Annotated in this window: 51 protein-coding genes and 2 pseudogenes (2 of these 53 only partly in view); 25 read left to right on the forward strand and 28 right to left on the reverse strand. The window is 65.3% G+C overall.

Going from position 1 to position 55,416, the window contains the following annotated elements; translation table 11 throughout:
• On the forward strand, positions 1 to 591 hold the end of the coding sequence (gene hrpA, locus DBO85_RS08030) for an ATP-dependent RNA helicase HrpA (protein WP_108106745.1). Its footprint begins 3,507 nt before the window's first position; only the last 591 of its 4,098 coding nucleotides appear in the window; its start codon lies off the left edge, out of view; the stop codon is at positions 589 to 591.
• A 34-nt stretch (positions 592 to 625) separates the two neighbouring features.
• Here hrpA and DBO85_RS19420 read toward each other — a convergent pair whose 3' ends face one another.
• Positions 626 to 991, reverse strand: a complete 366-nt coding sequence (locus DBO85_RS19420; RefSeq protein WP_233356573.1) for a GNAT family N-acetyltransferase — start codon at positions 989 to 991, stop codon at positions 626 to 628.
• A gap of 197 nt (positions 992 to 1,188) precedes the next feature.
• The gene (locus DBO85_RS08040) at positions 1,189 to 1,905 is read right to left on the reverse strand and encodes a hypothetical protein (RefSeq protein ID WP_108106747.1); all 717 of its coding nucleotides are present in this window, start codon (positions 1,903 to 1,905) and stop codon (positions 1,189 to 1,191) included.
• 830 nt (positions 1,906 to 2,735) lie between these two features.
• On the opposite strand from DBO85_RS08040, the gene DBO85_RS08045 reads away from it, so the two are divergent.
• The 3 genes from DBO85_RS08045 (at position 2,736) to DBO85_RS08055 (ending at position 4,502) form a co-directional block, all read left to right on the forward strand.
• Positions 2,736 to 2,885 (forward strand): DUF3096 domain-containing protein, encoded by a 150-nt coding sequence (locus tag DBO85_RS08045; RefSeq protein ID WP_108106748.1) that lies wholly within the window; start codon positions 2,736 to 2,738, stop codon positions 2,883 to 2,885.
• A gap of 261 nt (positions 2,886 to 3,146) precedes the next feature.
• Positions 3,147 to 4,184 (forward strand): sensor domain-containing diguanylate cyclase, encoded by a 1,038-nt coding sequence (locus DBO85_RS08050; RefSeq protein WP_108106749.1) that lies wholly within the window; start codon positions 3,147 to 3,149, stop codon positions 4,182 to 4,184.
• Positions 4,185 to 4,274: 90 nt separating this feature from the next.
• Positions 4,275 to 4,502, forward strand: coding sequence for a DUF3820 family protein (locus tag DBO85_RS08055; RefSeq protein ID WP_108106750.1), 228 nt, complete (start codon positions 4,275 to 4,277; stop codon positions 4,500 to 4,502).
• Between the two features lie 36 nt (positions 4,503 to 4,538).
• Here DBO85_RS08055 and DBO85_RS08060 read toward each other — a convergent pair whose 3' ends face one another.
• Entirely contained in the window at positions 4,539 to 5,111 is a 573-nt protein-coding gene (locus DBO85_RS08060; RefSeq protein ID WP_108106814.1) for a COG3904 family protein, read from the reverse strand.
• Positions 5,112 to 5,271: 160 nt separating this feature from the next.
• On the opposite strand from DBO85_RS08060, the gene DBO85_RS08065 reads away from it, so the two are divergent.
• Positions 5,272 to 5,709: an HIT family protein gene (locus DBO85_RS08065; protein ID WP_108106751.1), complete on the forward strand. Its 438-nt coding sequence runs from the start codon at positions 5,272 to 5,274 to the stop codon at positions 5,707 to 5,709.
• Positions 5,710 to 5,871: 162 nt separating this feature from the next.
• Here the strand turns inward: DBO85_RS08065 and lepB are convergent, their stop codons facing one another.
• From lepB to DBO85_RS08090, 5 genes are all read right to left on the reverse strand, one after another.
• Positions 5,872 to 6,399 carry a signal peptidase I gene (gene lepB / locus DBO85_RS08070; RefSeq protein WP_108106752.1) on the reverse strand — a complete coding sequence of 176 codons (528 nt, stop codon included), beginning with the start codon at positions 6,397 to 6,399 and terminating at the stop codon, positions 5,872 to 5,874.
• A 123-nt stretch (positions 6,400 to 6,522) separates the two neighbouring features.
• The gene (locus tag DBO85_RS08075; RefSeq protein ID WP_108106753.1) at positions 6,523 to 7,044 is read right to left on the reverse strand and encodes a hypothetical protein; all 522 of its coding nucleotides are present in this window, start codon (positions 7,042 to 7,044) and stop codon (positions 6,523 to 6,525) included.
• A gap of 372 nt (positions 7,045 to 7,416) precedes the next feature.
• Positions 7,417 to 8,007, reverse strand: coding sequence for a DUF4166 domain-containing protein (locus tag DBO85_RS08080; protein WP_108106754.1), 591 nt, complete (start codon positions 8,005 to 8,007; stop codon positions 7,417 to 7,419).
• 78 nt (positions 8,008 to 8,085) lie between these two features.
• Positions 8,086 to 8,718 carry a C40 family peptidase gene (locus tag DBO85_RS08085; RefSeq protein ID WP_108106755.1) on the reverse strand — a complete coding sequence of 211 codons (633 nt, stop codon included), beginning with the start codon at positions 8,716 to 8,718 and terminating at the stop codon, positions 8,086 to 8,088.
• 40 nt (positions 8,719 to 8,758) lie between these two features.
• Complete coding sequence (locus DBO85_RS08090; protein WP_108106756.1) at positions 8,759 to 9,160, reverse strand: DUF4878 domain-containing protein; 402 nt, start codon at positions 9,158 to 9,160, stop codon at positions 8,759 to 8,761.
• Between the two features lie 290 nt (positions 9,161 to 9,450).
• Here DBO85_RS08090 and DBO85_RS08095 point away from each other — a divergent pair, with 290 nt between their 5' ends.
• The 3 genes and pseudogenes from DBO85_RS08095 (at position 9,451) to DBO85_RS19670 (ending at position 11,486) form a co-directional block, all read left to right on the forward strand.
• Positions 9,451 to 9,987, forward strand: a complete 537-nt coding sequence (locus DBO85_RS08095; protein ID WP_108106757.1) for a PAS domain-containing protein — start codon at positions 9,451 to 9,453, stop codon at positions 9,985 to 9,987.
• A 680-nt stretch (positions 9,988 to 10,667) separates the two neighbouring features.
• Positions 10,668 to 11,018 (forward strand): annotated as a pseudogene (locus DBO85_RS19665) (methyl-accepting chemotaxis protein); the annotation flags it as partial.
• Between the two features lie 51 nt (positions 11,019 to 11,069).
• Complete coding sequence (locus tag DBO85_RS19670; RefSeq protein WP_407681455.1) at positions 11,070 to 11,486, forward strand: CZB domain-containing protein; 417 nt, start codon at positions 11,070 to 11,072, stop codon at positions 11,484 to 11,486.
• A gap of 9 nt (positions 11,487 to 11,495) precedes the next feature.
• Here DBO85_RS19670 and DBO85_RS08105 read toward each other — a convergent pair whose 3' ends face one another.
• Complete coding sequence (locus tag DBO85_RS08105) at positions 11,496 to 12,317, reverse strand: AraC family transcriptional regulator (RefSeq protein ID WP_108106759.1); 822 nt, start codon at positions 12,315 to 12,317, stop codon at positions 11,496 to 11,498.
• Between the two features lie 103 nt (positions 12,318 to 12,420).
• On the opposite strand from DBO85_RS08105, the gene DBO85_RS08110 reads away from it, so the two are divergent.
• Positions 12,421 to 12,933, forward strand: a complete 513-nt coding sequence (locus DBO85_RS08110; protein ID WP_108106760.1) for a carboxymuconolactone decarboxylase family protein — start codon at positions 12,421 to 12,423, stop codon at positions 12,931 to 12,933.
• A gap of 8 nt (positions 12,934 to 12,941) precedes the next feature.
• Here DBO85_RS08110 and DBO85_RS08115 read toward each other — a convergent pair whose 3' ends face one another.
• Positions 12,942 to 14,252: a serine hydrolase domain-containing protein gene (locus DBO85_RS08115; RefSeq protein ID WP_158268885.1), complete on the reverse strand. Its 1,311-nt coding sequence runs from the start codon at positions 14,250 to 14,252 to the stop codon at positions 12,942 to 12,944.
• A gap of 548 nt (positions 14,253 to 14,800) precedes the next feature.
• On the opposite strand from DBO85_RS08115, the gene DBO85_RS08120 reads away from it, so the two are divergent.
• The 8 genes from DBO85_RS08120 to DBO85_RS08155 all read left to right on the forward strand — a co-directional run bounded on the left by DBO85_RS08120 (position 14,801) and on the right by DBO85_RS08155 (position 20,981).
• Positions 14,801 to 15,922, forward strand: coding sequence for a beta-ketoacyl-ACP synthase III (locus tag DBO85_RS08120; protein ID WP_108106762.1), 1,122 nt, complete (start codon positions 14,801 to 14,803; stop codon positions 15,920 to 15,922).
• Positions 15,923 to 15,947: 25 nt separating this feature from the next.
• Entirely contained in the window at positions 15,948 to 16,550 is a 603-nt protein-coding gene (locus DBO85_RS08125; RefSeq protein WP_108106763.1) for an RNA polymerase sigma factor, read from the forward strand.
• Positions 16,544 to 16,780 carry an anti-sigma factor family protein gene (locus DBO85_RS08130; RefSeq protein ID WP_108106764.1) on the forward strand — a complete coding sequence of 79 codons (237 nt, stop codon included), beginning with the start codon at positions 16,544 to 16,546 and terminating at the stop codon, positions 16,778 to 16,780. Before DBO85_RS08125 ends, DBO85_RS08130 begins: the two co-directional genes overlap by 7 nt.
• Before the next feature lie 203 nt (positions 16,781 to 16,983).
• Complete coding sequence (locus tag DBO85_RS08135) at positions 16,984 to 17,268, forward strand: HvfA family oxazolone/thioamide-modified RiPP metallophore (protein WP_108106765.1); 285 nt, start codon at positions 16,984 to 16,986, stop codon at positions 17,266 to 17,268.
• 50 nt (positions 17,269 to 17,318) lie between these two features.
• Positions 17,319 to 18,143: an HvfB family MNIO-type RiPP peptide maturase gene (locus DBO85_RS08140; protein WP_108106766.1), complete on the forward strand. Its 825-nt coding sequence runs from the start codon at positions 17,319 to 17,321 to the stop codon at positions 18,141 to 18,143.
• Entirely contained in the window at positions 18,140 to 18,847 is a 708-nt protein-coding gene (locus DBO85_RS08145) for an HvfC family RiPP maturation protein (protein WP_108106767.1), read from the forward strand. Before DBO85_RS08140 ends, DBO85_RS08145 begins: the two co-directional genes overlap by 4 nt.
• Positions 18,847 to 19,449, forward strand: coding sequence for an HvfX family Cu-binding RiPP maturation protein (locus DBO85_RS08150; RefSeq protein ID WP_108106768.1), 603 nt, complete (start codon positions 18,847 to 18,849; stop codon positions 19,447 to 19,449). Before DBO85_RS08145 ends, DBO85_RS08150 begins: the two co-directional genes overlap by 1 nt.
• A gap of 206 nt (positions 19,450 to 19,655) precedes the next feature.
• Positions 19,656 to 20,981 (forward strand): OprO/OprP family phosphate-selective porin, encoded by a 1,326-nt coding sequence (locus DBO85_RS08155; RefSeq protein WP_108106769.1) that lies wholly within the window; start codon positions 19,656 to 19,658, stop codon positions 20,979 to 20,981.
• Between the two features lie 875 nt (positions 20,982 to 21,856).
• On the opposite strand, the gene DBO85_RS08160 is transcribed toward DBO85_RS08155, so the two are convergent.
• The 6 genes from DBO85_RS08160 to DBO85_RS08185 form a co-directional block, all read right to left on the reverse strand.
• On the reverse strand, positions 21,857 to 23,497 hold the full coding sequence (locus DBO85_RS08160) for a BatD family protein (protein WP_108106770.1): 1,641 nt from the start codon (positions 23,495 to 23,497) through the stop codon (positions 21,857 to 21,859).
• A complete protein-coding gene (locus DBO85_RS08165; protein ID WP_108106771.1) occupies positions 23,494 to 25,224 on the reverse strand; it encodes a VWA domain-containing protein in 1,731 nt (576 codons plus the stop codon). The genes DBO85_RS08160 and DBO85_RS08165 overlap by 4 nt, the downstream gene beginning before the upstream one ends.
• Positions 25,221 to 26,240 carry a vWA domain-containing protein gene (locus DBO85_RS08170; protein ID WP_108106772.1) on the reverse strand — a complete coding sequence of 340 codons (1,020 nt, stop codon included), beginning with the start codon at positions 26,238 to 26,240 and terminating at the stop codon, positions 25,221 to 25,223. Before DBO85_RS08170 ends, DBO85_RS08165 begins: the two co-directional genes overlap by 4 nt.
• A complete protein-coding gene (locus DBO85_RS08175; RefSeq protein ID WP_108106773.1) occupies positions 26,233 to 26,727 on the reverse strand; it encodes a DUF4381 domain-containing protein in 495 nt (164 codons plus the stop codon). Before DBO85_RS08175 ends, DBO85_RS08170 begins: the two co-directional genes overlap by 8 nt.
• Entirely contained in the window at positions 26,724 to 27,608 is an 885-nt protein-coding gene (locus DBO85_RS08180) for a DUF58 domain-containing protein (RefSeq protein WP_233356578.1), read from the reverse strand. Before DBO85_RS08180 ends, DBO85_RS08175 begins: the two co-directional genes overlap by 4 nt.
• Before the next feature lie 126 nt (positions 27,609 to 27,734).
• A complete protein-coding gene (locus DBO85_RS08185) occupies positions 27,735 to 28,694 on the reverse strand; it encodes an AAA family ATPase (protein WP_108106815.1) in 960 nt (319 codons plus the stop codon).
• A gap of 191 nt (positions 28,695 to 28,885) precedes the next feature.
• Between DBO85_RS08185 and DBO85_RS08190 the strand changes: the two genes are divergently transcribed.
• Positions 28,886 to 33,739, forward strand: coding sequence for an NAD-glutamate dehydrogenase (locus DBO85_RS08190; protein WP_108106775.1), 4,854 nt, complete (start codon positions 28,886 to 28,888; stop codon positions 33,737 to 33,739).
• Positions 33,740 to 33,958: 219 nt separating this feature from the next.
• Here the strand turns inward: DBO85_RS08190 and DBO85_RS08195 are convergent, their stop codons facing one another.
• The 3 genes from DBO85_RS08195 to DBO85_RS08205 all read right to left on the reverse strand — a co-directional run bounded on the left by DBO85_RS08195 (position 33,959) and on the right by DBO85_RS08205 (position 38,352).
• Positions 33,959 to 35,410, reverse strand: coding sequence for a DUF3336 domain-containing protein (locus tag DBO85_RS08195; RefSeq protein ID WP_108106776.1), 1,452 nt, complete (start codon positions 35,408 to 35,410; stop codon positions 33,959 to 33,961).
• Between the two features lie 47 nt (positions 35,411 to 35,457).
• On the reverse strand, positions 35,458 to 37,065 hold the full coding sequence (locus tag DBO85_RS08200) for a wax ester/triacylglycerol synthase family O-acyltransferase (protein WP_108106777.1): 1,608 nt from the start codon (positions 37,063 to 37,065) through the stop codon (positions 35,458 to 35,460).
• A 414-nt stretch (positions 37,066 to 37,479) separates the two neighbouring features.
• The gene (locus DBO85_RS08205) at positions 37,480 to 38,352 is read right to left on the reverse strand and encodes a DUF6685 family protein (RefSeq protein ID WP_108106778.1); all 873 of its coding nucleotides are present in this window, start codon (positions 38,350 to 38,352) and stop codon (positions 37,480 to 37,482) included.
• A gap of 150 nt (positions 38,353 to 38,502) precedes the next feature.
• On the opposite strand from DBO85_RS08205, the gene DBO85_RS08210 reads away from it, so the two are divergent.
• Together DBO85_RS08210 and DBO85_RS08215 are read left to right on the forward strand one after the other, a co-directional pair.
• Positions 38,503 to 38,724, forward strand: a complete 222-nt coding sequence (locus tag DBO85_RS08210; protein ID WP_108106779.1) for a DUF2835 domain-containing protein — start codon at positions 38,503 to 38,505, stop codon at positions 38,722 to 38,724.
• 68 nt (positions 38,725 to 38,792) lie between these two features.
• Entirely contained in the window at positions 38,793 to 39,818 is a 1,026-nt protein-coding gene (locus tag DBO85_RS08215; RefSeq protein ID WP_108106780.1) for a quinone-dependent dihydroorotate dehydrogenase, read from the forward strand.
• A 109-nt stretch (positions 39,819 to 39,927) separates the two neighbouring features.
• Here the strand turns inward: DBO85_RS08215 and rmf are convergent, their stop codons facing one another.
• Positions 39,928 to 40,143: a ribosome modulation factor gene (gene rmf / locus DBO85_RS08220; RefSeq protein ID WP_108106781.1), complete on the reverse strand. Its 216-nt coding sequence runs from the start codon at positions 40,141 to 40,143 to the stop codon at positions 39,928 to 39,930.
• 391 nt (positions 40,144 to 40,534) lie between these two features.
• Here rmf and rlmKL point away from each other — a divergent pair, with 391 nt between their 5' ends.
• Entirely contained in the window at positions 40,535 to 42,754 is a 2,220-nt protein-coding gene (rlmKL, locus tag DBO85_RS08225) for a bifunctional 23S rRNA (guanine(2069)-N(7))-methyltransferase RlmK/23S rRNA (guanine(2445)-N(2))-methyltransferase RlmL (RefSeq protein ID WP_108106782.1), read from the forward strand.
• Positions 42,755 to 42,928: 174 nt separating this feature from the next.
• Here rlmKL and DBO85_RS08230 read toward each other — a convergent pair.
• Positions 42,929 to 43,702: pseudogene (locus DBO85_RS08230) on the reverse strand (D-alanyl-D-alanine carboxypeptidase/D-alanyl-D-alanine-endopeptidase); the annotation flags it as partial.
• 201 nt (positions 43,703 to 43,903) lie between these two features.
• Here DBO85_RS08230 and DBO85_RS08235 point away from each other — a divergent pair.
• The gene (locus DBO85_RS08235) at positions 43,904 to 44,245 is read left to right on the forward strand and encodes a YggL 50S ribosome-binding family protein (protein ID WP_108106784.1); all 342 of its coding nucleotides are present in this window, start codon (positions 43,904 to 43,906) and stop codon (positions 44,243 to 44,245) included.
• A gap of 88 nt (positions 44,246 to 44,333) precedes the next feature.
• Here DBO85_RS08235 and DBO85_RS08240 read toward each other — a convergent pair whose 3' ends face one another.
• The 3 genes from DBO85_RS08240 to DBO85_RS08250 form a co-directional block, all read right to left on the reverse strand.
• Positions 44,334 to 47,285 (reverse strand): HD domain-containing phosphohydrolase, encoded by a 2,952-nt coding sequence (locus tag DBO85_RS08240; RefSeq protein WP_108106785.1) that lies wholly within the window; start codon positions 47,283 to 47,285, stop codon positions 44,334 to 44,336.
• A gap of 77 nt (positions 47,286 to 47,362) precedes the next feature.
• A complete protein-coding gene (locus DBO85_RS08245; protein WP_233356574.1) occupies positions 47,363 to 48,430 on the reverse strand; it encodes an FUSC family protein in 1,068 nt (355 codons plus the stop codon).
• Between the two features lie 4 nt (positions 48,431 to 48,434).
• A complete protein-coding gene (locus DBO85_RS08250; protein WP_108106786.1) occupies positions 48,435 to 49,766 on the reverse strand; it encodes a deoxyguanosinetriphosphate triphosphohydrolase in 1,332 nt (443 codons plus the stop codon).
• Between the two features lie 211 nt (positions 49,767 to 49,977).
• Here DBO85_RS08250 and DBO85_RS08255 point away from each other — a divergent pair, with 211 nt between their 5' ends.
• The gene (locus DBO85_RS08255) at positions 49,978 to 50,307 is read left to right on the forward strand and encodes a hypothetical protein (protein WP_108106787.1); all 330 of its coding nucleotides are present in this window, start codon (positions 49,978 to 49,980) and stop codon (positions 50,305 to 50,307) included.
• A gap of 5 nt (positions 50,308 to 50,312) precedes the next feature.
• Here the strand turns inward: DBO85_RS08255 and DBO85_RS08260 are convergent, their stop codons facing one another.
• Genes DBO85_RS08260 through DBO85_RS08270 form a run of 3 tightly spaced genes read right to left on the reverse strand, consistent with a single transcriptional unit; the run spans position 50,313 to position 51,501 of the window.
• On the reverse strand, positions 50,313 to 50,672 hold the full coding sequence (locus DBO85_RS08260; protein ID WP_233356575.1) for a hypothetical protein: 360 nt from the start codon (positions 50,670 to 50,672) through the stop codon (positions 50,313 to 50,315).
• Positions 50,669 to 51,064, reverse strand: coding sequence for a phage holin family protein (locus DBO85_RS08265; RefSeq protein WP_108106788.1), 396 nt, complete (start codon positions 51,062 to 51,064; stop codon positions 50,669 to 50,671). The genes DBO85_RS08260 and DBO85_RS08265 overlap by 4 nt, the downstream gene beginning before the upstream one ends.
• A gap of 8 nt (positions 51,065 to 51,072) precedes the next feature.
• The gene (locus DBO85_RS08270) at positions 51,073 to 51,501 is read right to left on the reverse strand and encodes a DUF883 family protein (protein ID WP_108106789.1); all 429 of its coding nucleotides are present in this window, start codon (positions 51,499 to 51,501) and stop codon (positions 51,073 to 51,075) included.
• Positions 51,502 to 51,835: 334 nt separating this feature from the next.
• On the opposite strand from DBO85_RS08270, the gene DBO85_RS08275 reads away from it, so the two are divergent.
• Positions 51,836 to 53,044, forward strand: a complete 1,209-nt coding sequence (locus DBO85_RS08275; RefSeq protein WP_108106790.1) for an ammonium transporter — start codon at positions 51,836 to 51,838, stop codon at positions 53,042 to 53,044.
• A 63-nt stretch (positions 53,045 to 53,107) separates the two neighbouring features.
• Here DBO85_RS08275 and DBO85_RS08280 read toward each other — a convergent pair whose 3' ends face one another.
• Positions 53,108 to 54,433, reverse strand: coding sequence for an OprD family porin (locus DBO85_RS08280; RefSeq protein WP_108106791.1), 1,326 nt, complete (start codon positions 54,431 to 54,433; stop codon positions 53,108 to 53,110).
• Between the two features lie 251 nt (positions 54,434 to 54,684).
• Here DBO85_RS08280 and DBO85_RS08285 point away from each other — a divergent pair, with 251 nt between their 5' ends.
• Positions 54,685 to 55,416: the 5' portion of a DUF5610 domain-containing protein gene (locus tag DBO85_RS08285; RefSeq protein ID WP_108106792.1), read on the forward strand. Its footprint extends 366 nt past the window's final position; 732 of the gene's 1,098 nt are visible here — the first part of the coding sequence; the start codon lies at positions 54,685 to 54,687; its stop codon lies off the right edge, out of view.

Here is a 55,416-nt window from a genome sequence, read left to right on the forward strand (position 1 = left end):
GAGGCGCTGGTCGAGGACATCCTGCTGGCCAGCCTGGATGCCTGCATCCTCGAGGGCGAGCCGAACCTGCCGCGTGACGGTGCCGGCCTGGCTGCGCTGGCCGAACGCAAGCGTGGCGACTGGACGGCCCAGGCCGAGCGGATTGCCCGCGTGGTGCTGGAGATCCTCAAGCTGGCCCACGGCCTGCACAAGCGCTTCAAGGGCAAGATCGACCTGGCCCAGGCGATGGCGCTCAACGACATCAAGCAGCAGCTGGCGAACCTGGTCTACCCGGGCTTCGTGCGCGAGACGCCGGGTGAGTGGCTGAAGGAAATCCCGCGTTATCTCAAGGCCATCGAACAGCGCTTCGACAAAATCGGCGCGCAGCTGCAGCGCGACCGCGTCTGGACCGGCGAGCTGGCCGCCGCCTGGCAGCAGTACCAGACCCGCCTGGCCAAGCACGCCCAGGAAGGCAAGCGCGACCCGCAGCTGTTGTTGTACCGCTGGATGCTCGAGGAATACCGCGTTTCGCTGTTTGCCCAGCAACTCGGGACGAAGATGGCGGTTTCCGACAAGCGCCTGGCCAAGCAGTGGAGTGCGGTGGAGGGCTGAAGCACCTCTGTCGAGCGTGGGGCTCGGGCCGGGCCTAGCAGGCGGGACTGAGTCGAGCCGGACCGAGTCGCTTGCGCAGGTACACCCGCGCCAGACCCCGTTCGGTTCGGCGTGCGAATTCTTCGTAGCCGATCCGGGCGTAGAGGGCGCGGTTCTCCAGCATCTTCTCGTGGGTGTAGAGATAGATGGCGTCGTAGCCTGCGGCGCGAGCGCGCTGTTCGGCCAATTGCAGAAGCCTCCTGCCAATACCTGAACCCTGCGCCGCCGGGCTTACTGCGACGTTGTCGAGCAGGAAGCCTTCTTCCGTACGCTTCAGCACCACAACGCCGCACAGCGACTGATCTGCCAGTGCAACAAAGACCTCATGCCGGCGAATGACTTCCTTGTAGTCCTGCAGCATGGGCGCCGGCATGCGTCCGAGGCGTGCGCGATAGTGCTCGTAGGCAGCCGTCACACAATGCGTAACGGCGCCGACGTCAGCCTCGGTAGCGGGGCGCAGGACGGTTTCTGCGGTGCTCGTCGATGGGCGGCGAAGTCCCGGCGCGACAGGGCCGCTGCCAGGTGCGGCGGGCTGAGCGCAGCTCGCCGGTCTGCGGTTCATAGTCTGGTTGGGCGAAGCACGTTCAATCGCTTGCGCCAGTGCTGCAGCCAGGTCTTGTGGCTGGACAGGTTGCCGACGATGGTGGGATCGCCAGGATCGATGGTGTAGATATGCCCGCTGCCCAGCTCGATCACCACCTGGAAGTCGGGGATATCCTTGTGGACCTCGAAATAACGCTCAAGCGCCGTCAGATCCGCGTTCGCGTTGGCCCAGCGATCAGCTGAAAAATTCTTGCGGCCGCCTATCACTCTCTCGATCTCGTCGGCGACGAGATTGGGATAGTTGTGGCTCTCCTGCCGCCCTAGCGCATGATTGGCATCGATGAACTGTTCGATGAAAGCCTTGGCAGGCTCGCCCTGCATCTGCACATCGACCAATGCTTGCTCCGCGGACGTTACCGGGCCGAGGGACGGGACCTTGACGCCGGCGCCGTTAAGCGTGAGCAATTGCTCGATTTCACTGGTTACCGCACGCCACTTCGAGCCATGGCTTCCGGCGGTGGCGACCGCCACCACCCATGGTTTGCCAACCACCCGAAAGATCTGTTTGTTGTTGCCCGAGCCCAGCGGAGCCAGCGTTCCGTCGTTCACCAAGCGCTCGATGGGGCCGCCGTCGAGATCCAACAGGTCCTGGCGGATATCCAGCGAGCCTTCAGCACGCTCCCGTGCGTCCCGCGGAGCCGCTATCACCGGCAGTACGTGATTGGCGACCACCGCTTGCGGTCCTCGCATCGGCGTCGGTGGCGCTACGCGCAGCTGGACTACCGGCTCCGGCGCTTGAACGGGTGCTCGCAACGGCGTGTTTGTCGCGCCAACCGTCTGGGTTGTCGGAGCAGTGGTCGGGGGTGTGCCAGCTTGGGCCGCGTCTCCCTGTTGATACAGGGAGCAGTTCGTATTGCTGCATCCCGATCCCCCCTGCTTATAGAGTCGACTGCAAACCGTGCAGTTCTTCCATCCCACAGGAATCTCCTTCTGCAAGTGTCAGTCGGGTTGCGCGCCGACGTCCGCGACTGCCGATAGCCGTTTGCACAGTGTTTCTGCCGTGCCAGCGCGCCTGGCTGGGCGGCGCGAGCGGCGTTGCGTCCAGCGTCCAGGGGCGGTCGAAGTTGCAGCGTTCCGGCCATGGCGATGCCCGAGTGCGATGGTCGCGCGTGTGCTTAGACGAGAATTGTTCTTGGAAACATATACAGCAGCACGCGCAGTGAGACGAGTCACTGTTGGAAAACTGTGGCATGGCTCACCCTTCGGCATCGAGACGGGGACCGATCTCCTCGGGTTTGTGGCGTAGAACAAGGCTTAGGAACCTGCTCTTTGATTCACGCGTTCCAGACATGTCGTTTCGATCTGCTGGGTATCGCAGTCGCGGTTACGGGAGGGGATTTTTAGTGACCCCAGGGGTCATAAACCGGCATGGGATGAATCCGCCAGTTACCCGAACGCCGCTGGCGGTTGTGCATGCGTGCAGCGCAGCGTGGCCTGATCGGTTTGTTTCGCCCAGAAGCGAGCATACTCCCGGCCTCACCGACAATAAGAAGGACTCCATCATGAATATCGCACTGACCCCGCTGATTTCCCTGATCGCCGGCATTCTGATTCTGCTGATGCCGCGCCTGCTGAACTACATCGTCGCCATCTACCTGATCGTGATCGGCGTGGTGGGTCTGGCGGGCAACAACTTCGATCTGACCTTCTAGCCGAACAGCCAGGCGTCGCCCAGGCGCGGAGCGGTCCATTGCCCGCGCCGCGCCTGAGTTTCGCCCGCCGTTGCGGTGCCTGAGTGTCTGCAAAGCACGATACGTCGCGTGCTTCTCCCCGCGTAGCAGGATCCATGACGCGCAGCCCTGGCGCTTTTCGTCGCTTTCATTTACTACTTTTGCCGCTACCGGCGTTGTCCACGTGGGGCGGCCCTGCGTGCACCGTTGACAATGCCAGCCTCGAACCGCGACGGAGCCCCCATGGACCCGATACTTTCGCTACTGGCCGAAACCATGCCGAAGGCCAGAACGCTGGAGCAACTGACACGCCCGTTGCTGGCGTTGCTGAATCGGATCACCGGGCTGGAGTCGACCTACCTCACCAGCATCAATCTCGATCAGGGCCTGCAGAAGGTGGAGTTCGCGCGCAACGCCGGCCAGATGCAGATCCCCGAGGGGCTGGTGGTGCCCTGGGAAGACACGCTGTGCAAACGTGCCCTCGATGAGGACCGAACCTACACCAGTGACGTGCCGGGTTGCTGGGGCGATTCCGTCGCTGCCCGCGCGCTCGGCATCCGTACCTACGCCAGCGCCCCCATCCACGCCCATGACGGTCGTTTGCTGGGTACCGTGTGTGCGGCCAGCGCCGAGCAGATTGCCGAGACACCCGATGTTCAGGGATTTCTGCGTCTGCTGTCCGCGCTGCTCGGTTTTGCCCTGGAGCGGGAAGATCTGGTCGAGCGTCTGCAGCAGAGCAATGCTGAACTGGCCAGCATGGCGCTGACCGATGCCCTGACCGGGTTGCTCAACCGCCGGGCGATCCTCGACCAGCTGACCCGGATGCTGGCGCAGGCCCGGCGTGACCGGATGCCGGTGCTGGTGGGCGTGGTCGATCTGGACGGTTTCAAGTCGATCAACGACAACCACGGCCATCAGGCGGGTGACCGCTTTCTGCTGCAGGTGGCGAAACGGATGAAGGACTGTCTGCGGGTCTCCGACCTGATCGGGCGCACCGGCGGCGACGAGTTCGTGGTGGCGGCGGTGGGGCCGGTATCCGAGAGCGAACTCGGTTCGCCGCTCATGCAGCAGGCGCTGGACGGCCTGCAGGTGCGCCTGAGCCTGGCGACGCAGGGCAACTATCGTCTGGATGATGCGCAGCAGGAGCTGCGCTATGCAGGGGCGAGTGTCGGCGTGGTGGCGGTGTCCGCGGACGAGCTGGACGCCGAGGAGGCGGTAAAGATGGCCGACCGCGAGATGTATCGGGTCAAGCAGCAGCGCAAGAACGCGCGTGCCGGCTGAGCGCTCCTGCACGGCCATGGTCGCTGCTCAGGGCCGGATCGCGGGTTGCCTGTGGCAGTATCTGCCGCTGCGCACCCTCAGGAACCTGCAATGAATCCGGAAGACCTTCTGCGTCTGGTGACCCAGACCATGCCCTACGGCAAGTACAAGGGACGGCTGCTTGCCGATCTGCCGGGCAACTATCTGAACTGGTTCGCCCGTGAAGGCTTCCCGGCCGGGGAGATCGGCAGGCTGCTGGCGCTGATGCAGGAGATCGACCACAACGGTCTCAAGCCGCTGCTGGAGCCCCTCAGGCGCACCGCCAGCCGACCTGAGTAACGCGCGAGCGTCGGGGACCCGCGGCCCGCTTGGATCTCAGCGCAGGCCGAAGCGGCTCAGTTCCTGTTCCGACAGCACACGCATGCGTCCAGGCTCGATCCGCTGCATCTCGTCGACCAGCGTCGGCGCGACCTTCATCTCGCGGAAGTAGGCGCGCGGGTTGTAGTGGATGCCCTTGTGGCTGAGTTCGGCCAGCGACGAGTCCCCCGCCGGGTAGTAGGGTCGATGCAGGCCGACCGCGCCACGCACGGTCTTCTTGTGCCCGGCGGCGAGCAGATAGACGCAGGCGCCCTGGCACAGGCCGGTCGAGGGCACTATCACGTCGAAACCGGTTTCACGTAGCAGGCGGCCCATGCGTATCGCTTCCGGAACGCTGCCGCCGATGCTGTCGAGCAGGACGATCTTGCGTGCGTGCTTGCCGGGGTTGGCCATGATGCCCTTGAACAGTACTTCGTAATCGCCCGGCGCGATGTCTTCGGAAATCTTCGCGGCGAGGATCGGCCCCAGGTTGGTGTGCTGCACGGGTTCTATCTCGACCCGGGCGAAAGCCGCGGTGGCATGCAGGCTGGCGATGAGCAGAAGGCAGGTGCGCAGGGTACGGCTGATCATGGTTGTGGCGAATATCAGGCTGGTGCAAAGGCCTGCACCATACCCGTGTTGCGGCCTTTTCGCACCGGCATCGGTCGCCGGGTTGGCCATCCTGGGGCTGTTAACCGATGGCGCGCGAGGCTATGGTGCGCATCTTCCATCCATCGGCCCGGAGCAACCCATGAGCCTGCACGGTACCTACGACCCGCAGAACATCTTCGCCCAGATCATTCGCGGCAATGCCCCCTGTTTCAAACTGTACGAGGATGAGGACGTGCTGGCCTTCCTCGACCTGTTCCCGCAGTCGCATGGCCACAGCCTGGTCATCCCGAAGAACGCCCAGGCGCGCAACCTGCTGGACGTCGATGGCGGCAGCCTGGCCAAGGTGATGGCCGTGGTGCAGAAGGTCGCCGCGGCACTGGTCGAGGAGCTGTCGCCGGCCGGCGTGCAGGTGGCGCAGTTCAACGGCGCGCCGGCGGGGCAGACGGTGTTCCATCTGCACTTTCACGTGATCCCGCGCTTCGACGGGGAGAACCTGGGCATCCACGCCGCCGGCAAGGCCGACCCCGAGCAGCTCGAACAGCTGCGGGTGCGCCTGGCCAGCAGACTGCAGGGCTGAAGCCCGGCATCGCGCCGGGCTAGCAGGCTGTTGAAAACTACCTGCGTGGCCATCGCGGCGTTAAAAACCGGCTCAAAATGCTCATTTACAACGCGTAAGCTGCGCTTTTTCGCCGGTTCTTGCCTTGCGCTGGCTGCCTCGCCAACGTTTTTCAACAGCCTGCTAGAAGGCTTTCTCGACTCTGCCGAAGAACGCCTTGCGCCCGACCGGGCCGAAATGGCGACTGTCCTTCGAGTTGTCGCGGTGGTCGCCGAGCATGAAGTATTCGTCGGCGGCCAGGCTGCGCTCGGCCATGTCCTGGCCGTGACGCGGGCCGAACGCTGGCGCTGGATGCAGGTAGGGTTCATCGACCGTCTCGCCGTTTACCAGCAGCCGGCCCTGCTTCAGCGCGACGCGGTCGCCGGGAAGGGCGACCAGGCGTTTGACGAAGGCAGCCTCGCCCTCAGGCGGTAGAAAAACCACTATCTCGCCACGTTGCGGCTCGCTCACGGCATGTGCCCAGGCACTCACGAGAATCAGGCGGCCGGGCGCGAGCGTAGGTGCCATGGAGGCTGACGGCTGACTGAAAGGTGCGATGCCGAGCAGACGCAGGCGCGGGTCGTGGCTGGCGGTGCCCAGCGGATTGACCAGGTAGAGCGCCAGCAGACCGACCAGCAGGCCGGCGCTGATCTTCCAGAAACCGATACGCATCGCAACTCCTTGGAGGGCCTGAGGCAGGGCTGCGACCTTAACCAAACGCCGGCAGCGGGTACAGCCCCGCCGCCGGCCGCCTGCACAGCGATCGTGTCGTAGCGCGGGTGGTCATTGCCCGGTTCAGCGTCCGCGCGGGTTGCCCATGCTCGGCGCGCGCTCGGGGCGAACGCTGGTATTGGCGGCACGGGCGATGGTCGCCAGATCGTTGGGCGTCACTACCGGGCGCCCATGCGGCGCAGTGCCGTAGTAACGCCGGCTTCCGGGCAGGATCCGTGGCAGACCACCCGTCACCAGCAGCGTCAGCACACAGGAGCAGCAACTGCGGTCGGTCAGGTTGTAGGTGCCAATGGCTCGCCAGGCAGCCCAGCAGTCGAGGATCGCGTCCTCGTCCAGTGAAGCAGGCATGTCATAGCTTGCGGGCAGGCGATTGCCCTCGCTGGCGCAGTCGATCCGGTACACCTCGGCCGCGCCGGCGACGGTCTCGCTGCCGATGAAATACTGATGCGCTGCCTCCGTGGTCGACACCGAGCCGAGCAACGGCCACCAGCTTATGTAGGTACTGCCGCAGGTCATCGCGCCATGGCCGACGTTGCCGCCGCTGCCAATGACGCCTGTGCCGGGCCAGACATGAACGGTCACCATGCTGCATCCTCCTGTGTCGTTAGCAGGCTGTTGAAAAACTACCTGCGTGGCCATCGCGGCGTTAAAAACCGGCTCAAAATGCTCATTTACAGCGCGTAAACTGCGCTTTTTCGCCGGTTTTTGCCTTGCGCTTACTGCCTCGCCAACGTTTTTCAACAGCCTGCCAGGCTGATCGCGCGGAGTCCTCCGGGCGATGGCGGTGCTGCAGGCGTTCGGGATTGCCGCGAAGAGGGATGCTGGCCGAGCGTCACAGCCAGAGCAGCATAGCTGCTGTGCCGGGGCGTGCGTTGTGCTCCTGCGGATGCGCAATACGCTGCGCTTGTTGTGCTCTACGAGGGCGCTGCTGGCTCGCTGTCGCAATGACCGCGCCGTTCAGCTGGCGCTCATCTCCAGCTCGCCGGCATAGCCGAGCAGCTGGCCGAGCAGGGGCAGGTTGAAGCTGACCGAGAACTGGTAGCGTTCGCCCGTTGGCCCGCTGACGATACGCTTGTAGGCATGCGAGCGCGGCAGCAGCAAGAGTGGCAGGGGCATGCCGTGCAGGCGCATTGCCCGCGGTTGCCAGAACCAGCCGCCCTCGGTGATCGCCACGCCCAGCTGCAGGGTCACCGGCCCGCTGGTTTCGCTCCAGTGGCCCTCGGGATAGCGACCGTGCGGGGTGAACAAGGAGTTCATGCGCTGGCTGCCGGCGAAGACCCGGTTCCAGTGCAGGCCCTGGGCGTCGTGGCCGATCTCCACCCGCAGTGCGACCCGTCCCGGCTCGCTCGGCAGGCCGAGACGCCGCCCGAGGCGCCGGCCGATCAGGCCGGCCAGTCCCCGTCCGTAGGTCAGCTCGACGTCTCCCTCCAGTGCGCCACCCTGCAGATGCAGGCGCTGCAGCAACGGATGCAGGCGGGCGAAGTCGGCGCCGAACCATTGGTTGACGAGGTTGTTCGAGGATTCGGTGGCGCTCTGCTGGTCGGTCATCCTTGCTCTCTGCGGGTGGCGATGCGCCACCTTAGCCGTAGCGCTGTCGCGCCACAATGACCGGCGAGTCACGCCGCTTCAGTGTGCCTGTGGCCGATAGATCCAGCTGATCTGGGCGTACTCGGCGAAGGCGCGGGGAAACAGATAATCGCCGCGAAAGAACGCCAGGTTGACGGCGCTCCAGCCTGGATCGAAATCGGGTACCTGGGTGCGGATGGCGTCGGCCAGCAGGGTGGTGCAGTAGCGATGGGGTTCACCGCGTGGCTGGATCACGAAGGCCTGGCCGCGCTGGGCCAGTAGTGTCTGGGCAATGCTCAGCTTCTGCTGCGCATCGAGAAAGGTCGGCCGAGCGATGGCGAAGTCGTGGGCAAGGCTTGGGTGGACGAATTCGTCCAGGCTGCTGAGCAATACCTGGTCGGGATGTTCGGGTTGGTCGTCGGTGCTGGCGTGGACGATCAGCACCTGCGGGCTGCTCGCCACGATCATGCCGATATGCGAATAGTCGCTGCCGCTGAGCTGGCGAATGACACTGCTGTCGGTAGAGGTGCCGCTGCGGAAGATCCAGTCGCCCACGGCGAGTTCTGGCAATGGCGGCAGGACGACGGTCGCTACCGGCTGGGTGCGCAGGGAGAGCGCAATGCCGATGAGTGCGAGCAGGAGCAGGGCAGGAAGCCAGCGGCGAGGCCGGCGAGCGAAAGTGGCGAGAGACATGGGCGAGACCGGCGCCGGTGAGGGCGCCGGTGCGACGCTGTTAGAGCTTGATCTTCCAGTCGCCGTCGACCTTGGTCAGCTTGACCTGTTCAGTGGTCTTCTCGTCGTTCTTCTTGAAGGTGACGGTGACCGGCACGCTGGCGCTGGTCTTGTCATCGTTGTAGCTGGCGGTACCTGCTTCGATCTCGTCGATGCCACCCTTCTCGGCCGCCATGGCAGATGCCGGTGCCAGCATCATCTGCAGCTTGCCGCGCATCATGTCCTTCTGACCGTCCTCGAGTTCCTCAGGCAGTTCCACCAGGTCCATCAGGGTGTCGATATCCCCGCTGTAGGCAGCCTTGGTGAAAGCGACGGCGACCTGCTCCGGTTCGTTGGAGGAGGAGCAGCCGACCAGCACCAGAGAGACGACCACCAGGGCGAACCAGTTCTTGAGAGATTGCATGTAGCTTCCTTTGCGTTGGGTGTGGAGCGGCGATTCTAGCGCCCCGGACAGCGCGCGGCGAGCGGCGCGCCAGAGCCATTGCGTGGCGGAGGTCGCATTCCCGGGGCAGGTCGGCGGCGGTGGTGGAAGCGCAACGCGTGTCGCGCTGCGGGCTCAGGCGGGGCACGCCGGATTATTGATCGCCGGCAATGGAGTGGCGAATTGCCAGTGTGACAATCGGTGGCACGGTGCCTGGCACCGCGCCTGCACCTGCGGGCGACTCATCCGTTCCCCTGGCTGTACGGTGCGCCATGAAGCGAAAGATCATCCCCACCCGCAACGAGGTTCGCCTCGCCGACGACGAGTTCATCGTCAGCAAGACCGACCCCAAGGGTCGCATCACCTATGCCAACCGGACCTTCATGCGCATTTCCGGCTTTCCCGAGGCCGAGCTGCTGGGCATTCAGCACAATGTGGTGCGTCATCCGGATATGCCGCGAGGCGTGTTCAAGCTGCTCTGGGAGACCCTGGAGCGTGGCGATGAATTCTTTGGCTACGTGAAGAACCTGTGCCGTGACGGCAGCTACTACTGGGTGCTGGCCAACATCACGCCGGACCACGACATGCAGGGCAAGCTGCGCGGCTACTACTCGGTGCGGCGCAAGCCCCGGGCGGAAGCGGTGACGGCGATCGCCGCCCTGTATGCGCAGATGCTCGAGGTCGAGCGTGCCAGCGCCACCCAGGACGCGGTCGCGCGCTCGCTGGCGTTGCTTCAGCAGCATCTGGCGCAGTCCTCCAGCGACTACCTGTCCTTCGTCCTCGATTCCATTCGCGAGGGTGCCGCATGAGCTTCTCGAGTCCGCAGGCGCGCGGTGTCAGCGCCGGCCACCCGTTTCTTTCCAGCCTGATCCGCCTGCTCGGCGTGGCCATGGTGCTGGTTTCGCTGACCGGCGCGGTGCTGGTGATGATCCTTTATCAGGGCAGCTGGCTGTGGCTGGCCCAGCCGCTGTTGATTGCCGCCCTGAGCTTCGTGTTGCTGCATCGCCTGGAAAGGGTCGTGCTGACGCTGGAAACCATCTTTGAAACCATGCGCCAGGCGAATGCGGGAATCTTCTGCCGGCGCATCACCAATACCCAGCGTCTGGGCGAGGTGGGCATGGTGGCCTGGGAGGTGAACGACTTTCTCGACAAGGTGGAAAGCTACTTCAAGGAAGTCGACACCTGCTTCAGCAATGCGGCGCACGGCAACTACGCGCGTCCGGCGCTGGTCAGCGGGCAGCCCGGCATGCTCAAGAAGTCTCTGCTCAACATCAACCGCTCGATCGACATGATGAGTCGCAACGCCGAGCTGGTCGCCGCCAACGAACTGCACTCGGCGCTGCATTCGCTGAACATCCACAACCTGATCCGCAACCTGCGCGATACCCAGGAAGACCTGATGCAGATCGGCGAGCGCATGGGCCGGGTGGAGAACATCGCCAACGACACCGGCAACGCGGCGCAGGAGAGCCAGGTCGCGGTGCTGCGCATGGTCGACGCGCTGGACGACATCAGCCGCACCATCAATCAGGTCACCGAGGTGGTCAATCAGCTGGGTAGCGACAGCGCAAGGGTCCAGGGCTCGCTGTCGATCATCACCGAGATCGCCGATCAGACCAATCTGCTGGCGTTGAATGCGGCCATCGAGGCGGCACGTGCCGGCGATCAGGGCCGCGGCTTCGCGGTGGTCGCCGACGAGGTCAAGGCGCTGTCGCGGCGGACCAAGGAGGCCGCCATCGAAGTCACCGACACCATCAACGGCTTCAGCGCGCGGGTGCGCGAGACGGTGCTGCAGGCCGAGACCTCCAACCGGCTGGCCAGTCAGGTGGGTGAGGTGGTCACGGGTTTTCGTGCGCGCTTCGACACCTTTTCCAGCGGCGCCGGCCAGACCATGGAGGCGGTGGCCACCGCCAAGGACCAGGCGTTCAACGCGCTGATCAAGGTCGATCACATCGTCTTCAAGCAGAACGGCTACATCTCGCTGGATACCTCGGCCGCGCAGGAGGAGTCGCTGCGCGCGGTTGCCGCCGGGCCGCGCGAGTGCCGGCTGGGGCAGTGGTACTACCACGGCGAGGGCGCGCAGTGCTTCGGCCACACCGCGGGCTTCAGTGCGCTGGAGTCGCCGCATCTGCGGATTCACGAAGCGGTGCAGCAGGCGGTAGCGCTGCGCGAGGTCGATTGGGTGAAGCAGCCGCAGGCCAAGGCGCAGATCGTCGAGGCAATGGCGCGCGCCGAGAAGCAGAGCTATCAGCTGCTCAGCCATCTGGACGCGATGCTGGCGGAAAAACATGCCGGTCACGCCGGCTGAGCGGACGGCTCAGGGGTTCTCGGCCAGCCATTGTCGCGGGCTGCAACCGACGCGGCGGCGAAAGGCCCGCGCCAGCGCCGAGGCGCTTTCATAGCCGTTCTCCGCTGCCAACAGCGCCAGCGGGCGGCCTGCGCGCAGCCCCTTCTGCACCAGGCCGATGCGCCAGCCGAGCAGGTAGTCGCCAGGTGTGCAGCCGAGTACCTGGCGAAAGCGCGCGGCGAAGCGTGCCCGTGAGAGGTGTGCACAGCCGGCCATCTCCTCCAGCTGCCAGGGATGCCCGGGGCGTTCGTGGATGCCGGCCAGTGTCTGGGCCAGGCGGGGGTCGGCCAGGCCGGCGAGCAGTCCCACCTGCAGCCTCTGCTCCTCCAGCTGGCGCCGTAGCCACTCGATCACCAGCAGCTCGAACAGTCGATCCAGTACCGCCTGGCTACCCGGCGCGGGGTCGCTGGCCTCGCGTGCCAGCAGGTTGAACAGTGGCTCCAGCGACGCCAACTGCTTGCCCTGCAGGACCAGCCAGGCGGGCAGGCTGCTCGCCAGCGGGTGCGTGTTACCGCCAGCGAAGCTGAGCGTGGCGCACGCCAGCTGTGGCGATGTCTGTGGCAGGGGTTGCAGGCGATGCGCAACGGGACGCACGAACAGTAGCAGCGCTGGGGCCGTCACCAGTTGCTCGGGTTCACCGACGATCTGCAGGCGCAGACTGCCCTGGTGCAACAGATGCAGATGGCCGTGCTCGGCGCTGCCATAGAGATCGGTGCGCTGGCACAGCGGACCACGGAAGAAGGTGCCGGCGCGAAGGTTGAAGCGGGCCAGTAGCGGGGAAAGGGCATCCATGGCTAGATGAGACGATCTGTATGAAAAAAAGCGTTTGAGGTTGCCAAAAGTATCCCTGCAGGCGCCAGGCTACAAGCCTCGTTGTCCCTTCAGGAGCTACATCATGTCCGTTATCGCCTTGCCTTCCTCCTCGCAACTGCCTCTGCCCAGTCAGGCGCTGCTGGCAACCGTGCAACGCCGCCAGGGGCGGGTGCCGAACATGCTGCGGGTGCTGGGCCATTCGCCGGCGGCGCTGGCCGGCTATCTGCAGCTGGCCGAGCAGCTGGCCGGTGGCGGATTGAATGCAGCCGAGCGCGAGCGGGTGGCGCTGGCGGTCAGTCAGGCCAATGCCTGTGATTATTGCTTGCGTGCGCACGCCTGGCTCGCCGGGCGGCAGGGCCTGTCGAGTGAGGAGCAGGCGCTGGCGCGCCAGGCCGGTGAAGGCGATGCGCTGGCACAGTTCGCCCGCGCGCTGGTGGAAGGCCGCGGGCGGGTCGGGGATGAGGTGTTTGCCCAGGCCCGTCGCGCCGGTCTGGATGAGACGCGGATGGTCGAGGTGGTTGCCCAGGTCGCCTGCATGACCCTGAGCAACTACCTCAACAACCTGGCGCAGACGGAGATCGATTTCCCGGCCTGAGGTCCGGGTCAGGGTTGGCTGGCAGGCTGGTCCGGGCCGTACAGCGTGGCGCTGACCATGCCGTGGATCCGCCGCGACTGCATATAGTCGGTGTGCTGCAGCATGCCCAGGGTCACCAGGCCGTTTTGCGGGTCAACCCACATCCACGGCCCCTGCACGCCCCACCACCAGTAGGTGCCTTGCGGCAGATGCCCGGCCGCGGCACTGTCGCTGACCACGGCGGCGCCGAGGCCGAACTGGTTGCCGGGGTAGAAGGCGCTGATTGCCGCGACACCCTCGGGCAGCTGGTTGCTACGCATCAGTCGCACGGTATCGGCCTTGAGCAGGCGCACGCCATCGGTCTCGCCGTCGCCCAGCAGCATGCGGGCGAACTTCAGGTAGTCGTCGATGGGTGCCAGCAGCCCGCCGCTGCCATCGGCGAAACCGCCACCACCGCTGGCATTGGCCGGTGCGCTGAGGTACTGCTGTTTGGGCAGCGGCTGCAGCTTGCCGGCCTCGTCGCTGGCGTAGGAGGTGGTCAGGCGTGGTGCCTGCTCGGCGCTGACATGGAAACCGCTGTCGTTCATTTTCAGCGGCTTGAGGATGCGCGTGCGGACGAAATCCGCGTAGCGCATGCCGGAGAGCTTCTCCACCAGCGCGGCCTGGATCTCCGAGGACACGCTGTAGTGCCAGAGCGTGCCGGGCTGCTGGCGCAGCGGGATCGACGCCAGCCGCTGCAGGCGCTCGTCATAGCTCAGGCCGGGTTCCTGCACCTTGCGCGCCACATAGAGGCTGTCGACCTGGGACTGGGAGAACAGACCATAGGTGAAGCCGCCGGTATGGGTCAGCACCTCACGTACCGTCACCGGATGCGCCGGCGCTTCCGTCAGCGGTTTGCCGTCGGCGCCATCTTCCTTGGCCACCTGCAGGCCCTTGAGCTGCGGCAGGTGCTTTTCCAGCGGATCGTCGAGGGCGAACTTGCCTTCGTCGTACAACATCATCAGTGCCACCGACGTGACCGGCTTGGTCAGCGAGAACAGCTTGTAGATGCTGTCGTCGGCCAGTGCACTGCCTGCGGCGACATCGGCAAAGCCTGCGTTGTGGCGATAGAGAATGGTGTCGCGGTCGGCGACCAGTACGGCGATGCCAGCGAGATGGCCCTGCTCGACTTCGACCTCCAGTTGCTGGGTCAGACGCTCGAAACGCGCAGGTTCGATGGCAGGCGCGGCGAACGCCAGCGGTGCGGCACACAACAGCGCGGCCAGCGGGCCGCGCAGGTGGCTGGCCAGCCGGTGCGGCCAGCGTGACGAGCGGGAGACGGGCAGGGGTTTGGGTGACATCGGTACGCTCCATGTGGTGGGGACGGCCGGCGCAAGCGCCAGGGGAGACGTAGCCTGGCTCGGAACAGACTGCCTGGACAAGTACCGACCGTTCGGTCTGGATGATCGGTGTGAAGGATGCGACGAAATGCCCCAGCGAGGCGGTTCAAGGATGCGTGGGCGCCAGCCGTTGTTCATGCAGCGAGATCGGCGGCGGTGGCGGGGGCGGTTCGAATCCGCAGGCCCGCATTCCCCTGTACGACCAGGCACGCCTGAACTCGATCGGTGTCGGTGCGTTGCGGTTCACCGGGCGCCGCGAGCGAGCTCAGGACACGCGATTGTCGTGATGCTGCGCCGCTCTTGAACTATCGGGGGGAGGCGAGAGGAGGGTGGCCTGTGGCACACTTCGGGATGACCGGTCGGCTACCCTTGCCAACACATTCACGAAGCATTCCGTCGCTGCATGCCTGCCTTGCACCACCGCATCTGCACGGAGTCTTTGCGCTTTTCCGGGCCATCACCGTTTTCGCCAGGGGCTGAGCCGTCAGCCTGCTGACAGAGGAGCATTCATGCACAACGTCGTCATCAGTGGTACCGGGCTCTACACACCGCCCAACAGCATCTCCAACGACGAGCTGGTCGAGTCCTTCAATGCCTACGTGCGCCAGTTCAACGCCGACAACGCAGCGGCCATCGAAGCGGGCGAGGTTCAGCCGCTGAGCGAGTCGAGCTCGGCCTTCATCGAAAAGGCCTCGGGGATCAAGAGCCGCTACGTGACCGACAAGGCCGGCATCCTCGATGTATCACGCATGGTGCCGCGCATCCCCGAGCGCTCCAATGACGAGTGGTCGATCCTCTGCGAGATGTCGGTCAAGGCCGCCACCCAGGCGCTGGAGCGCGCCGGTCGCAGCGTCGCCGACGTCGATGGCGTGATCGTCGCCTGCTCCAACCTGCAGCGCGCCTACCCCGCGGTTGCCATCGAAGTTCAGGCGGCGCTCGGCGTGCAGGGCTTCGGCTACGACATGAACGTGGCCTGCTCCTCGGCCACCTTCGGTATCCAGGCGGCCACCAACTGCATCCAGCTCGGCCAGGCCAAGCGCCTGCTGGTAGTGAGCCCGGAAATCTGCACCGGACACATGAATTTCCGCGACCGTGACAGCCACTTCATCTTCGGCGATGCCTGCACCGCGGTGCTGCTCGAACGCGCCGATCTGGCCAGCTCGGCATACCAGTGGGACATCGTCGGCACCCGCCTGCTGACCCAGTTCTCCAACAACATCCGCAACAACTTCGGCTTTCTCAATCGTTGCGCCGAAGAGGGCGTTGGCGCGCCGGACAAGCTGTTCGTCCAGGAAGGCCGCAAGGTGTTCAAGGACGTCTGCCCGATGGTGGCCGAGCTGATCGGCGCGCACCTGGCCGACAACCAGCTGCAGATCGCCGACGTGAAGCGTTTCTGGCTGCACCAGGCCAACCTGAACATGAACCACCTGATCGTGCGCAAGCTGCTTGGCCGCGACGCCGAAGCCCACGAAGCGCCGGTGATCCTCGACACCTATGCCAACACCAGTTCGGCCGGTTCGGTGATTGCCTTCCACAAGCACCAGGACGACCTGGCCGCCGGTAGCGTCGGGGTGCTCAGCTCGTTTGGCGCCGGCTATTCGATCGGCAGCGTGATCCTGCGCAAGCGCTGAGAAGCATGAGCAGGCAGGTGCCGGCATGAGCGATCAACAACTGCTGCGCCGCCTGCTCGCCGGCGAAGACGCCGCCTATCGTGAGCTGGTGCAGCGCTACCAGGGTGCGATGCGCGCGGTGGCCTTCGCCATTGTCGGCAGTCGTCATGCCGAGGAAGTGGTGCAGGACGCCTGGCTCGCCGTGGTGCGCAGCCTGGCCGGCTTCGAGCAGCGCGCCAGCCTGAAGACCTGGCTGCTGAGCATCACCGCGAACCTTGCGCGCACACGCCTGAAGCACAACCGGCGTGAGGTGCTGCTCGACGACCTGCCAGGCCCGCACGGCAGTGTGGACGAGGCGCGTTTCGATGCCGGCGACCACTGGCGTCAGCCCCCCACGGCCTGGCACGACGACTCTCCCGAAGCCCTGCTGGCTGAAGATGAGTTGCGCCAGTGTCTGGAGCGGACCCTGGTCAGTCTTTCCGAACTGCAGTCCAGCGTGCTGCTGCTGCGTGAACGACAGATGCTGGAACTGGACGAGATCGCCGGGCTGCTGGAAATTTCCCAGGCCAATGTGCGGGTGTTGCTGCACCGCGCGCGGCTCAAGGTCTTTGCCACCCTGGAGCATTTCGAGGAGACCGGGCAATGCTGAAATGTCGCCAGTTGGTCGCGCTGTCCAGCGATTACCTGGATGCGCAGCTGAGTCTGCGCCAGCGCCTGGCGGTGCGCGCGCATCTGGCGATGTGCTGGAAGTGCCGGCGCTTCGTTCGTCAGCTGCAACTGACCCAGGCGGTGCTGCGGCAGATGCCTGAAGCGCCGATCGACGACCTGGACGAGCGCGCCCGCGCTCTGGCGGCGGCCCATCGCGACAGCCAGGGCTGACCGGGCGCTGCACCCGCGCCGACCTACCGCGTTCGACAGACACATGCACCCTGGCACGTCCGCCTCGTGGCTACTTGTCGGCTCGTCAACTGTTGGGACCAGAAGTATTTTTTTCGGCGGCTGTAACGCGGCGGCAAGGTGCTCGTCTAGTGTGTCGAGAGGGTCATCCGGACCCTCGCGTTCAATCGACACGGAGTTGCCCAATGAAGAAGATCAACAGCCTTGCCGCCACCCTCGGCGTTTCCCTGCTTGGTTCGCTGGCGCTGAGCGCCCAGGCCGCCGTCAATCCGTTTGCCGTCCAGGATCTGAGCAGTGGCTACAGCCTTGCTGCCGAGAAGGCCGCTGAAGGCAGTTGCGGTGCCAAGGGCGAGGAAGGCAAGTGTGGCAGCAAGACCGACGAAGGCAGCTGTGGCGCCAAACCCAGTGGCGACGACAAGAGCGATGCCGAAGGCAAGTGCGGCGAAGGCAAGTGCGGCGCCGCCGAGTAATGCTGTGACAGCCCGCCATCGTTGCGATGGCGGGCGTTCTGGAGAGACCCATGGATTCATTCGTCAGCGGTGCCGGCCTCGGCCTGCGTCGCGGCCTGCTGTCCGGGCTGCAGGAAACTGCGCACGGCCAGCTGGATTTTCTCGAAGCGGCGCCGGAGAACTGGATTGGCGTCGGTGGTCGCCACGGCCGCGCGCTGCGCGAGCTGAGCGAGCGCCTGCCGCTGCTCTGCCACGGCCTGTCGCTGAATCTGGGCGGCCATGCGCCACTGGACATGGATTTGCTGGTCGCGATCAGGGACTTCCTCGATATCCACCAGGTGCGCGGCTACAGCGAGCATCTGTCGGCCTGTGCCGACGAACGCGGCCACCTCTACGACCTGATGCCGCTGCCCTTCGACGACGCCAGCGTGCGCCATGTGGCCGAGCGCATCCGCATCGTTCAGGAGGTGCTCGAGCGGCCATTGATCATCGAAAACGTTTCCGCCTACGCACGGCTGCCCGGTGATCTCGACGAGCCGGCCTTCGTCGCGGCGGTGCTGGAGGAAGCCGACTGCCAGCTGCTGCTGGACGTCAACAATATCTATGTCAACAGCGTCAACTTCGGCTTCGACGCCCAGGCCTACCTCGCCGCGATGCCGAGTGAGCGCATCGCCTACCTGCACCTGGCCGGGCACGCCGACGACGCCAGTGGCCTGAAGATCGACAGCCACGGCACGCCGGTCTGCGATCCGGTCTGGCAACTGCTGGCGGACTGCTACCGGCTGCACGGTGTGCGCCCGACGCTGCTGGAGCGCGACTTCGATTTCCCGCCGCTGACGCAGCTGTACGCCGAGGTCGGCCGCGTTCGCGCGTTGCAGCAGGAGTGCCAGCCATGAACCGACAGCGGCAGCAGCAGTTTGCCGCGCGGATTCGCGATCCGCAGGGGGCGGCGCTGCCCGAGCAGATCCCGTCTGAGCGCATGGCGATCTACGAGAGGCTGTTCTTCAACGCCAATCGCAGCTTCTTCGACAGTGGCTTTCCGGTGCTCCGCGGGGTGCTTGGCGAAGCACGCTGGCAGCGCCTGGTACGGGCTTTCCTGCGCGATCATGGATCGCACACGCCATATTTTCTCGAGATCGGCCAGAGCTTTCTCGACTGGCTGGAGGACGGCTTCGTCGCCGAGGCCGAGGATCCGCCGTTCCTCTTCGAGCTGGCGCACTACGAGCGCGTCGAGCTGGCCCTGGATATCAGCCAGGCGCAGCTGCCGCGCGAAGGCTGGTCGCCACTGGCCTGGCCGCTGGCCTATCGCTGGCCGGTGCAGTGCCTGTGCGCGGACTACCGGCCGCACCAGCCACCGAGCGAACCCACACTGCTGCTGGTCTGGCGCGATGCCGGCGAGCGGGTGCGCTTTCAGCAGCTGGCGCCCTTCGCCTGGCATCTCGCCTGCCGTCTGCGGGACGGGCAGGGGAGCAGCGAGGCGCTGCTGGCATTGGCCGAGGAGGCTGGCGTGGACGCCGATGAAGCCTACTTCGACCAGGCTGGTGCACTGCTTGCGCAGTGGCGCGAGCAATCCATCTGGTTTGCCCGGGAGATTGTCTGATGCTGACCGTGCTCAATCGCCTGCAGGATGCCCTCGACGCCAGTCGCCGTCTCGACCTGCTCGGGCCACTGCTATTGCGGCTGTATCTGGTGCCGGTGTTCTGGATGGCCGGTAGCCGCAAGCTGGCCGACATCGAAGCGACCGCCGCCTGGTTCGGCAATCCCGAATGGGGCCTGGGCCTGCCGTTTCCTACGCTGCTGGCCTGGCTGGCCGGGCTCAGCGAAGCCGGCGGGGCGGTCCTGCTGCTGCTCGGGCTGGGGGTGCGCTGGGTCGCCGTTCCACTGATGGTGACCATGCTGGTGGCGATCTTCGCAGTGCACTGGCCATTCGGCTGGCAGGCCATCGCCGATCCTGGCGCGCCCTTCGCCAATGAGCGCGTGCTGGCGTCGGCACAGAAGCTGGCACGTGCCAAGGCGATCCTGCGCGAACACGGCGACTATGCCTGGCTGACTGGCAGCGGGCGGCTGGTGATCCTCAACAACGGTATCGAGTTCGCCGTGACCTATCTGGTGATGCTGGTGGCGTTGTTCTTTAGCGGCGCCGGTCGCTGGCTGAGCCTGGATCACTGGCTGGCGCGACGCTGGCGCACCTCGGCAGACTGAGCCCGAAGGCTCTGCAATGGGCCTTCTGTGCGTCGGTGGGCGGCCCTGGTGTTTCACATATAACCAGCGGAAGTAAAAGTTCCTCTGTCATCTAACTTTCATATTGCAGCAACTGAGCTGAAATAACCCCCCGCCAAGATTCCCCCCAACACCAGCGACCCATCGCTTCCGTGTTTCCTACCGAAAAACATAAGGGGAATCCTTCGATGATCCGTAAGCACTTCGCCGGTTTCGCCGCCAGCGCCCTGGCTCTGGCCGTTTCCGCCCAGGCTTTCGCCGGCACCGTCACTACCGACGGCGCTGACATCGTTATCAAGACCAAGGGTGGTCTGGAAGTCGCTACCACCGACAAGGCCTTCGGCTTCAAGATCGGTGGTCGTCTGCAGGCCGACTACAGCACCTTCGACGATTTCTACACCATCAACGGGAACAAGGGCGACGCTGCCTACTTCCGTCGTGCGTTCATCGAGATCGGTGGCGTGGCCTTCACCGACTGGAAATACCAGATCAACTACGATCTGGCCCACAACGCCGGTAGCGCCGAAGATGGCTATTTCGACGAGGCTTCGATCACCTACACCGGTTTCAACCCGGTAGCGATCAAGGTCGGCCGTTTCGACCCCGATTTCGGTCTGGAAAAGGCCACCAGCTCCAAGTGGGTTACCGCTCCGGAACGCAACGTCGGCTATGACCTGATGGACTGGGCCAACGGCCATGGCAACGGTCTGGGCATCCAGGTTTCCGCTACCGCCGGTGATTCCCTCTATGCTTCGTTCGGTGTCACTGCCAAGGATGCCAACGACGCCGACGGTGACAGCTCCAAGCAGCTCAACGCCCGCGTGGTCTTCGCGCCGCTGCACGACGCCGGCAACGTTCTGCACTTCGGTGTGAACTTCGCTCAGCTGGAAGCCGACGTCGCCAGCTACGAATCGCGTTTCCGCAGCCGCATGGGCATGCGCGGCGTATCCACCAATGGTGGTAACGATGCCGGCGCCAACGGCCATCGCGCAGCCATCGGCAGCAACATCGCTGCTGCCGATGCCTGGGACAACGACCGTGCAATGGCCGTGGAAGCTGCCTGGGCGATGGGGCCGTTCTCCCTGCAGGGCGAATACCTGCAGCGCAAGCTGAAGGCTGACACCGCTATCGCCGACCGCGAGGCCGACGGTTTCTACGTTCAGGCTGCCTACACCATCACGGGTGAAGCGCGTGGCTACAAGCTCGGCAAGTTCGACTCGATCAAGCCTGCCAACAAGCAGATCGGCGCCTGGGAAGTGTTCTATCGCTACGATGACTTCAGTGTCGAAGACGACACCTTCGTCGCTGCCACCCAGCGTCGTGGTCTGGGCGATGTGGACCTGAAGACCCACAACCTGGGTGTCAACTGGTACGCCAACGAAGCCGTGAAGGTCAGTGCCGCCTACGTCAAGGCCACTGCTGACAACTACACCAACGCCAACGGCCCGGCCGGCGTCGCCACCGGTGACGACAGCGGTGATGGTTTCGTGGTCCGCGCCCAGTACGCCTTCTAAGTTCAAGACTTTCTCGTTACTCCCCTCGGCCCCGCTCTTGAGCGGGGTCTTTTTTTGCGTGGAATTTCCTTTCAGGCGCTCGCCTGGCCGTGTCGCACGCTGGGCTTCGCGTTGCTTGGTGCCAGCCTGCCAATGAGCCGCCTCGTCGGCTTTTGTAGGGTGGACGACGCTTCATCCGTCCACCGTTGTGCAATCGCGCCGGTGGATGACAAGAGCGTCATCCACCCTACGTCGGGTTGGCGCCGCCGATCAGCTTGAAGCGCCAGGGCTGGATTGGCCGCAGGCGTAATCCAGCATCGGTCAGCAGGCGTGCGTCGAGCCGGCAGGCGCAACGGGGCGCCGACCATCCTTGCGGCGCAATGCGCTGCGCTTATTGCGCGCTACGAAGGCCGCGGTCCGCCGAATCGGCTTTTGTAGGGTGGACGACGCTTCATTCGTCCACCGTTGTGCAATCGCGACGGTGGATGAACAGAGCGTTATCCAGCCTACGTCGGGCTGATGCCGCGATCAGCTTGAAGCTCCAGGGGTGGATTGGCCGCAGGGGTAATCCAGCATCGATCAGCAGACGTGCGTCGACCCGGCAGGCGCAGCGGGATGCCGACCACCCTTGCGGCGCAATGCGCTGCGCTGATTGCGCGCTACGAAGGCCGCGGTCCGTCGAATCGGCTTTTGTAGGGTGGACGACGCTCTGTTCATCCACCGTTGTGCAACCGCGACGGTGGATGAACAGAGCGTCATCCAGCCTACGTCGGACTGATGCCGCGATCAGCTTGAAGCTCCAGGGGTGGATTGGCCGCAGGGGTAATCCAGCATCGATCAGCAGACGTGCGTCGGTCCTGCGGGCTGGCCGGCTCCGAGCTTCGAGCCAGCCTCGCTCAGCGCGGATACAGCGGTGGCAACTGACTGGTTTCGCTGCCTGGGGTTTGCGCGGTTTCCGGCGCTGGCAGGCTGCGTACCGCCTGCCACAGTGCGTCGCCCTGCCAGAGCTGGCCGATCTCGCTGTAGAGCGCACCATTGAGGCCGTCGAGGGCGTCCGAGAGCGGCGCGTAACGCGCGGCCATCTCGGCGAGCGTCTCGGGAAACTGCCGGGCCCAGGCATCCAGGGCCTGGCGCGTGGCGTGGGGATCGTTGGCCTGGCAGGCACGCTTGATCTCGTCGAGCAGAGTGCGAGGGCTCGGCCCGCTCTGCGCGCTGCGCTGGACGGCCGGCTGGCGGCGGGCACGCCACCAGAGGGCGAAGCCAAGGAGGGTGCTGCAGGCCAGCAGCAGGTTGCCCAGCTGCCACGGCCAGAGCAGTACCTGCTCGACGTTCGTCGGCGGCTCGGGCGCGGCGCTGCGCGGGTCGTCCAGCTGCGGGTTGTCTGCCACATTGAGCGTGCGCGGCGCGAGTATCGCCCGTTCCAGACGGTCACTCTCGGTGTTCCACCAGAACAGTTCGACGTCCGGCAGGACGAAGCTGTCGCTGCGGGTGGGCACCAGCGCCAGGCTTTCCTCGCGGCTGCCGGTGATGCCGCCGTCACCCTGGCTGTCGTCCAGTCGCGGCTGATCCGGATAGTTGCGCAGGCCGGCGAGGTCCGGCTGTTTCAGCGGGGGCAGCTGGACGCTGGCCAGGCCCTCGGCGACCACCCGCAGGGTACGGGTCAGCGAGTCGCCGACCAGTAGCGCCTCGGGCGAAGGGTTCCAGCTCTCCTCCAGGGTCAGGCTGCGCGCCGGCAGCCAGGGCGCGCCCTGCGGGTATCCGGCCGGGATCGGCTTGACGGTCAGCGGAATCTGCGGCGAGCGGACCCGGGTCAGGGTGCCGGGGCGCGGGCCGAATGGATTGAGCTCGTTGCGGTTGCGCAGTACCGGCGTGGCACTGAACACCTGGGAGGGCAGGGTCAGCTGGCCGCTCTTGAGCGGGAATATCGCGTAGCGCAGCTCGATCACCCCATGTCGTACGCCATTGACGATCTGCTCGTAGGTGCGCGGCTCGCCGAGCTGTTCTACCCGCGCATCAGCGACCTGCAGCGGAGTAAGGCTGCTGTCGTCGTACAGCGACACCGAATGGAAGATGCGCAGGGTCAGCAGCGCCTGGGCTTGCACATAGACGCTTTCGCTATCCAGGCTGGCATCGATGAAGATCGGTGCCAGGCTGCCGTCGCTCGCGCGTTCGGCGGCCACCACCTGCAAGGTGATGGCCTGGGTCTCGCGGTTGCCGACGCGCAGCGGCGGAATCACCACGAAGCCCTGATTGCGTGGCTGCAGGGTGATGATCCAGCGGGTGACCACGCGGGTCTGGCCTTCCAGGGTGCTCAGGCGGTTGACCTGGCGGGTACCCAATACGTCGAACAGCGGCTTGAGCGGTGCCAGGTCGAGCTTGTCGAACAGGGTGCCGTCGGGTGCCTCGAGGGTCAGCTCGACGGTTTCGTCGATGCCCAGGCGGTTGCGGTCGACACTGGCGATCAGCTCCTCCGCGCTGGCCGCCAGGGGCACCCAGGCGAGCAGCAGGGAAAACAGAAGGGCGGCCACGCGGCTCATTGCGATTGCTCCTGACGCTGTTGCTGTTCGTACCAGAACTTGCGCCGCAGCAGCTCACCCGGATCGTCGGGGATCTGCCGCAGCCACTGCTCCTTGGCCTGCGTCTGTTCGACCGCCTGCTCGCTGTCGCTGCCGTCGCCCGCAGAGGCCTGGTCTGCCGGCTGCTCCGCTTGCTGCTCGGTTTGATCCGAGGGCTGGGGCGCCTGCTGTTCGGCTTCCTGGGTGTCGCCGTCGTCGCTGGGCGTGCCATCGGCATCGCTGGCCTGCTGTCCGCCGCGTTCGCCACCGGCGGTGCTGGCGCCTTCAGGCTCTGCCTGCTCCTGCGGTTCGGCGTCCTGCTCGCCGGACTGCTGCGAGTCCTGGCCAGCCTGGCGCTGGCGCAGCAGTTCCTCGACCAGCGCCTTGTTGCTGCGCGCTGCCTGTAGATCGGGATCACGTTCCAGCGCCTGCTCGTAGGCATCGATGGCGGCCTCCAGCTGGTCTGCACGCGCCAGGGCATTGGCGCGGTTGTAGTGGCCGCTGGCACTGTCATCGAGGGCAAAACGCTCCGCCGCCGCCGGATAGTCGCCGGCCAGGTACAGCGCATGGGCTTGACGCTGCGGGTCCTCGAAGCGATTGGCCGCCTCGGCCGGACGCTGCGCTTCCAGCAGGCGTTGACCCTGCTGTTCGCGGCGCAGCCAGAGGTCGTCGAGTTCGAATGCCTCGCCGGTGGGCGGTAGCAACAGCAGGGCCAGGCCGAACAGCCAGCCGCGGCGGCCGGCCGCCGCGGCCAGCAGCAACAGCGGCAGCAGCAGCCAGTGGCCCTGGTCGGCCCAGAGTGCCAGCAGGGTCGGCTCGCCCGAGGCGCGCAGCTCTCCGGCGGGCGCCAGCAGTCCGAGGTTGGCCAGGTCGCTGTCGTCGATGCGCAGGTTCTGGTAGCCGCCCCCCAGTTCGCTGGCAAAGCGCCGCAGGCCGGGGATGTCCAGGCGCGGCAACAGAATTGCGCCGTGCTCATCCTTGAGGAAGCCGCCGTCGTCGTTGACGATGGGTGCGCCCTGGGCGGTACCGACGCCGAGCAGGTCGAGTTGCTCGCGGCGGCCGCTCATGGTCGCGCGGATGCCGGCGCGTTCCATTTCGCTCAGGCCGCCACTGATCAGCAGCACCCGGCCGCGCCCGGAAGCGCCCTGGTCGAGCAGCTGCAGGGCGCGTTGCAGAGCCAGGTCGGCGCGCTGGCCAGGCTCGGGCATGATCGATGGCTTGAGTGCTTCGAGCAGGTTGCTGGTGGTGGCCAGGTCGTCCGATAGCGGCACCAGGGTATGTGCGCTACCGGCGTAGACCACCAGGGCGGTCTGCGCATCGCGGCGGGCTTCGAGCAGGTCGAGCAGCTTGCGCCGGCTCTGTTCCAGGCGCGTCGGCGGCGTATCGCTGGCGAGCATGCGCGGGGTCAGCTCGAGAATTGCCACCAGTGGCGCAACCGGCTTCATGTCGGGTTGCTCGATGCGCTGCCAGCTGGGGCCGAGCAGGGCCAGCAGGGCCAGGGTCCAGGCCAGACCGAGGACCACCCAGCGCAGCCTGCCGGCTTCGCCGCTGCCACCGCTGAGCAGGGTGGCATGGAAGGCCGCCGGCAGCAGCGTCTGCCAGCGACCGATACGCCGCTGGCGATGCCACAGACGCCAGAGCAGCCACGCCAGCAGCGGCAGTAGCAGCAGCCAGAACGGTCGCAGCCAGGTGGGCCAGAACTCGATCATCGGCCCGCTCCCGGCCAGCGATAGCTGCGCTGGAACAGGCCGGGCCAGAGCTCGCCAATCGCCAGCAGCAGACTCAGCAGCAGGGCGCCGGTCAGCGGCCAGACATAGAGCGCACGGGTCTGCCGGGAGATGGTGCTCTGCTGTGCCACCGGTTCCAGCTCGTCGAGTGCCTGTTCGATCTGGATCAGTTCGGCAGCGTCACGGGCTCGGAAATACAGGCCGCCGGTGGCGTCGGCGATGGCGGTCAGGCCCGGCTCGTCGAGGTCCAGGCTCGGGCTCAGGCCGAGTATGCCGCGGACGCCGCGCTGGCTGGGGTCGGCGCCGATGCCGATGGTGTAGATGCGCACCTGCTCGTCGGCGGCCAGTTGCGCGGCGGTCAGCGGTTCCAGCTCGCCGCCGTTGCTGGCGCCATCGGTGATCAGTACCAGCACGCGACTGTCCGCCGGCCGCTCGCGCAGGCGTTTGACCGCCAGGCCGATGGCATCGCCGATGGCGGTGTTCTTGCCGGCGATACCGACCATGGCCTCGTCGAGCCAGATGCGTACGGTGCGCCGGTCGAAGGTCAGGGGCGACTGCAGGTAGGCCTGGCTGCCGAACAGGATCAGGCCGACGCGATCGCCACGACGGCCTTCGATGAAGTCGCCGAACAGTTGCTGGACCAGCGCCAGGCGAGTGACGGGACGGTCCTGCCAGCGCATGTCGGCGTAGGCCATGGAGCCGGACACATCGACCGCCAGCAGCAGGTCGCGGCCGCTGGCCGGTGTCGGCAGCGGATCGCCGACCCACTGCGGGCGTGCCGCGGCGCCGATCAGCAGCAGCCAGAGCAGCAGGAAGGGTGCCTGGCGCCGCCAGGACGGCAGACGCACGCTGGCGCGGCGCCCGGCGAGCTGTTCCAGGTCCTCGAGAAACGCGACCTTGAGCGCGGGCTCGCCGCTGTCGGCCGGCGGCAGCAGCCAGCGCAACAGCCAGGGCAGCGGCAGCAGGGCGAAGACCCAGGGCCAGGCGAATTCAAACATGCTTGCGAATCCAGATCGCCACGGCCTGGTCGAGGGCTTCGACGGACTTGTCGTCGAGGCTGCAATGGCCGCGATAGGCACCTTCGACCAGGATCATCCAGCGGGTCAGGCCGGCGGCGGGGCAGCGGCTGTCGAGAAAGGCCAGCCAGGCCCGGCCGCTGAGTGTGTGGCTGTTGCTGTCCGGATACTGCGCGCGGCACAGGCGCTTGAGCAGGGCGTTGAGCTGTTGTAGCCAGAGGGTCGCCGAGGCGCCGCCCCAGGGCTTGGCCAGTTGTTCGAGTTCCGCCAGTGCGGCCTGGCGCAGCGGATCGAGCACGACCTGTTGCGGGCGGCGGCGACGCCGTTGCAGCAGACGCTGCAGCATCAGCCAGGCGGCCCAGCCCAGCAGCGGAAGCAGCACGGCGAGCAGCCACCAGCCGGGTGCCGGTGGCCACCAGCCCGGCGGCGGCGGGGCGATCAGCGGTTCCAGACGCTCGAGCGGATTCATTGGCCGAAGCCACCATTGGGGTTCTGCAGATGCGCACGCAACTGCTCGACCAGATCACTGGCGGTGCTCAGTGGAAGCAAGGGCACACGCAGACGCTGCGCCAGACGCTGCCAGCGTAGACGCCGGGCTTCGCCCTGCTCGGCATAGGCCAGGCGAAGTGCCGTCGAGCTGCTGTCGAGCTCCAGTCGCGCGGCCTGGCTGGCAAAGCGCAGCAGGCCGGCGTCGGGCAACTGATGGTCGAGCGGATCGCTGACTGGCAGCAGCAGCAGGTCGGTATGCCGGGCGAGCAGGGCGAGCTGCTTTTCGGCGCTGTCGGAAAGGGTGCGCTCGTCGCACAGCACCATCGCCAGGCTGCCCGGACGCAGCACCTCGCGTGCCCGACGCAGGGCAGGGCCGAAACTGTCCTGGCCGCCCGCCAGGTCCGCATGCAATGCCTGATTGCTGCGCGCCAGGCGGTTGAGCAGCTGCAGCAGGCTCTGCTTGCTGCGTCGCGGGCGGATCTCGTGGTGCTCGCTGTCACTGAACACCAGCCCGCCGATGCGATCGTTGTGCCCCAGCGCCGCCCAGCCCAGCAACGCTGCCGCCTGGGCGGCGAGCACCGATTTGAATTGGCGCGCGGAGCCGAAGAACAGCCGCCTGCTCTGTTCGACCAGAATGAACACCGGGCGCTCGCGCTCCTCGTGGAACAGCTTGGTATGCGGTTCCTGGGTGCGTGCGGTGACGCGCCAGTCGATGGTGCGCACGTCGTCGCCGGGCTGGTAGACGCGCACCTGGTCGAAGTCCACGCCACGACCGCGCAGTTTGGAATGGTGCAGGCCGATCAGCGGGCTGCGTCGATTCGGTGTGGAGAACAGCTGCACTTCATGGACGTGGTGACGCATCTCGATCAGGTCAGCGAGCGTGACGTGAATGCCGTCACCGGAGCCTGACGCCTGCAGCCTGGCGCTGGCGGACGCGCTTGCTCCGGGGCCGGTTTCGCGCTTCTGGCCTACCGCGTCCGGCTGCATTCAGGCCACCGCAACCACATCGAGAATGCGCTGGATCACCTTGTCCTGATCGATGCCTGCGGCTTCGGCCTCGAACGACAGGATGATGCGGTGGCGCAGCACGTCGAACAGCACCGCCTGTATGTCTTCGGGGCTGACGAAGTCGCGCCCGGCCAGCCAGGCATGGGCACGCGAACAGCGGTCCAGGGCGATCGAGCCGCGTGGGCTGGCGCCATAGGCGATCCAGTCGGACATCTCCGGGTCGAACTTGGCCGGCGTGCGGGTCGCCATCACCAGCTGCACCAGGTACTCCTCGACCGCGTCGGCCATGTACAGACCGAGAATCTCGCGACGCGCGGCGAAAATCGCCGACTGGCTGACCCGATGCTCCGGCTGGCTTTCGCCGTGCAGCGCTTCGCCACGCGCCTGGGCGAGGATGCGGCGCTCCACCGAGGCGTCCGGGAAACCGATCTTGACGTGCATCAGAAAACGGTCGAGCTGGGCCTCGGGCAGCGGGTAGGTGCCTTCCTGCTCGATCGGGTTCTGCGTCGCCATCACCAGGAACAGCATCGGCAACTCGTAGGTGCTGCGGCCGATGCTGACCTGGCGCTCGGCCATCGCCTCGAGCAGCGCCGACTGCACCTTGGCCGGCGCCCGGTTGATCTCGTCGGCCAGGACCAGGTTGTGAAAGATCGGCCCTTGCTGGAAGACGAAGCTGCCGGTCTCGGGGCGGTAGATCTCAGTGCCGGTGATGTCGGCGGGAAGCAGGTCGGGGGTGAACTGGATACGGTGGAACTCGGCCTCCAGACCTTCGGCCAGGTCCTTGATCGCCTTGGTCTTGGCCAGCCCCGGTGCGCCTTCGACCAGCAGGTGGCCGTCCGCAAGCAGGGCAATGAGCAGGCGTTCGACGAGCTTCTCCTGACCAAGAATCTGGCTGGACAGGTACTGGCGCAGAGCGACCAGGGCTTCGCGGTGTTCCATCATCGGGCTTCCCGGCAGTGAGGCAGGTGTCGCCGTGCATGCGGCGACTTTTTCGGATCGCGACACTTTAATGCAAGAGAGGCTACCTAGACTAACGTTGAACATCAGCAATGCGCGGCCTGTCGAGTATTCTGCCGCCGACGCCCTGCGCCGGCGCCGCGCCTTTTCCCCTTCGCCGAACGGAGTCAGTCATGGAGTTCTTCACAGCCACCAGCAAGGCCGAGTTTCTGCAACAGTTGCAGGCCGCGCTGGAAGCCCAGGTCGAGGTTCCGGCGCGTCAGGGGCTGGCCCGTTTCGCAGCTCGCTTCCACGGCATGGCGCCGCTCGACGAGCTGCGCCAGCGGCGCCGAGCCGATCTGCTCGGCTGCACCCTGTCGGCCTGGCGACTGCTGCAGCACTTCCTTGCCGACCAGCCGCAGGTGCGGGTCTACAACCCGGACTACGAGCGCAACGGCTGGCAGTCGGTGCACAGCGTGGTGGAAATCCTCCACCCGGACATGCCCTTCCTGGTCGACTCGGTACGCATCGAGCTCAAGCGCCAGGGGCACTCCATCCACACCCTGCAGAGCAGCGTGCTGAGCGTGCAGCGCGACGCCGCCGGCAATCTGCTGGAACTGCTCGAGGAACCCCGGCCGGAGGCCTCGCGCGAAGCGCTGATCTACCTGGAAATCGACCGCTGCGCGCCAGGTGCGGCGCTGCATGCGCTGGAGCGTGCGCTGCGCGAGGTGCTCGACGAGGTGCGCCTGGTGGTGGCCGACTTCGCGCCGATGCGCGAGCAGTTGCGCGCCCATCGCGAGCGCCTGCCAGCGACGGTCGAAGATGCCGCGGTGCAGGAGGTGCGCGCCTTCCTCGACTGGCTGCTGGATGATCACTTCACCTTCCTCGGCTACGAGGAATTCGAGCTGCGCGAGGACGAGCAGGGCACGCTGATCGAGTACCGCCAGGACTCGTTGCTGGGCCTGTCGCGGCGGCTGCGCGGCGATCTGCCGGAGAGCGAACGACGCATCGACCCACTGGCCAACAGCTACCTGCGTGAGCCACTGGGGCTGTCGTTCGCCAAGGCCGGCCAGCCCAGTCGGGTGCATCGCCCGGCCTACCCGGATTTCGTCTCGCTGCGCGAGCTCGACGAGCAGGGCCAGGTGCGACGCGAATACCGCTTCATGGGGCTGTACACCTCGCGGGTGTACATCGACAGCGTGCGCAGCATTCCCTTCATTCGCGGCAAGGTCGAACAGATCATCCAGCGCGCAGGTTTCGATGCCTCCGGGCATCTGGCCCGCGAGCTCGAGCAGATTCTCGAGGTGCTGCCGCGTGACGACCTGTTCCAGACGCCGCTCGACGAGCTGTTCCAGACCGTCACCAGCATCCTGCAGATCCAGGAACGCAATCTGCTGCGGCTGTTCCTGCGCAAGGACCCCTACGGACGTTTCGTCTACTGCCTGGCCTACGTGCCGCGTGACCTCTACTCGACCGAGACCCGGTTGAAGATCCAGCAGATCCTCATGGCCCGCCTGGGTGCCAGCGACTGCGAGTTCTGGACCTACTTTTCCGAATCGGTGCTGGCGCGGGTGCAGTTCATTCTGCCGGTGGACCCGGCCACGCCGTTGCAGATCGATGCTGCGCTGCTGCAGCAGGAAGTGGCGCAGGCCTGCCGCTCGTGGCAGGACGACTACGCCAGCCTGATCGTCGAGCGCTTCGGCGAGGCCCGTGGCACGCAGCTGCTCGGCGAGTTTCCGCAGGGCTTCCCGGCCGGCTACAGCGAGCGTTTCGCCGCGCATTCGGCGGTGGTCGACATGCAGCACCTGGGCAGCCTCGACGATGAGCATCGCCTGGTGATGAGCTTCTACCAGCCGCTCAGCCAGGAGAGTCGGCGTCTGCACTGCAAGCTCTACCACGCCGACTCGCCTCTGGCGCTATCCGATGTGCTGCCGATTCTGGAGAACCTCGGTCTGCGCGTGCTGGGCGAGTTTCCCTTCCGCCTGCGGCGTGTCGATGGCCGCGAATTCTGGATCCACGACTTCGCCTTCACCCATGCCGAAGGCCTGGAGCTGGACCTGCAGCAGCTCAACGACACCCTGCAGGAGGCGTTCATCCGCATCGTCGGCGCTGAGGCCGAGAACGACGCCTTCAACCGCCTGGTGCTGACTGCCAGCATGCACTGGCGCGACGTGGCGCTGCTGCGCGCCTACGCGCGCTATCTGAAGCAGATTCGCCTGGGCTTCGACCTGGGCTACATCGCCAGCGCACTGCTCAATCATGTCGATATCGCCCGTGAGCTGGTGCGCCTTTTTCGCACCCGCTTCTACCTTGCGCGCAAGCTGTCGGCCGAGGATCTGCAAGACAAGCAACAGCGTCTGGAACAGGCGATTCTTGCCGCCCTGGACAAGGTCGCGGTACTCAACGAGGACCGCATCCTGCGGCGTTATCTGGACCTGATCAAGGCAACCCTGCGCAGCAATTTCTATCAGCCGGACGAGGCGGGCAGACTGAAGAGCTACTTCAGCTTCAAGTTCGACCCCCGGCAGATTCCGGAGATGCCGCGCCCGGTGCCGCGCTACGAGATATTCGTCTACTCGCCACGGGTCGAAGGCGTGCATCTGCGCGGCGGCAAGGTCGCCCGCGGCGGCTTGCGCTGGTCCGACCGCGAGGAGGATTTCCGCACCGAGGTGCTCGGCCTGGTCAAGGCGCAGCAGGTGAAGAACGCGGTCATCGTGCCGGTCGGCGCCAAGGGCGGCTTCGTGCCGCGACGCCTGCCGGCGGGCGGCTCGCGTGACGAGATCCAGGCCGAGGCGATCGCCTGCTACCGGATATTCGTCAGCGGCCTGCTGGACATCACCGACAACCTCAGGGAAGGCAAGGTGTTGCCGCCCAGCGGGGTGGTTCGCCACGACGAGGACGATCCCTACCTGGTGGTCGCCGCCGACAAGGGTACGGCGAGCTTCTCCGACATCGCCAACGGCATCGCCAGCGAATACGACTTCTGGCTTGGCGATGCCTTCGCCTCCGGCGGGTCGGCCGGTTACGACCACAAGAAGATGGGCATCACCGCGCGCGGTGGCTGGGTTTCGGTGCAGCGGCATTTCCGCGAGCGCGGCATCGATGTGCAGCGCGACCCGGTGACGGTGATCGGCATCGGCGACATGGCCGGCGACGTCTTCGGCAATGGCCTGCTGCTGTCGCAGAGCGTGCGCCTGGTGGCGGCCTTCAACCATCAGCACATCTTCATCGACCCTGATCCGGACCCGGCGCGCAGCTTCGCCGAACGCCGGCGGCTGTTCGATCTGCCGCGCTCGAGCTGGCGCGACTACGATGCCAGCCTGATCTCCGCGGGTGGCGGGGTGTTCGAGCGCAGCGCCAAGCGCGTCGAGATCAGCGCGCAGATGCGCGAGCGTTTCGACATCGCCGCTGCTCAGCTGACCCCGACCGAGCTGATCAGCGCGCTGTTGCGCGCGCCGGTCGATCTGCTCTGGAACGGGGGCATCGGCACCTACATCAAGGCCAGCGGCGAGTCGCACGCGGACGTCGGCGACAAGGCCAACGATGCACTGCGGGTCAACGGCAGCGAGGTGCGCGCCAGGGTCATCGGCGAAGGCGGCAACCTCGGCATGACCCAGCTTGGGCGCGTGGAGTACGCGCTGTCCGGCGGCGCCAGCAATACCGATTTCATCGACAACGCCGGTGGCGTCGACTGCTCGGACCACGAGGTCAACATCAAGATCCTGCTCAACGAGGTGGTTGCCAGCGGCGACATGACGCTCAAGCAGCGCAATCAGTTGCTGGCGGCGATGACCGATGAAGTCTCGACTCTGGTCCTGGCCAACAACTACAAGCAGACTCAGGCGCTGTCGATTGCCGAGCGTCGCGCGCGCGAGCGTCAGGGCGAGTACAAGCGCCTGATCGCGGCGCTCGAGGCCAGTGGCGGGCTGGACCGGGCACTTGAATTCCTGCCAGGCGACGAGGCCCTGGCCGAGCGCGCCGCCAACGGCCACGGGCTTACCCGTCCGGAGCTGTCGGTACTGATCTCCTACAGCAAGATCGATCTGAAGGTGGCTCTGCTGCGCTCGGCGCTGCCCGACGACGCCTATCTGGCGGCGGAAATGGAAACGGCGTTCCCGCCGCGGCTGGCGAAGCAGCAACGGGCAGCCATGCGTCGGCATCGTCTGCGCCGCGAGATCATCGCCACCCAGTTGGCCAACGACCTGGTCAATCACATGGGCATCACTTTCGTGCAGCGGCTCAAGGAGTCGACCGGCATGGGCGAGGCGGCCATCGCCCATGCCTACGTCGTGGTTCGCGATCTGTTCCGCCTGCCGTACTGGTGGGCACAGATCGAAACACTCGATTACCAGCTGCCGGCCGACCTGCAGCTGGGCCTGATGGAAGAACTGATGCGCCTGGGACGCCGCGCCACCCGCTGGTTCCTGCGCAACCGCCGTAGCGAACCACTGGATGCGGCGCGGGCGATGGCCCATTTCGCGCCGCATGTGGCGAGCCTGGGCGAACGCCTCGACGAGCTGCTCGAAGGGCCGCCGCGGGAACAGTGGCTGGCGCGCTACCAGGGCTATGTCGAGGCCGGGGTGCCGGAGAGCCTGGCGCGGATGGTCGCCGGTGCCAGTCATCTGTACACCCTGCTGGCGGTGATCGATGCTGCGGATACCACCGGCTGCGAGCCACTGGAGGTCGCGGCCGCCTACTTCGCCGTGGGCAGCGCGCTGGACCTGAACTGGTACCACCAGCAGATCACTTCGCTGGCCGTCGAGAACAACTGGCAGGCGCTGGCACGCGAGGCCTATCGCGACGATCTGGAGTGGCAGCAGCGGGCCATCACCGTCTCCATCCTGCGCATGCTGGCTGCGGCCGACATCGAGGCACGCCTGGCCTTGTGGCTGGAGCAGCAGACACAACTGGTCGAGCGCTGGCGCGGGATGCTCTCGGAGCTGCGTTCAGCAAGCGGTACCGATTATGCGATGTACGCAGTGGCCAATCGCGAGCTGCTCGACCTGGCGCAGAGCGCTGCCCTCTGCGAGGGGCGTACGCCGGGCTGAGCGTTGCCTCTGCTTCATGATTGGCGTTACGCAATCACCAGACATGTTGGGCCTCGCGTTGCTCGGCGCCAACCTACGGGTTGCGGTCGTAGGTTGGGCCGCCAGGCCCAACGGTCCGTGTCGGTGGCGCCGTTGACGCCTGGACTGTCCCTGCGTGTCGACAGTGCGTCGCTGAGCCTTCCGGTTGCAAGGTGAAGCCGGGCGCCATCGTCTCGCTGGCTACTTCTCCCAACCGCGGCGGTGGAGGATCTCGTCGAGGGTGCGGCTGATCATGGTGCAGTTGCGGACCATCTCTATGCGCTCCCAGGTCGACACCTCGCCTTCGCGGATCAGGCGCAGCATGGCCTGACGCGAAGGCGCGGCCAGCAACTGCAGCGGGTGGTTCCAGCGGTTGCGCAGGAAGATGTTGATGTCCGCGGTGTAGTCCTGGGCGAGTACGCCGTAGCTCAGGTGCTGCAGCATGTTCAGCGCCGGCGACTTGAAGCGCAGATTGTCGCGGCTGATCTTGAGCATCTCGGTGGTGACGTTCTTGACGATCCGGCTCTGGTAGTTGAACGCCTGACGGAAGATGTTGCCGGGGGTGTCCGGGTCCGGGGTGATGGCCAGAGCCGCCGGGTTGGTCATGCTGGCGATGAAGTGATTGACGCCATACAGGCGGGTCAGGCGCTTGGCTGGCAGGTCGTCGACGAAGGAGCCGTCGATCCAGCGCAGATCAGGCAGGTAGGGCACCGTCTCGCCCTTGGCGTTGCGACACATCAGCGTCACCGGCGGGTAGACGCCATAGATCGCGCAGGAGGCCATTACCGCCGGACGAATCAGCACGTTCGGCGAGGTGGTGGCGTTGAGCAGTCGCGGCGCCTGTTTCGGCGAGAGTCCGGTGACGGTGATGTTGAGCTTGCGCCCGGTCAGCTCGAACGCTTCCTGGAAGGTCATGTCGGGGATGATCTTTTCCAGATAGCTGCGCAGGTTGTCGGCATCCATCGGCTGGTTGCGGCTGGCGAAGGGTGACAGCGAGGGCTGCACCCCGGACGACTTGTCGACCTCGTGGTGCAGATTGTCGATGCTCAGGCGGTGCTCCAGCTCCTCGTCGGTATGGGTACAGGTGGTCGCCGCAATGATCGAGCCGGCGCTGGAGCCGGAGATGATGTCCGGCAGCAGTCCCTGCTCGAACAGCGCCTTGACCACGCCGGCATGGAAGAAACCCAGCACCGCGCCGCCGCTGAGCATCAGCGCGGAGCGACCGTAGCAGTGGCCTGCGCGGACGAAGAAGTCTTCCTTCTCGGCCAGCGGGATGATCGACTCGTCCACCTCGTCGATGTCATGCAGCGCGCCGCACACCTCGCGGACGAACTGGTGGATGAGGTTCTTGGTGCCCAGCTTGGCCTTGTTGTACAGCGCCGGCTTGCCCATGCCACCAAGGTTGCCGTGCACGCCCTCGTTGAGGGTGAACAGCAACTGGTGGTAGTCCTGGCGAAAACGCAGGTCGCGGATCAGGTCGAGGCGCTGGCGGATCGCACGGTAGTCGTAGCTCTTGGAGGCATCCGCGCTTTTCCAGTCGTCCAGACCATTCTCATGATCGTAGGCGGAGGCGAGCTCCGTCCACTGCTCGTAGGTCTCGGCGGCATCCATTTTCTTCAGAATCTGCCGTGATTGAAGTCGCGCTAATACCATTTTCAGTACCTCATTTCATGCAGATGGAGGGGGCGAGCCCCTCGCTGTTATCCGCGACTTTCGATTGTCGCCTTGTTCGTCGGGCTCTTGCGGCTGCGCTTCGCGGCGGGTTTGGGTTGCTCGGCTTCCGTCCGGGCCGGCTCGGTGGTTGCTGAAGCCGGCTCGACCGCCGCTGGCGCAGGCAGATTCTCCGGTTCGCTGCTCTGGGTCTGGGCCTGCTCCGCCTGGCTCGCCTCGAACTGTGCGGCAAGCTTCAGGTACTCCTGGGTCGATGCCTCGATGCAGCCGATGTAGAAGTCCATGTCCGGCACGACCTTGCGGTCGGCGAGCACCCCCAGATTGAGATTCTCGTAGATGCCGGTGATTCCGTGGCTGATGCCCATGCCATCGGAAACCGGCACCAGCGGGAAGATCGACACGATGGGCGCTCCGGCGAAATACCGGGTGATCTTGCCCGGGATGCCCGGCACGTTGGTGATGATGGTGTTGATCAGCGGAAACTTGCTGTAGAAGCGGGTCTTGGTCTGGGCCCAGGTGGCCAGCGAGCGCATGTACGGCGGAACCAGTTCGCCGGCCGAGTTGCTCAGGCCGTAGAGCACATCCTTGGCTAGCGGAATGCCACGTTTGGTGCGTCGGTTGACCGCCTCCAGACGTGCGAGTGGGTCCTCGATATCGGTGCCGATGGCGATATACATGGCCGAGATCAGGTTGCCGCCGTCCTTCTTAGCCTCCTCCGCGCGTAACGACACCGGACACATCGATACCAGCGAGCCTTCGACCGGCAACTTGTTGTGCTTGATCAGGTAGCGCCGCATGCCGCCAGCGATGACGCAGATGATGACGTCGTTCAGTGAAGCGCTCGGATAGATCTGGCGGATACGCTTGAGCTCGCCGAGCTGCCAGACATGGCCGCCGTAGGAGCGATGCGGGCTTACTGCGGTATTGAAGATCGTCTGGGGTACGCGGCGCTGCTCTGGGCGCGCGTCGCTGCGCAGGTGTGACAGCAGCTGCACGCTCTTCTGCGCGACCGTGAGGCCGGCCTTCAGGCTTCGCAGCGACTGGCTGATCATGCGCGGAGTGGTGCGGGCCCACATCTCCAGGGGAGTGGGGAGGCGCTCGACATACTCGACGTTGTCGCGTCTGCCGAATTCGTGATTGGGTGTTTCCTCCATCAGCGCCGTGCTCAGTTCGAGGCTGGACTTGCCGTCGACGTAGGCGTGGTGGAAGCGGATCAGCACGGCAAAGCTGTTCGGCGGTACGCCCTTGACGTTGTTCAGCCCCTCGATGATGTAGATCTCCCAAGGCGCGCGATCCATGTCGATGGTCCGTGACATGGTGCGTGCGGTGAAGATGCACAGCTGCCGCCAGTCACCCGGCTGCGGCAGGCCGACATGGCGCACGTGGTACTCCAGGTCGAAACTCTCATCTTCCAGCCAGTAGGGGTCGTCCAGGCGCAGCGGCGCCTGAGCCAGGCGGCGGCGGAACATCGGTGTGGTGTTCAGACGGTCGCCTATGTACTGCAGGATTTCCTTGTGCCTGACGATGCCGTTGGGCGCCGCGCTCTGGTCGCAGAGCCAGAGACTACCGATGACCATCGGCTGGTTCGGCGTTTCGAAGTAGAAGAAGTGTGAGTCCATAGGGGTGAGTTGTTTCATCTGCTTTCCTTCCTGAATGCCCCGGTAACAAGGAAAACGTCGATCGTGCCGCAGGGCCACTGCCCGGCTGGATGGGTTCGACGTGATTCGGCGCTGGAGCCGCAGATGGGGCAAAAGGCGAAGGGTCGTCTTTGCCTCGTTGCCTGCGTGCGGTTGCGTCCGGTCCGGTCTGACTGCGCCGGTTGTTGTTGTTTAAGTGCGACGGGCAGCCTCAGGGCTCTCCCTGGTTCCAGAGACTAAAGGGAAAATTCGAACTCGTCAGCCGTAGAATGACTTATCGGTCGAGAGTCTTGACCTGCAGCAGAAAATCCGCGCGCGGATGCGCGGCGGTTCACGAAAAAAAGCAGGGTTTGATTAGGGGACTTGTCGCTTTTGCGTAACGCGGCTCGCAGCGGACTCGGGCTGGCGACAGACCTAGTCCAGCAGTCGGCGCAGCCCGTCAGCCAGGTCGGTAGCGCCGGCAATCCGCAGGCCCTCGCCAAGGGCGCAGGCGTCGGTATTGTGCTTGGGCAGCAGGAGGAACTCGGGAGCGTCCTGCGCGCGCAGCAGGGTCAGGCGCGAGTAGGGCAGGCGGTTGTCCAGCAACAGGCCCATGAAGGCCGGGTCGCTCCAGGCCTCTACCGGCATTGCCAGCGTGTGGAAACGCCGCTGCAGCTCATCCAGCCCCTGGGCGCTGAGCTGGTAGCGATCGATCTGCGCCGGCAGGGGGATTTCCAGACCACGGCGGCGCGCATAGACGATGGCGCAGGCCATCTCGCCAGCATGCTGTTCGCCGGCCCAGAACAGTCGTTCGCCACGCCAGCTGGCCTGACGCAGCAGCAGCGGGTGGGCGGCATCGCGCAGGGGCAGGGCAAGGTCGAGGGTCTTGAGGAAGTCCTTGTAGCTGATGATGCGCACGTTGCGGCATTGTCCGGCGTAGGACTCGAGGTCGAGCACCGAGCTGGGTTCGTCATCGCCGCCAAGCAGGCCGTCGATGCGCCGCAGGTCGAGGTCGTCAACGATCTCCTGCCGATGCTCGACGATTCTCACCAGCATGGCATGGGCGTCGGCCTTGTCCTCCTGGACCGGCCCTGACAGGGCATCGCGGGGCAACTCCGGCAGGCGGTGCAGTGGTGGGCCCGAGCGCCACCAGATGCTCGGCGAGGGCAGCGGCAGATAGCGAAACGGCAGGCGCAGCTGGCTGGCCTGTTCGAGGATGCGGCGACTGCTGCGGCCGGCCAGGCCGAGGCGCTGGGCAAGAGCGCTCAGGCGAGAGACTGGACGTGGCGTATGCTCGAGCTGGCTCATGGCCTTTTGCTGGCTCCGGGGGCACTGTGCCAGTGTGGCAGAGGCGGGCGGAGGATGCACGGCGTGCCCGCATGGCAACGTGCGCGGCATTTGTCTTGAACAGAAGATGCCTGTGGCAGAATTGCCGTGTTCATTGATGAGGAAGCCTCCATGCCCAGCCTGGTGCTGGATATTGCCCTATCCGCGGAAAAGTTGCTCGCCGTCTATCAGGGGCGCGCGGACCGGGTATTGGTGTTCAGTCGTGATGGCCGCAGGGTCAGCCTGCCAGCCCGACATCTGCGCCCGTTCCTCGCCCACGATGGCGTGCACGGGAGTTTCCGATTGGAGTTCACAGACAGCGGCGAGCTGCTGGAGTTGCGCAGACTGCCCTGAGTCGCCTCGCAAGGTGCCTGCGCGCGCGGCTATACTCTCGCCCCCGCCCGCATCCCTACGAGCTGCCCATGTATTCACTGGCCCGCGACCTGCTGTTCAAGCTGTCTCCGGAAACCTCCCACGATCTGTCCATCGATCTGATCGGCGCCGCCGGGCGCCTCGGTCTGGCCGGCATGCTGTGCAAGGCGCCGGTGGCCTTGCCGGTCAGTGTGATGGGCCTCGAGTTTCCCAATCCGGTGGGGCTGGCGGCCGGTCTGGACAAGAACGGCGCGGCCATCGACGGTTTCGGTCAGCTTGGCTTCGGCTCCATCGAGATCGGCACCGTCACGCCCAGGCCGCAACCGGGCAACCCCAAGCCGCGATTGTTCCGTCTACCGGAAGCCGAGGCGATCATCAATCGCATGGGCTTCAACAATCGCGGTGTCGACGCGCTGGTCGAGAACGTTCGCGCGGCGCGCTACCGTGGCGTACTCGGTATCAACATCGGCAAGAATTTCGACACCCCGGTCGAGCGCGCGGTGGATGACTATCTCATCTGCCTCGACAAGGTTTACGCCCATGCCAGTTACGTCACCGTCAATGTCAGCTCACCCAATACGCCCGGTCTGCGCAGCCTGCAGTTTGGTGATTCGCTCAAGCAGTTGCTCGAAGCGCTGCGTCTGCGTCAGGAAGACCTGACCCGCGAGCACGGCCGGCGCGTGCCACTGGCGATCAAGATTGCTCCGGACATGTCCGACGAGGAAACCGTGCTGGTCGCCGATGCCCTGGTACAGGCCGGCATGGATGCGGTCATCGCGACCAATACCACGCTCACTCGCGACGGTGTGGAGACGCTGGCGCATGGCGACGAAGCCGGCGGGCTCTCCGGGGCTCCGGTGCGCGAGAAGAGCACCCACATCGTTCGCGTGCTCGCCGAGGAGCTCAAGGGCCGGTTGCCGATCATCGCCGCGGGCGGTATCACCGAGGGCCGCCATGCCGCCGAGAAGATAGCGGCGGGCGCGAGCCTGGTGCAGATCTACTCGGGTTTCATCTACAAGGGGCCGGCGCTGATTCGCGAGTCGGTCGATGCGATCGCTGCACTGCCGCGCCGCTGAGGCGCTGCGGGGAAACTAAAAGGGCTCCCGAAGGAGCCCTGGGCTTGCGCCCGCCGCCCGGATGGGGCGTGCTGGAAAAACAGGAATTGGGGGAGTGTAGAGCCTCGGGTCAGCCGACGGCGGAAAGTTGGTTCAGTCGGTGAATGCCGGCGGTGCCGGTGAGTCCGTCCCAGTTGTCTCCACGGCCTTCACGCCAGCCGTTGAGCCAGGCCTGACGTACGGAAGGAAGAGTGAACGGACAAAGATCGCGAGATTTTCCGTGAATGCCATATTGATAACCGCGCATGAAAGCTTTTTCCAACGGATCACGCTTGAGTCTTCTCATAAGGTATTGCCCTCACTGTGACTGTTATGTCCCGTTTGCCTCCGAGGGAGGCTGGCTGCCTTGGCTGCCGGTGGAACCCGTTGCCGGCGTTGCGGGTTCCGGCGTCATCGTTGCGATGATGCCTGTATGGAGTTCTAACGAATGAAGGCGGGCCTGTGAACGACCGTTTTGTCATAAGGACGTAACGCTTTACAGTCGGCCTCCCATAACGAACGAGTCGCATCATTCGCAGGTTTTTCCCAAGGCCTTGCCAGTCGCGGCCTGCAGCCTCTTTCCGACACGGGGTCCTGGCGGACGCTCGCAGCAGGTCGGCGGTACATATAATTGTTTTCAAATTGCTGGTCGCGACTTCTGGTCGCATTTATCCCTTTCTGAAGGTTGCTGGAGTCCCATGTCGGATCGCTACGAGTTTTTCCTGACCTGCCCCAAGGGCCTCGAGGACATGCTTCTGGAAGAAGCCACCCGGCTTGGCCTGGAGCAGGCGCGCAGCCACACCTCGGCGATCCGTGGTGAGGGCACGCTGGAGATCGGCTATCGCCTGTGCCTGTGGTCGCGCCTGGCCAACCGCGTCCTGCTGGTGCTTGCGCGATTCCCGGTGAGCGATGCGCAAAGCCTTTACGACGGGGTGCGAGCGGTCGACTGGAGCCAGCATCTGCGCGCCGAGGGCTCCCTGGCGGTGGAGTTTTCCGGGCACGGCTCGGGCATCGACAACACCCACTTCGGTGCGCTCAAGGTCAAGGACGCCATTGTCGATGCCCTGCGCACGGCCGATGGCGTGCGCCCCTCGGTGGAGAAGATCAGCCCCGATGTGCGCGTGCATCTGCGCCTGGACAAGGGGCAGGCGATCCTTTCCCTCGACCTGTCCGGCCACAGCCTGCACCAGCGCGGTTATCGCCTGCAGCAGGGCGCGGCACCGCTCAAGGAAAACCTCGCCGCTGCGCTGCTGATCCGCGCCGGCTGGCCGCGGATCGCCGCCGAAGGTGGCGCTTTGGCCGACCCGATGTGCGGGGTAGGCACCTTCCTCATCGAGGCGGCGCTGATGGCGGCCGATGTGGCGCCCAACCTCAAGCGCGAGCACTGGGGTTTTTCTGCCTGGCTCGGCCACGTGCCGGCACTCTGGACGCGTCTGCATGCCGACGCCGAACAGCGCGCCGAGGCGGGCCTGGCGCGTCCGCCGTTGTGGATTCGCGGCTACGAGGCCGATCCGCGGCTTATCCAGCCTGCGCGCAACAACATCGAACGCGCCGGCGTCAGCCACTGGGTGAAGATCTACCAGGGGGAGCTTGCGACCTTCGAACCACGCCCGGATCAGAACCAGACCGGTCTGGTGATCTGCAATCCGCCGTATGGCGAGCGTCTGGGTGATGAAGCCAGCCTGCTGTATCTCTATCAGCATCTGGGCGAGCGTCTGCGCCAGAGTTGCTTGAACTGGGAGGCGGCGATCTTCACCGGCGCCCCCGATCTGGGCAAGCGCATGGGTTTGCGCAGCCACAAGCAGTACGCCTTCTGGAACGGCGCGCTGGCCTGCAAGCTGTTGCTGATCAAAGTGTTGCCCGAGCAGTTCGTCACCGAGCGGCGGGCCGCGCCGGCAGTCGAGGCCGCGCCGCAGGTGCGCAACATCGGCGGCAAGCTGGTCGAGCGACCGCCCTCGGTGCGCGTCGAGGCGCCGCGTCTGTCCGAGGGCGGGCAGATGTTCGCCAACCGCCTGCAGAAGAACCTCAAGACCCTCGGCAAGTGGGCGAAGAAGGCCGGCATCGAATGTTACCGGCTGTACGACGCGGATATGCCCGAGTATGCCCTGGCGGTGGACATCTATGGCGACTGGGTGCACGTACAGGAATATGCGGCGCCGCGTTCGATCGACCCGGAAAAGGCTCAGGTACGTTTGCTCGATGCGCTCGCGGCAATCCCGCAGGCGCTGGCCATCGATCCCTCGCGGGTGGTGATCAAGCGGCGCGAGCGTCAGGCCGGGAAGAAGCAGTACGAGCGCCAGGATCAGCAGGGTCAGTTCATGGAAGTCAGCGAAGGGGGCGTCCGGCTGCTGGTAAACCTCACCGATTATCTGGATACCGGCCTGTTTCTCGACCATCGCCCGTTGCGTCTGCGCATCCAGCAGGAGGCGGCCGGCAAGCGCTTTCTCAATCTGTACTGCTATACCGCCACCGCCAGCGTGCATGCGGCCAAGGGTGGGGCGCGCGCCACCACCAGCGTCGACCTGTCGAAGACCTACCTGGACTGGGCACGGCGCAATCTGGCGCTGAACGGCTTTTCCGAGAAGCACCGCCTGGAGCAGGGCGACGTGATGGAGTGGCTGGCAGCCGATCGTGAGGAGTACGAGCTGATCTTCATCGACCCGCCGACCTTCTCCAATTCCAAGCGCATGGAGGGCGTGTTCGATGTGCAGCGTGATCACGTGCAACTGATCGACCTCGCCATGGCGCGGCTGGCCAGAGGCGGGGTGCTGTACTTCTCCAACAACTTCCGCAAGTTCGTGCTGGATGCCGGGCTGGCCGAGCGCTATCAGGTCGAGGAGATCAGTGCGCAGACGCTGGATCCGGACTTTGCACGCAACCCGAAGATCCATCGCGCCTGGAAGATCGGTGCGCGCTGACGGATTGATCCGAACAGGTATTGCGCGTTCTGCCCGGCACCCACTATCGGCCTGGCGTAGGCTGGGCTGCGAGGCCCAGCGTAGCGCCTCGAGCTGGCGAGTGAGCCCGTGTTGGGCCTCGCGGTGCTCGGCGCCAACCTACAGCGCTGCGCAGGCCAGGCGGCGTGGGCGTCGCTGCGCACTGCAGCCTTCGGTGAGCTGACCAGTCACCACCACGGTAACGCCGTCGAACTCCTCCACCGGGTTGTAGCGCACGTCCGGCCAGGCCGGGCACTTGCCGGTTTCCTTGAGCACGCGCAGCTGATTGTCGATACGGATGGTTTCGATCGGTGGCTCTGCCGCCACCCGGGCCTTGCCGGAGTCTGCGCGGGCGATGAAGCGCACCGCCTTGAGGTTGACCAGCAGCGAGTCGGGCGCAACCAGGAACGGCTTGTTCTTGTCGCCGCCGTCGTCATCGAACTCGGGCAGATCCGGAGCGCGGAAATGGCTGCGATCCAGCACCAGGTCTCCGGTCACCGTGGTCACGCCATTGGCGCGCAGGTCACGCAGCAGCAGCCAGAGCTTCTCCATGTTCAGCTTCGGATCGCCGCCGCCCTTGAGATACAGGTTGCCGTGCAGGGTGCCGTCGCGCAGCGGGCCGTCCGTATGGAACTCGGTTTTCCACTGATGATTGGGCCCCAGCAGCTCCAGTGCCGCGTAGGTGGTGATCAGCTTCATGGTCGATGCGGGGTTGACCTGGGCATCGGCGTTGACCAGCGTCGTGGCGCCCTGGCCGGTCAGTGGTATGAGCGCGAGCGACAGCGAACTGGTCGGCAGCTTGTTGTTCTGCAGGGCTTTCTGAACGCCTTCTGGTGCGACGGTACGTAGTGGAGTGGCGGCGGTGGCCAGGGCTACCGGTAGAAAAAGACAGGCGATACCGAGACTCAGGTGGCGCAGGGTTCCGATCATCTGGTGTACCCCTTGGTGAAGGCAGGAAGGTGGCGGCAAATAGGTGCAGTATGCCGCAAGGCAGGGGCGTTGCGGGCCAGGCCGCAGACGCTGGCAGCCCGATATCTTCGCCACTGGTCGGAAGCCTGGCGCAGTGGGCGCGGGCATCCGCGCAGCGAAGCTGCTAAAGTGCGCCGCTTAATTACTTCGAGGACTCACTGCATGGCTACCAATCGTTCCCGCCGTCTGCGCAAGAAACTCTGTGTCGACGAGTTCCAGGAACTGGGTTTCGAGCTGACCTTCGAGTTCCGCGAGGGGCTTTCCGAGGCTGAACTGGATGCCTTCGTCGAATCCTTCCTGCGTGATGCGATCGAGGCCAACGGCCTGGGTTATGTCGGTGGTGAAGACTACGGCTTCGTCTGCCTGGGCCGTCGTGGCTCGGTGAGCGAAGAGCAGCGCGCCCAGGTCGAGACCTGGCTCAAGGCTCGCAGCGAACTGAAAGACTCCAGCATCAGCCCCCTGCTGGATGTCTGGTATCCGGAAAACCCGGTCAGCGCAGTCTGACCGAGCCAGCGACTGCCGAGCCTTCGGTCGTCGCTGATCTTCGAGTCGCCGCGGGATGGTGTCACTGTCCCGCCGTGCACTCCAGCGCTCAGCCGCTCGTGCCCAGCGCCGTCTGTAGAATTCTGTCCTCATCTACCGCATCGATCTGCTCCGTCGCGAGGAATCGCTCGGCGTAGTCGCGGTAGACGCCTGCGCGCACGAACAGCTCGAACAGCTGCGGATCGACGTGGGCGTGGCGACACATGTCGGCCATGATCGTCAGTGCTTCGGAAATCGGCTTGGCCTTCTTGTAGGGGCGATCAGCGGCAGTCAACGCCTCGAAGATGTCGGCGATGGCCATCATCCGCGCCGGCAGGCTCATCTGCTCGCCGGTCAGGCCGCGCGGATAGCCGCTGCCATCCATCTTCTCGTGATGCCCACCGGCAATCTCGGGAACCTGCGACAGATGCGGCGGCAATGGCAGATGGGCGAGCATGCGAATGGTCTGCACCATGTGGTGATTGATGATGTAGCGCTCTTCCTCTGTAAGGGTGCCGCGCGCCACGCTCAGGTTATAGAGCTCGCCACGATTGAAGCGGTACTGCGGTACCCGCATGTTGAAACCCCAAGGGTTGTCCGCCTCCAGGCGTTCGCCGGGCAGCCGTTCGACCAGGTGTTCAGGGCGGTCGGCAAGCAGCGGTTCGGCGACCGGCAGCGCAGGCGCCGGTGTGCGTGCCATGCGCTGGGCCTCCTCCCAGGACACGCCGATGCGGTCATCCAGGGTGCGCAACCAGGTGCGTCCGGCAATCTGCCGCAGGCGCTCGAGATCTTCTGCAGCCACACGTTCGGCGCCCAGGTTGCAGCGCGCGACGAACGTAAAGTCATCGTCGAGCTGCGCCAGCTGCCGATCCCTTGCCTGACTCAGGCTGGCACTGTCGGCGCCTTCGGCCAGCCCCTGCCAGTAGTCGATCCAGGCATCGCGCTTGAGTACCTCGAAGCGAGTGCGGATTTCATGGATGCGATCGGTGATGCACTCGAGCTTGGTTGCCTTGTCCACCACGTATTCGGGCGTGGTGACTTTGCCGCAGTCGTGCAGCCAGGAGGCGATATGCAGCGCCTCCCACTCGTCCGCAGAGGGCTGGAAGTCGGCGAAACGCTGCTCATCCCGAGCGGCGGCCTGGGCCAGCATCAGGGTCAGTTCAGGGACTCGCTGGCAGTGTCCTCCGGTATAGGGGCTCTTGGCATCGATCGCGCCGGCGATCAGCTGGATCACGGCATCCAGCAACTGCTTCTGGTTGAGCAGCAGGCGCTGGCCGTCGATGCACAGCGCGGCGACCCCGGAGATCGCTCGGCACAGTGCAATTCGCTCGGGACGGAGCAGGCTGCTCTGGTCCTCCTCGCCGGCGTCGCGCTGAAACAGCACCAGAACGCCGACGGCGACGCCGCGCCGATTGTGCAGGCCGCAGGCGACCAGGCGCATGCGCGGGCTGTCGAGGCGGTGCAGCAGCGTCTGATACTCGCCTGCGCGCTCGAAGCCCAGATTCAGGCTCAACGCCGCATCGCCGTCGGCAGCCTGGCGCAGCCAGTCCGGCAGTTGCGTACTGTCGGCGGGGTAGGCAGGCATGGCCTGCGCCTGCTGGGTGGCGCCGTCGATGATCAGTTGCTGAGGCTCGAGCGAGCCGCTGCGCTCGTCGATCAGGTAGAGCAGCCCGCCGTCGGCCTCGCTGATGTCGAGGGTTTCCCGCAGGACCTTGTCCAGCAGCGCGTCGAACTGCTGTTCGGCGGAGAGGCTGGCGCTGATCTCGATGAAGCTGGCCAGTGCGCTCTTCATGTGCGCCATGCTCAGGGCCAACTGATCCAGTTCGAGAATGGGCGAGCGACCACGGGCCGGATAGTCGAAGTCGAAGCGGCGAATCGCTTCGGCCTCCTTGACCAGCGCGCGCAGTGGCCGTGCCACCACTCTGGAGCTGAGCCAGCCAACCGGCAGACTGAGAAGCAGGATGCCCAGTGTGATCAGCGCGCCTTGCCAGCGGATGCGGTAGGCGTCGGCCAGCAGTTCGTCCTCGGGTACCAGCAGGGCCAGCTGCAGCCCGCTTGGGCCGCCCTCGTCGATGTGGCTGCGGGAAACGATCCAGTTCCTGCGCTCGAGCAGAAGGCGGCCTTTGCCGCCTGCTGCCGGGGCCTGCTCCAGCAACGTGGCGAATATCGGCGACAGATCAGCCACGCTGGCCTGGCGCTGTACGCCCTCGCTGACCTCGATCAGGCGTTCGCCATGCGGATAGGCGACAGCTTTGCCCTGGGCATCGAAGAGGGCGACTTCGGTCGAAGGCGTGATCTTGTGTCGCGCCAGGGTCGCGGAGAGGTCGGCGAGCGTCAGGTCTGCGGCCAGCACCGCCGTGGCGCCGCTGCGGCGGGCCAGAGTAGTGCCGATCTCGTCGGTGGAGAAAAACAGATAGGGCAGGGTGGTGATCTGTTGGGTCTGCCCCTGCGCCTCGCTGAACCAGGGGCGAGTACGCGGATCGTAGCGCTCGTCCGGCAGCGTGCGCTGGCCTAGCGGCTGCAGCTGGGCATCGAAATACAGGTGGCGTGCGTTCAGTCGTTCGCCGTCGCGCTCGATCGACCAGACCTGGAAAGCGGCTTGCTCGCCACTGTCGAAGCGCGTGCGCAATGCGTCGGAACGCAACGGCCGGACCATGAAGAAATCGCCATCCTCATAGCCCAGATAGAGTGAGGCCAGGCGCGGGTTGTCGCGCAGGGCCTGGGCGAAGACCGGCAGCAGTGCCAGGCGGGCGTCGAGATCACGCGCCTGGGTGGCCGGGTCGAGCGCCAGCAGCGCGAGCAACTGGCGGATCGGTTGATAGGTGTGGCGAATGTCGCGCTCGACATCCTGGCGGGCGCTCTGGAACAGCTGCTCGCTGCTGGAGTAGATGATCTGCGAAGCCTGCCGGTAGTTGAACAGGCCCAGGGTGATGCCGGTAAAGATCAGCAGCAGTGCGAAAAGCATGCTGATGTGCAGATGCAGCGGGAAACGGCGTCCGCTGCGCGATCTGGGTCGGTGCATGGCGCTTCACTCCCTGGCTGGCCGTGCTGGCCTGGCAAGCATAGTGAAGGGCGCGCCGATTTGCTCCGCTGCTTGCGTCAGTCCTTGCGTTTGCGGGGCGCCTTGAGCGGATGTGCCGGATCGAGTCGATATTCCGCCGCCAGCCGGACCAGCAGTCCGATCGCCAGGGCCAGGGCGAAGCCGTAGAGCCCGCCGAGCAGACGAGGTTCCAGCTGCGTCCAGTCCGCTGCGAGGCTTTCCGCCAGGAGCAGGCAGAGGCTGATGCTCTGCAGCATGAACAGGCGATAGCTGTTGGCCTGGATCGCGCGGCTGAGCATGATCAGCGGCAACACCAGAGCGACCATGATGGCGGGGTTCTGCAGGCTGTGTCCGAGCAATGCCAGCAGCGCTGCCACCGCCAGACTGCTGCTGCAGGCCTGCACCGCCTTGCTGCGACTGGCGCGGGCCTTCAGATGCAGACTGCCGAGCACCGTCAGCGTCAGCCAGTAGCCATGTTCCAGTTCCAGCAGCACCACTGCTGCACCGGCCAGACCGAAGGCGAGGGTGCAGCCGAGCGCGTGCAGTCGCCACTCACGCTGGGGCAGCCGCGCTGCGTGCCTGCGCAGAACCTTGAGCAGATTGCGCAGGCGCGGCATGTACGGCCACATCCGCAGCCCGTGCGCGCCGCGCAGGCCGAAGGCGAGCAGCGCAACCCAGAGCCCGCCGACGCAGAACAGCGCAGCCACGGCGGCGGGTGTCGGCAGCTCGCTGGTGGCCTGGTAGCTCTGGCCCAGGCACAGGCAGATCGCGATGCCCAGCCCGAGCTTGCCGGCTTCCACACCGAAGCGTTGCAGCCAGGCGAGCAACAGGCCGCAGGCGGCGAACAGCAGCAGACTTGCGCTGGCGTCCGCGGCAACCCACAGGCCCAACCCGGAACTGCACGCGCCCAGGCTGATCAGCAAAAGCATGCGCGGCATGCCGAAGCGGTGCAGCGGGTTGGCGCGTGCCGCCTGGAAAGCGCCGAGCGCGGCCCAGAGAAAGCCCGGGTGACCGCTCACCAGCCCGAGCAGCAGCGGCAGCGCGCAGCCGAGCCCGGCGACTATCGCCGCACCCCAGGCGGGGGCGCGTGGATGCCAGCGCCGACGGGCGGAGTTAAGGCTGCTCACCGCGCTACACCGGGCTCGTGCGGCCGGTCATCTCGCTGGCCATCTCGCTCGCATAGCTGTCGGTCATGCCAGCGATGAAATCGATCACCCGCATGAAGGAGCGATGCAGCGGCCAGTCCGGATGCGGCGCGCTGTGACCAAGAAGGTCGAGAATGCGGCGGTTCTTGAACGACAGCGCGCCACCGCCATGCTGTTCCAGGGCTGCGCCACAGAATGCATTGAGAAGAATCTCCAGGGTGGTGTAGGCACCGATTTCATGCAGGGTCTTGCGCTTGTCGTGGAAGATCTTTTCCCGCGCCATTGCCTTGGCCTGCTGTACGCAGCGTTTGGCCGGACCATGCATGTGTTCGACCAGATCACCCTGCAGGCTTCCCGCCAGGAGTGCCGGCTGCTGATCGACGAAGGCCCGGGCCGCCGCGTTGGTCAGGTGCTCGATGGCCTTGCCGCGCAGGATTGCCAGTTTGCGTCGGCGCGAGTCGCGCGGGCCGAGCTGGCGGTAGGTTTCCGGCAGGTCGTCGCCGACCAGGCCGAGCAACACTGCTTCCACTTCGGCGTAGTCCAGCAGTTCCATCTCCAGGCCGTCCTCGAGATCGATCAGGCCGTAGCAGATGTCGTCCGCAGCCTCCATCAGATAGACCAGCGGATGGCGCGCCCAGCGCTCCTCTTCGAGCTTGGGCAGCTCGAGCTTGTGGGCGATCTGCTCAAGCAGAGCCAGCTCGCTCTGGTAGCAGCCGAATTTGTGCTTCTTGTAGCCGAGCGCCTCGGCATGGCGCGCGGTCCAGGGATATTTGAGGTAAGTACCGAGGGTCGCGTAGGTCAGTCGGGTGCCGCCATCGAACTGGTGGTACTCCAGTTGGGTCAGCACCCGGAAGCCCTGGGCGTTGCCTTCGAAGTTGAGAAAGTCGCCGCGCTCCGTGGCACTCATGCCATCCAGCCAGCCGCGTCCGGCGGCCTGCTGGAACCAGTGGCGGATGGCGTCTTCGCCGGAGTGACCGAAGGGCGGATTGCCTATGTCGTGGGCCAGGCAGGCGGACTGTACGACCATTCCCAGGTCACTCGGCTCGCACCAGTCCGGCAACTGCTCGCGGATCATCTCGCCGACGCGCATGCCGAGTGAGCGGCCGACGCAGCTGACCTCCAGCGAGTGGGTCAGGCGGGTGTGGATGTGGTCATTGCTGCTGACGGGGTGAACCTGGGTCTTGCGGCCGAGCCTCCGGAAGGCGCCGGAAAAGATGATCCGGTCGTGGTCCTTGTGAAAGGGGCTGCGGCCCAGCTCGTCGATGCTGTGGGTCGCCTTGCCGAGGCGTTCGCGGTTGAGCAGTGTGTGCCAGTCCAAGACTGTTCCTCGCCAGTATTCGATATGTCGGCCGCTTGCAGGTCGGGTGTGCGTGCGGCAGGCGTTGTGCAGCGCACAAGCTTCGGGTTTCGCTGGCCGCACTGCAAGCCGCCAGGGTGGTGATTTTTCGAACCCGTCGCTGGAAAAAGGTGCGAATAGCCGGCAGGGTGCGCATCCGTCATGTGACGGGGCTCTCGTCGAGGAACACACGATGCGCAGAATGCTGATGATCGGATGCATGGCGATGCTGCTGGCGGGCTGCGGCCAGCCGCTGCCACCGGACAAGGCGGATTATGCCGGCACCTGGCAGGGCAATGGCGTGATGCTGCAGATCGCGGCGGATGGTCGAGTGGATTACCAGCGCGTGGAGGGTAGCCGGACGCGCTCGGTGTCCGGGCCGATCAAGGCGTTTCAGGGCGACAGCTTCTCGGTGGGCATCGGCGCGTTGAGCACGCTGTTCGAGGTGTCCAGCAAGCCCAGCGAAAGCCAGGGCACCTGGCGCATGACGGTCGATGGCGTCCAGCTCACGCGAGTGCCCTGAGTCCGCTAGCCTTCAGGCGTGGACACATTCTCGCTGGCCGGGCGTGGCAGCGGCTGGCGCGTTTCTTCCTGGGTCGCACGCCAGGCGCTGATCAGTGGGTAGACGGCCAGCGCAATGCGTGCGACCCGCCCGAAAATCCCCAGGCGTTTACCAAACAGCGTCAGCACCAGTGCACCGCCCATGGCCAGTGGCGTCCTTCCACCAATCGAGGCGCCTGGGCGATTCCACAGACCCTTGAGTTGCTCGAGCGGGTGGATAAGCGGTTGCACGTGGTAGCGCGCCTGCTGGCGATGCATTTCCAGGCGCAGACGAACCAGCTCCTTGCGCATCGCCAGGCGATGCGCGCTCGATAGTGGTCGGCTCATGGCAGCAGGTTCTCCCGGGTTCTGGCCAGTTCTTCGAGGGTCGTCTGGAAAGGCGTTTCGCCACGCTGCACCAGGCTCCGAGCGCGCAGCAGCGCAAACGCCAGGCCGCATCCATAAATCAGGCAAAGGCCGATCGCGGCGAGCAGTCGGTGACTGTCCCAGAAGTGGATCATCAGCGCCGCCGACAGTCCGACCAGCAACAGCAGGCCAAAGATCAGCGCGACACCGGCGAACAGAAACAGCTGGAAAGAACGCGATTTCTCTTCCTGAAACTCGATGCCGAGCAGCTCCAGATGGCTTTGCAGCAGGCCGACGGCAACCCCGCCGAGCTTTTTCAGCGACGGTCGAGGCGCCTCGTCGGAGGTCTGCGAGTAGTGGCTTGTCTCGTCCATGGAGCGGCTCAGCGACGGCTGACCAGCAGGCCCAGCAGGAAGCCTACGCCCGCGGCGATACCGACTGATTGCAGAGGATGTTGATGCACATATTGCTCGGTGGCCTGGACTGCTGCGCGGCTTTGCTCACGCAGGCCTGCTTCGCTGTCCTTCAGCAGGGTCTTGGCGCGCTGCAGGTTTTCGTTGAGCTTGTGACGCAGCTCCTCGGTGCCGGCGCCGGCGAGCGTCGAGGTGTGCTTGAGCAGGCGTTCGGCATCACCTACCAGGGTGTGAAATTCGGCAACCATGGCGTCCTGGGCGTTGCGCAGGTTGCGCTTGTGCGCGTTGCGATCGATGGCTGTGCCGTTCTGGCTATTGGTCTGGCCGGCTGTGCTGGTGGCGGTACCGGCATTCGGGCTGAGCGCGTCGACAGAAGTCGTTGGGTTGGCCTGGTTCATGGGGTTTCTCCATCCAGTTGTTGTAGGGCTTGCCTGAGGTTCGAGTCGCGGCGAGCGACAAGGGTTCAACCTGTTTTCCCGAGTGGCTGGTACAGAGCTTGCTTCGCGCTGGTGCGCCCCACCTTACGCTCGCCCCAAAACGGTACGGAAGGTCGCGTGCATTAGCTCCGGTCTCGTTTCATCCTTTTGAAAAGGTTGAATAATTTTTTATTTCGGACGTGTTCGGGAGCACCCTGCCGGCGCTTTCGTACTCCTAAAGATTCTCGCTACGCCCCGTTTTGGGGCATGGCGAGTCGAGATCGGTCTTTTTTGGTGCCTTTCGCTGGGAGAACCGATGGAAAACCTCAATAGCGCCGTGGAGACCCTGGTCCACGGCTCCAACACCCTGTTCCTGCTGATGGGCGCGGCCATGGTGCTGGCCATGCATGCCGGTTTCGCTTTTCTCGAAGTCGGGACTGTGCGGCACAAGAACCAGGTCAATGCGCTGTCGAAGATCATCACCGACTTTGCCATGTCGGCACTGGCCTATTTCTTCATCGGCTACTGGGTCGCCTACGGCGTGAACTTCATGGCGCCTGCGGCGGCGCTGACCGCAGAGAACGGTTACGGGCTGGTCAAATTTTTCTTCCTGCTCACCTTTGCTGCGGCGATTCCGGCGATCATTTCCGGTGGCATTGCCGAGCGCGCCCGTTTTGCGCCTCAGTTATGCGCCACCGTGCTGATCGTGGCGTTCATCTACCCGTTCTACGAAGGCATCGTCTGGAACGGCAATTTTGGTCTGCAGGAATGGCTGACGGCCCGTTTTGGGGCGCCCTTCCATGATTTCGCCGGCTCCGTCGTGGTGCATGCCATGGGCGGCTGGCTGGCGTTCGGCGCGGTGGTCCTGTTGGGGCGGCGTGATGGACGCTACCGCGACGGCCGCCTGGTCGCATTCGCGCCCTCGAGCATTCCCTTTCTGGCGCTGGGTTCGTGGATCCTGATCGTCGGCTGGTTCGGCTTCAACGTGATGAGTGCACAAAGCCTGGCAGCAGTCAGCGGACTGGTAGCGCTCAACTCGCTGATGGCAATGGTCGGCGGCACCGTGGCGGCGCTGGTGGTTGGCCGCAACGACCCGGGCTTTCTGCACAACGGCCCGCTGGCCGGACTGGTCGCAATCTGCGCCGGCTCGGATCTGATGCATCCGATCGGTGCGCTGGCGACCGGCGCGGTCGCAGGCGGGCTGTTCGTCTGGAGCTTCACCGCGGCGCAGGTGAAATGGAAAGTCGATGATGTGCTCGGTGTCTGGCCGCTGCACGGTATCTGCGGCATCTGGGGCGGCCTCGCCTGCGGCATCTTCGGTCAGCAGGCGTTGGGCGGCCTGGGGGGGGTGAGCATGCAGAGTCAGTTGCTCGGCAGCCTGCTCGGTCTGCTGCTGGCGCTGCTCGGCGGTTTCCTGGTCTACGGCATGCTCAAGGTACTGATCGGCATTCGGCTGAGCCGTGAAGAGGAGTTCAATGGCGCTGATCTGTCCATCCACCGGATTGGTTCGACCAGCCAGGACTGATTGCCGACTTGCGTTGGTGAAAACGAAAACGCCCCGCTCAGCGGGGCGTTTTCGTTGCGGCTGCTACCACAGCGGCATGGTGTAGCTGACGATCAGTCGGTTCTCGTCCAGGTCGTTGCCGAAGTTCGAGCGGACGGTTGCGTTGCGCCATTTTACGCCGACGTTCTTCAGTGGGCCGTCCTGGATGACGTAGGCGATATCCATGTCGCGTTCCCACTCGCGTCCTTCGGACAGGCCGGCACCACGGTCGACGTTGTCGCCGGAGAGGTAGCGGGTCATGAAGGTCAGGCCGGGAATACCCAGGCCGGCAAAGTTGTAGTCGTAGCGCACCTGCCAGGACTTCTCGTCCTTGAAGGCGAAGTCGCCGATCTGCACGTAGTTCACCAGGTAGGGGTCGGATGCGTTGACGTAGGCATACCCGGTGTCACCGCTCATGCTCTGGTAGCCCAGACCGAAGCTGTGGAAGTTCAGCGCGTAGGTGAACATGGCACCGAACGCCTTGTTGTCGACATTGCTGCTGCCATCATCCTTGGAGCGGGCGAAGCGCAGATCGGTCTTGAACGACTGCTTGTCGGCGATCGGCAGCACGTGGATCAGGTTGACGATGTGCTGCTTGTAGAAGCCGTCGAGCTCACCGTAGTGGTAGCCGGTGCTGAGTTGGTCATTCCATTTGTAGGTGGCGCCGGCGAAGTTGAATTCGTCGCTGTCGCTGCCGCCGCGGTAGGTGATGCCGCGGACCCCGCCGGCGCCGGTGCCGGCATTGCGGCTGTTGGTCGGCAGCATGGTTTCGTGGTCAGACGAATCGCGATAATTCACGCGGCTGAGCTGACCGGCATCGAGACTGAGGCCGGCGATCTCCATCGAGTTGACGTGAACGCCCTGGAAGCTCTGTGGCAGCAGGCGCGAATCGTTGGCCTGGAGCACGGGAATCTTGGGCATCAGGGTGCCGCCCTTGAGCACGGTCTTGGAGACGCGCAGCTTGGCGGTGGCGCCCAGATCACCGTAGGTATCCTGGCTTTCACCCGTTTCGCGGTCCACCTGCAGCAAGCCTGTGCCGCTGGTGCCGCGACCGGAGTCGAGCTTCACGCCCAGGGTGCCGATCGCGTCCAGGCCGAATCCTACGGTGCCCTCGGTGAATCCGGATTCGTAACGCAGCAGGAAGCCCTGGGCCCAGTCCTCGGATTTGCTGCGGGTCTGCGGGGCCTTGCCGGTCACCACGGGTAGTGCAGGGCTGCGATCCTGGCGGAAGTCGCGGTTCATGTAGAAGTTGCGCAGTTCCAGCGTGGCCTTGCTTTCATCGAGGAAGCCGGCGCTTGCGAGTTGCGGCAGGGTCAGGCTGGCGCCCAGTGCGGCCAGGCTAACGGCACGGGCCAGAGGGGACTTGCTCATTGTTCTTCTCTCCTGAAGTGGGATCGCTAACCGAACGGCTTGTGACCGATCTGTTACAGCCTTTCAAATAAAGCACGGGATGCCGGGTTCGACCTTTAGACTTTAGTCGCCGACCCAGTACGGACGCGGCTCGCAGGGCCGAAGCGCAGCATGACCGAGGCCTGAGCGGGGCGGCCGTCGGTCGGGACGGCTAAACTTTTTGCTGCTGCGGCCGCCAACCGGACACGTCATGTAGTTTCAGGTACGCCGTCATGCTTACCCAGCCGCTCAGCTCGAATTCCTCGCAATCCGTCGGTGCCGCCAACCAGCAGCGCGCCGGTATCGTCCCCCAGCAGACCCTGGCCAATCGGCTCGGTGATCGACTGGGGCTTGCGCCTGGCGCGCTGAACAAGCCGGCCAGTGAATTCACCCCGGAGAAGGTAGCCAATCGGATGCTGTCGTTCATCGAGCAGCGTCTGCAGAGCAGCGCGGGTGACGGCAAGGCCCTGAATGGCTTGCTGCAGCAGGCGCGCGAGGGTATCAAGCAGGGCTTCGAAGAGGCGACCAAGATCCTCGAAGGGCTGGGCATGATGCAGGGCAAGGTGGCGGAAGACATCGACAAGACCCGTGCCCTGATCGATGAAGGGATGGCCGGTCTCGAGCAGCGATTCCTCGGGAGTTCTCCTGCTGCAACACCGGCGCCGAAGCCCGCAGGTGCCGTCGCCGACTACTCGGAGCGTTTGGCTGCGCGGCTGGATACCTTCGATCTGCAGGTGACCACCCGCGACGGGGACCGTCTGCGTATTTCCATCGCCGAAGGCGCAGCCTCCTGGTCGCAAAGGGCCGCTGACGGAAACCAGAGCAGCGGCAGCGTGCAGATGGGGCGCTGGCAGGTCGAGGTCGAAGGCGAACTGGACGCTGGCGAGCGGGAGGCGCTGGGCAAGCTGCTCGGCCAGGTCGAGGAGCTTTCCTCGAGTTTCTTCTCCGGTGACCTGGCCGGTGCC

Source organism: Pseudomonas mangrovi (assembly GCF_003052585.1).
Lineage (GTDB): Bacteria > Pseudomonadota > Gammaproteobacteria > Pseudomonadales > Pseudomonadaceae > Aquipseudomonas > Aquipseudomonas mangrovi.

Coding starts and splice junctions, on each gene's coding strand:
- DBO85_RS19420 (WP_233356573.1), bottom strand. CDS start 991: ATGCTGCAGGACTACAAGGAAGTCATTCGCCGGCATGAGGTCTTTGTT.
- DBO85_RS08045 (WP_108106748.1), top strand. CDS start 2,736: ATGAATATCGCACTGACCCCGCTGATTTCCCTGATCGCCGGCATTCTG.
- DBO85_RS08050 (WP_108106749.1), top strand. CDS start 3,147: ATGGACCCGATACTTTCGCTACTGGCCGAAACCATGCCGAAGGCCAGA.
- DBO85_RS08055 (WP_108106750.1), top strand. CDS start 4,275: ATGAATCCGGAAGACCTTCTGCGTCTGGTGACCCAGACCATGCCCTAC.
- DBO85_RS08060 (WP_108106814.1), bottom strand. CDS start 5,111: ATGATCAGCCGTACCCTGCGCACCTGCCTTCTGCTCATCGCCAGCCTG.
- DBO85_RS08065 (WP_108106751.1), top strand. CDS start 5,272: ATGAGCCTGCACGGTACCTACGACCCGCAGAACATCTTCGCCCAGATC.
- lepB (WP_108106752.1), bottom strand. CDS start 6,399: ATGCGTATCGGTTTCTGGAAGATCAGCGCCGGCCTGCTGGTCGGTCTG.
- DBO85_RS08075 (WP_108106753.1), bottom strand. CDS start 7,044: ATGGTGACCGTTCATGTCTGGCCCGGCACAGGCGTCATTGGCAGCGGC.
- DBO85_RS08080 (WP_108106754.1), bottom strand. CDS start 8,007: ATGACCGACCAGCAGAGCGCCACCGAATCCTCGAACAACCTCGTCAAC.
- DBO85_RS08085 (WP_108106755.1), bottom strand. CDS start 8,718: ATGTCTCTCGCCACTTTCGCTCGCCGGCCTCGCCGCTGGCTTCCTGCC.
- DBO85_RS08090 (WP_108106756.1), bottom strand. CDS start 9,160: ATGCAATCTCTCAAGAACTGGTTCGCCCTGGTGGTCGTCTCTCTGGTG.
- DBO85_RS08095 (WP_108106757.1), top strand. CDS start 9,451: ATGAAGCGAAAGATCATCCCCACCCGCAACGAGGTTCGCCTCGCCGAC.
- DBO85_RS19670 (WP_407681455.1), top strand. CDS start 11,070: ATGGAGGCGGTGGCCACCGCCAAGGACCAGGCGTTCAACGCGCTGATC.
- DBO85_RS08105 (WP_108106759.1), bottom strand. CDS start 12,317: ATGGATGCCCTTTCCCCGCTACTGGCCCGCTTCAACCTTCGCGCCGGC.
- DBO85_RS08110 (WP_108106760.1), top strand. CDS start 12,421: ATGTCCGTTATCGCCTTGCCTTCCTCCTCGCAACTGCCTCTGCCCAGT.
- DBO85_RS08115 (WP_158268885.1), bottom strand. CDS start 14,252: ATGTCACCCAAACCCCTGCCCGTCTCCCGCTCGTCACGCTGGCCGCAC.
- DBO85_RS08120 (WP_108106762.1), top strand. CDS start 14,801: ATGCACAACGTCGTCATCAGTGGTACCGGGCTCTACACACCGCCCAAC.
- DBO85_RS08125 (WP_108106763.1), top strand. CDS start 15,948: ATGAGCGATCAACAACTGCTGCGCCGCCTGCTCGCCGGCGAAGACGCC.
- DBO85_RS08130 (WP_108106764.1), top strand. CDS start 16,544: ATGCTGAAATGTCGCCAGTTGGTCGCGCTGTCCAGCGATTACCTGGAT.
- DBO85_RS08135 (WP_108106765.1), top strand. CDS start 16,984: ATGAAGAAGATCAACAGCCTTGCCGCCACCCTCGGCGTTTCCCTGCTT.
- DBO85_RS08140 (WP_108106766.1), top strand. CDS start 17,319: ATGGATTCATTCGTCAGCGGTGCCGGCCTCGGCCTGCGTCGCGGCCTG.
- DBO85_RS08145 (WP_108106767.1), top strand. CDS start 18,140: ATGAACCGACAGCGGCAGCAGCAGTTTGCCGCGCGGATTCGCGATCCG.
- DBO85_RS08150 (WP_108106768.1), top strand. CDS start 18,847: ATGCTGACCGTGCTCAATCGCCTGCAGGATGCCCTCGACGCCAGTCGC.
- DBO85_RS08155 (WP_108106769.1), top strand. CDS start 19,656: ATGATCCGTAAGCACTTCGCCGGTTTCGCCGCCAGCGCCCTGGCTCTG.
- DBO85_RS08160 (WP_108106770.1), bottom strand. CDS start 23,497: ATGAGCCGCGTGGCCGCCCTTCTGTTTTCCCTGCTGCTCGCCTGGGTG.
- DBO85_RS08165 (WP_108106771.1), bottom strand. CDS start 25,224: ATGATCGAGTTCTGGCCCACCTGGCTGCGACCGTTCTGGCTGCTGCTA.
- DBO85_RS08170 (WP_108106772.1), bottom strand. CDS start 26,240: ATGTTTGAATTCGCCTGGCCCTGGGTCTTCGCCCTGCTGCCGCTGCCC.
- DBO85_RS08175 (WP_108106773.1), bottom strand. CDS start 26,727: ATGAATCCGCTCGAGCGTCTGGAACCGCTGATCGCCCCGCCGCCGCCG.
- DBO85_RS08180 (WP_233356578.1), bottom strand. CDS start 27,608: ATGCGTCACCACGTCCATGAAGTGCAGCTGTTCTCCACACCGAATCGA.
- DBO85_RS08185 (WP_108106815.1), bottom strand. CDS start 28,694: ATGGAACACCGCGAAGCCCTGGTCGCTCTGCGCCAGTACCTGTCCAGC.
- DBO85_RS08190 (WP_108106775.1), top strand. CDS start 28,886: ATGGAGTTCTTCACAGCCACCAGCAAGGCCGAGTTTCTGCAACAGTTG.
- DBO85_RS08195 (WP_108106776.1), bottom strand. CDS start 35,410: ATGGTATTAGCGCGACTTCAATCACGGCAGATTCTGAAGAAAATGGAT.
- DBO85_RS08200 (WP_108106777.1), bottom strand. CDS start 37,065: ATGAAACAACTCACCCCTATGGACTCACACTTCTTCTACTTCGAAACG.
- DBO85_RS08205 (WP_108106778.1), bottom strand. CDS start 38,352: ATGAGCCAGCTCGAGCATACGCCACGTCCAGTCTCTCGCCTGAGCGCT.
- DBO85_RS08210 (WP_108106779.1), top strand. CDS start 38,503: ATGCCCAGCCTGGTGCTGGATATTGCCCTATCCGCGGAAAAGTTGCTC.
- DBO85_RS08215 (WP_108106780.1), top strand. CDS start 38,793: ATGTATTCACTGGCCCGCGACCTGCTGTTCAAGCTGTCTCCGGAAACC.
- rmf (WP_108106781.1), bottom strand. CDS start 40,143: ATGAGAAGACTCAAGCGTGATCCGTTGGAAAAAGCTTTCATGCGCGGT.
- rlmKL (WP_108106782.1), top strand. CDS start 40,535: ATGTCGGATCGCTACGAGTTTTTCCTGACCTGCCCCAAGGGCCTCGAG.
- DBO85_RS08235 (WP_108106784.1), top strand. CDS start 43,904: ATGGCTACCAATCGTTCCCGCCGTCTGCGCAAGAAACTCTGTGTCGAC.
- DBO85_RS08240 (WP_108106785.1), bottom strand. CDS start 47,285: ATGCACCGACCCAGATCGCGCAGCGGACGCCGTTTCCCGCTGCATCTG.
- DBO85_RS08255 (WP_108106787.1), top strand. CDS start 49,978: ATGCGCAGAATGCTGATGATCGGATGCATGGCGATGCTGCTGGCGGGC.
- DBO85_RS08260 (WP_233356575.1), bottom strand. CDS start 50,672: ATGAGCCGACCACTATCGAGCGCGCATCGCCTGGCGATGCGCAAGGAG.
- DBO85_RS08265 (WP_108106788.1), bottom strand. CDS start 51,064: ATGGACGAGACAAGCCACTACTCGCAGACCTCCGACGAGGCGCCTCGA.
- DBO85_RS08270 (WP_108106789.1), bottom strand. CDS start 51,501: ATGAACCAGGCCAACCCAACGACTTCTGTCGACGCGCTCAGCCCGAAT.
- DBO85_RS08275 (WP_108106790.1), top strand. CDS start 51,836: ATGGAAAACCTCAATAGCGCCGTGGAGACCCTGGTCCACGGCTCCAAC.
- DBO85_RS08280 (WP_108106791.1), bottom strand. CDS start 54,433: ATGAGCAAGTCCCCTCTGGCCCGTGCCGTTAGCCTGGCCGCACTGGGC.